Genomic DNA, 56,942 nt, shown 5'->3' with positions numbered 1-56,942 from the left:
CTTGGACTGGCTGCCGCCCATCTTGAAGCCCTCGGGCTTGGCCTTCACGGCCTCGAGGTAGCTCTTGGCGTCGGCGTAGGGCGCGGCGCCGTTCACCCAGATCAGGAACTCGTCCATGGCCATGGCGGCCACGGGCGTGAGGTCGTCCGGCTTGAAGGCGAGCTTGGCGACGAGCGGCAGGAGGTACTCGTTGTTGGTGCCGAAGATCACCTTGTGGGGGTCGCCGGCCGAGGCCTTGCCGTAGACATAGCCCTCGGCGCCGCTGCCGCCGCCCTTGTTGGTCACCACGATCGGCTGCTCGACCAGCTTGTGCTTGGTGATGATCGACTGCACGACGCGGGCGAAGGTGTCGGTGCCGCCGCCCGGGCCGGAGGTCACGACGAACTCGATGGGCTTGCTGGGCTGCCAGGCGGCCTGGGCCAGGGGCGCGGACGCGACCGTGGCGGCGAGCGCCAGGGCGAGCGCGGTGATCCGTTTCATGGCGATGTTTCCTCCGTGGAGACGCTTGGTTCGTTGACGGGCGGCCGCCGGTTGGCTCCGGCGGTCCGCGAAGGCGTGGGCTGGGCTCATGCCCGGCGAAGACGTCAGGCGGCGGCGCGCATCCGCGCTTCGCGGCCCATCCGGGCGGCGAGCAGGATCGCCTCGCGCGAGGCGCCGATGTTGGCGATGCCCTGCCCGGCGATGTCGTAGGCGGTGCCGTGGGCCGGCGTGCAGATCGGGAACGGGAAGCCGCCCAGAAGCGTGACGCCGCGGTCGAAGCCCATGAGCTTCATCGCGATCTGGCCCTGGTCGTGGTACATGGTCAGCACCGCGTCGAAAACGCCGGCCTTGGCCCGCAGGAACACCGTGTCGGAGGGGAATGGCCCCTCGCACACGATGCCGCGCGACGCAGCCTCCGCCACCGCCGGCTCGATCACGTCGATCTCCTCGCGACCGAAGTTGCCGTCATCGCCGGCGTGGGGGTTGAGGCCCGCCACCGCGATGCGCGGGCGCTGGAAGCCGGCGTCGCGCATGGCGCGGTCCGCCAGCGTCAGGCTGCGCAGGATCGCCTCTCGGGTGATGGCCGCCGCCACGCCCGAGAGCGGGATGTGCGAGGTGACGCGCGCGTTCCAGAGCTGGCCCAGGACGTTGAACTCGCTGGCCGGGCCGGAGCGGCCGAGCACGTCGTTGATGAAGCGGATCTCGTCGTCGTAGTTCGGGTACGCGAGGCGCATCGCCTTCTTGTTGAAGGGCGTGAAGAACACCGCGTCCGCCCGGCCGGCTGCCGCGAGCTGAAGCGCTTTGCGGAAGTTGCCCGTGGCGAACTGGCCGCCGGCCAGGGTCGCCTCCTTGGGCGTCACGTCCTCCACGGCGAGATTTTCCAGGTCCACGAACACCGAGCGGCCCCGCGGAGACGCGGCGAGCTGCGCCTCGTCGACGGTCTCGATGGCAGGATCGACGCCGGCGACCCGGGCGCCCTCGTCCAGAATGCGGCGGTCCCCGAAGACCACGATGTCGGCGGACTCACGCACCTCGGAGAGCGCGAGCAGCTTCGCCGCGAGCTCGGGGCTGATGCCGGCGGGATCGCCCATCGCAAAGGCGATCGTCGGGCGCGGGGTGGCGAGTGTTGCGCTCAAAGCTGGCGTTCCTCCGTCGTTGCAACCACGCTAGCATCGGTTCATGCAGGCATCAAGAATGCTGTATGCAGCATTCAGAGAGTTGTGGATGGCTGCATCCGGGCGTAAGCTGCTGCAAAAGGATGGGGTGGAGACGCCGGTGATGGATGCGCTGGGTATCGAGGCGGGGTCGCCGCTGGACGAGCATCGCCCCATCGTGCGGCACAGCCTGCACGACGCCATCGTCGGGCGAATCCGCGACATGATCACCGAAGGCACGCTGCCGCCCGGCTCGCGCGTCCACGAGGGCAATCTCGGGCGCGAGCTGGGCGTGTCGCGCACGCCCCTGCGGGAAGCGCTCAAGTACCTTGCGAGCGAAGGGCTGATCGAGCTCGCGCCGGGACGGGGCGCCATCGTGCGCCAGTTCACGCCCAAGGACGTGCGCGACGCCCTCACCGTGCTGAGCACGTTGGAAGGCCTGGCGGGCCGTCTGGTCTGCCAGAACGCGACGGACGACGAGATCCGCGAACTCCAGGCCATGCACGCCCGAATGCTGGACCTCTACGCCCGTCGGGACCGCCTGGCCTATTTCAAGCTCAACCAGGCCATCCACTCCGCCATCCTGCGGATGTCGAAGAACCAGGCGCTCGCCGACGTGCACGGGCTACTGCAGGCCCGGCTGAAGCGCATCCGGTACATCGGCAACGAGGGCCCGGACAAATGGGCCGGCGCGGTCGAGGACCACGAGGCCATGATGGAGGCGCTCGGGGCCCGAGACGGCGACGCGCTCGCGGCCGCCCTGTCCAGCCACATGGATCGCACGTGGGAGCGCGTGAAAGACGCGCTCTGACCCCCAAGGAGCCCCCCTCATGACCGACCAGACGAGATCCGGCCCGCGGGCCGGGCGGAGCCCCTACGCCCTTGTGGGCGCCGGCGAGTTCGGCGCCACGCTGGTGGCGCAGTCGCGCCGGATCCCCGAACTGGCGCTCGCGGCCGTGTGCGACCGGGACGTCGCTCGCGCCAAGGCCGCTCTGGCCGCAGGAGGTTACGATGGCGAGGCCATTCGCGTCGCCGGCTCGCGGGCCGAAGCGCTGGCGGCCATCGAAGCCGGCCGAATCGCCATCCTGGAGGACAGCGCTTTGCTGGCCGACCTGCCGCTCAAGGCCGTGGTGGAGGCGACGGGCGACCCCTTCGGGGCCGCAGCCGTGGCCGACCAGGCGCTCGGGTTCGGCTACCACGTCGCCATGGCGACCAAGGAGGCCGAGGTCGTGGTGGGGCCGGAGCTCGCCCGACGCGCCAAGGCCGCCGGGCTCGTGCACACGCTGGTGGAAGGCGACCAGCCGAGCCTGCTGTGCCAGCTCATCCAGCGCGCGCAGGCGCTCGGCTTCCCGGTGGTCGCGGCCGGCAAGTCGACCGAGTCGGATTACGTCTACGATCCGCAGAAACGGACGATCACAGCCTGGGGCCGTACGGAACACGCGCCCGACGGCTACGACGCCCTTTTCACCCCGGCCGACCCCGTCGCGCGCATCGGCGAGCGGGTGAATCCCTCCCTGCCCACCGCCACCGTGCCGGACCACACGGAGATGACCATCGTGGCCAACCAGTGCGGGCTGCAGCCGGACACGGCGGCCATGCATGGGCCCGTCGCCCGCACGGCTGAGCTGGCCGATGTGTTCGGCCCCAAGGACGACGGGGGCATTCTCTCCCGGTCGGGCGTGGTGGACGTCTTCACCTGCCTGCGCAGGCCGGACGAACTCAGCTTCGCGGGCGGCGTGTTCGTGGTGGTCGAGACGCCGGATCCCGCCACGGGCCGGCTGCTGGCCTCCAAGGGCATGCCGGGGAGCCGATCCGGGCGGCGGCTGATGCTGCACAACCCAGTGCACCTGCTGGGCGCTGAGGTCGGGCTGTCGCTCCTCTCGGCCCTCAGGACCGGCCGCGGCACAGGCGGCGAGGCGCCGCGCCAGCGCTTCGACGTGGTCGGCCGCACGCGGACGGCGTTGAAGGCGGGCCACCGCTTCACCCTGGGACGGCGCCACGCCTTCCCGGACCTGGAGCCCCTGATCCAGCCCGCCGCTGCGCTGTCCGGGGGTGGCCCCCTGCCCTACTATCTGCTTCCCGGCGCCGCGCTGCTGCGCGACGTTCCCGCGGGTCACACGCTCACGGCGGCGGACGTGTCCACCACGCCGGACAGCGCCTTGTGGCGGCTTCGCGAAGCGCAGGACGGCGCGGGCCTGCTGGGCTGAGAGGAGCGGCGCGTCGCGAACGCGTTCAGCCAGCTTGCTTCAACCGCAGAGCGCGCTCAGGCTGAAGCAAGCAGGGCGGCCTGGCCGCCTCGGACCCGACCGCGCAGGACGCCGTGAACATCCGCCAGCTCGAGGCCTTCAGGGCCGTCATGATCGCCCGGTCGACAACCGGCGCCGCAGAACTGCTCGACGTGTCGCAGCCGGCGGTCAGCCGCCTGATCAACCAGCTCGAGTCCTCGCTCGAGCTTACGCTGTTCGACCGGTCTTCCGGGCGTCTCGTGCCGACGCCCGAGGCGCTGCTCCTCTACGAGGAGGTCGAGCGCACCTTCGTGTCGGTCGACAAGATTCGGGAGCTGGCGCGGGAAATCCGCTCGGCGGAGGCCGGCAGCCTCAACCTGGCTTCGTTCCCGCTGATGGCCCTGGGCTTCCTGCCCAAGGCGATCCGGGCCTTCAACGAAACCCACCCCCGCACGCGCATCTCGCTCAACGTGCAGATGTCGCCGAAGGTCGAGGAATGGGCCGCCGCCCAGCAGATCGACCTTGGATTCGCGGAATACCCGCTGGAACAGGGCCAGTTCGAACGACCCGGGATCGAGGTCGAAGAATTCGCGCGCATGCCATACTTGCTCGCCGTGCCGGCCGGGCACGCGCTGGCGGAACGGAGCGTCGTGGGACCCAGGGACCTGCAGGGTGAGCGCTTCATCTCGCAGACACGTAACACCGTGGGACGCATCCTTGTGGACCGGCTCTTCGACAAGGAGGGCGTGCAGCGCGACCTCGTCCTCGACACCCAGGTGGTCGCCGGGGTGGCGACCTTCGTCAGCTACGGCCTGGGCGTCGGCTTCGTCGATCCCTTCACGGCCCTCGATTTCGCCGACAAGCCCGTCGTGGCGATCCGGTTCGAGCCGGCTGTCGAGATTCGCATCGGGATCCTGCATCCGACGCACCGGCCCATGTCCCGCATCGCCCGCGACTTCATGGGCATCCTGCGTGCGCGACGCCGCGAGACGCTCGCCCAGGTCGAGCGCATGCTGGGGCGCACCTATAACGAAACGGCATACACGCCGAATGTGAGCGCATTTGACGGCATACGCAATTTCACCAAACTGAAATGAACCGCTTCCGGAGCCCTCGCCGGTGACCCTCACGCCCTTGCAATCCCGACGCAGCGAGACCCGGCCATGACGCGCGCCGCCCTCGCCGCGTTGGACGCCCAAAGCTTCGACGTGATCGTGGTGGGCGGAGGCGTCAATGGGGCGAGCGCGGCGCGGGATCTCTCGGCAGCCGGTTATCGCACGCTGGTGGTGGACAAGGGCGATTTCGGCTCCGGCGCTTCCTCCCGGTCCAGCCGTCTTCTCCATTGCGGCCTGCGCTACCTTGCGCCGGGCCGCTCCCTCTTCGACTTCGTACGCCACCCGGGCCGCTTCCGCACGGCGCTGCGCATGGCGAAGCTCGGGATGGAGGCGCGCAGCGAGTTCGTGAAAGCCTGCCCGGAACGCACGGCGGTCATGAAGCTCCATTTCCCCGTCTATCGGGATGGCCCCTATCGGGGCTGGCAGCTCGACGCCGCGTTCCGGCTTTTGCAGGCGCTCGGGCCGAAGGACGTGCCGCTCGACTACGAGCGCCTCTCCCGGGCCGAAGTGGCCCGAAGCCCCCTGATTTCCGGTCTCCGCGATCAGGACAAGCTGGCCAGCGTCGCCCGGTTCCGGGAGTACCAGTTCGACTGGCCGGAGCGGGTCTGCCTCGACGCGATCGGCGAAGCCGAGCAGGCCGGAGCCGTGGCGCGCAACTACACGCAAGCGGCTCTCTCGAAACCGCGAGCCGACGGCCTGTGGCGCGTCACCCTCACGGACCTGCGCTCCCAGGCGGCTCCCGTGACCGTGGCGGCGCGCTCCGTGGTGGTGACCGCGGGCGTCTGGATGGACGGATTGCTCCACGAGGCAGAGCCGCGGGCCGGCCGCAAGATCTTCGGCACGAAGGGCTGCCATATCGTCGTGCAACTGCCTCCGGAATGCCGCGGGCTCGGTGTGGCGACGCTCAACAGCCTGCAGGAGCCCTTCTACTGCCTGCCCTGGAAGCACCTGCACTATTTCGGGCCCACCGAGACCGAGTATCGCGGCGACCCGGACCGCGTGTTCGTCACCGACGACGAGTGCGACTTCCTGCTGCGCGAGGCGAACCGGCTGTTCCCCGGCCTGGGCCTGACGCGCTCCTCGGTGCTGTTCACGTGGGCCGGCGTGCGACCGCTGACTTATGACGAGAACGTGCCCTTCGGCAACCGCTCGCGGGTGCTGCACGACCTCAGCCTCGACGGCCTGCCGAACGCCTTCGCGATGACGGCGGGACCGGTGATGACGCACCGCTCCGCGGGACGCGAGATTCTCTCGGCCGTGGCCCACAAGTTGCAACCATCCGGCCCGGCTTCCCGCGCCGGAGGGGCCCCGACCGCCTCGCCGCTGGCCCACGCCGAAACGCTTAGCGACATCCTGTTTCGCAGGACCGGCGAAGCCTGGACGGACCCCTTCGAGGAGGACGCCATGATGCGGGCCGCCGCAGAGGCGGGCGCCCTGCTCGGATGGGACGAGGATCGGACGCGGCGGGAGATCGCCGCTTACCGCGACGAAGTCGACGCGATCTTCCGGCCGGGAACCCGGACGGTCGCGCCAATGAGAGAGGCGCCCGCCGCCTAACGACACGGACGCTGGAGGAGGGACTGATGAACGAGCACAAGCTGAGCCGCCGAACGGCCCTGAAACTTGGCGCGGGCGCCGCCGCGCTCGCGGGGCTGCCCTGGATGAATTCGGCCGCGCTTGCGGCCGACGAGCTGCGCGCGGGCATCGCGGGCTTCAACGTCATCAACACGCTGGACCCCGCAAGGGCGAGCCTGGTCCCCGAGTTCTACGTGATCTACGGCGCCTTCAACGGGCTGCTGAAGTTCAACGAGAAGATGGAGATCGTGCCGGACCTGGCCGAGAGCTACGCGACGGTCGACCCGACCACGGTCGAGTTCAAGCTGCGCAAAGGGGTCAAGTTCCACGACGGCAACGAGATGACCGCCGAGGACGTGAAGTTCTCCATCGAGCGCGTCATGGACGAGAAGCTGGCCTCGCCGAACCGCGGCAAGGTCACGGCCATCGCCTCGGTCACGGCGGTGGATCCCTACACGGTGCGCATCACGACCAAGACGCCGTATGCGCCGCTGCTGAACTACCTCACCAACACCCGCACCGGCACCCAGATCGTTTCCAAGAAGGCGGTCGAGGCGGCTGGCGAAGGCTTCGGCCGCAAGCCGGTCGGCACGGGCGCCTTCATGGTGAAGGACTGGAAGTCCAACGAGAGCGTCGACATGGTCGCCTTCGACGACTATTTCGGCGGCAAGCCCAAGATCCGCAGCGTCAAGATCCCGATCATCGCCGAAGAATCGAGCGGCATGACCGCCATCCTGGGCGGCCAGGTCGACCTCACCAGCACGGCGCCCTTCGCGGACGTGCCGGCGCTGGAGAAGCGCACCTCCGAGGTGAAGGTGCTCAAGCAGCCGGGTCTCAACACCCGCTACTTCGCCCTGAACGTGACGAAGGCGCCCTTCGACGACGTCCATTTCCGCCGCGCCGTGTCCATGGCGTTCGACCGCAACGTGCTGGTGAAAGCCGCGATCTTCGGCGAGGGCGTCGCCATTCCGGGCGTGCTGCCCCCGTCGCTCTGGCCGGAAGGCAAGGGCTTCCACTCCGACTACACGAGCTTCAACCCGCAGAAGGCGAAGCAGGAGCTCGCGAAGTCCAAGTACGGGCCCGGCACGGAAGCCACCGTGATCGTCTGGGGCTCCAACTGGTGGCGGCGCACCGGCGAGATCATGGTGGGCATGGTCAACCAGACGCTTGGGACCAAGTTCCAGTTGCAGGCAATGGAGTTCAACGCCGCCTTCGCCAAGGCCAAGGCGGGCGACTACCAGGCGCTCGTGTTCGGCTGGCTCGGCCTCGTCGACCCGGACGAGTACCTGGGCGAGATCCTGGGCTCCACGGGGTTCCGCAACATTCAGGGCTACAGCAGCCCGAAGATGGACGATCTGCTCGAGAAGGCCCGGGCCGAAATGGATCCGGCCAAGCGGCGCCAGATCTACCGCGAGGCGGACCTCCTGGCCGTGGAGGACATGCCGGTCCTGCCGTGTTTCTGCTCCAACGTGCACAACCTGCTGCGTCCGAACGTGCAGGGCTTCAACCAGCTTCCCTACTCCAACTTCGCGGACCAGTTCGCGCATATGACGGTGGGCTGACGTCATGGCGCGCATGATCAGCATCGGCCGGGTTTCGAGCAGGCTCGGCGGCGTCGCCCTCCTGGCCCTGCTCGGCTCCGCGACGGTGTTCTTCGTCATGCGCGCCGGCTCGGGCGACCCGGCCATCGCCGTGCTCGGCGAGCAGGCCACCCCGGAGGCCATCGCGGCCTTTCACAGGAAATGGATGCTGGACGATCCGCTCGTCCTGCAGTTCTGGCGCTGGCTGTCGAGCGCCGTCATGGGCGACTTCGGTCTGTCCATGACGGTCGCCGGCGGCACGCCCATCATGAAGCTCATCGCGTCGCGGCTGCCGAACACCCTGTTCATCGGCCTCTACGCGGTGCTGATCGCCGTGGTCGTGTCGCTGATCGCCGGCACGCTGTCGGCGCTGCGGCACGGCAAGTTCACCGACACGGCGGCCACCTCGCTCGCCGTGCTCGGCATCTCCATGCCGGACTTCTGGCTGTCCTACGTGCTCGTCTACACCCTGGCGCTGGGGCTCGGGATCTTCCCGTCCTATGGCTTCACGCCCCCGGCCGAGTCCATTGCAGGGGCGCTCTACAGCGGCTTCCTGCCGGCGCTCGCGATCGCCGCGCCCATGGCGGCGGCGTTCACCCGCATCCTGCGGACCGCCTTGCTGGAGACGCTCTACCGCGACCACGTGCGCGTGGCCCGCTCGCTCGGCTACCGCGACGCCTTCGTGTTCGTCCACTTCGTGCTGCGCAACGCGCTGATTCCCTACGTGACGGTGATCGGCCTCCAGGTGCGCTACCTGCTCGGCGGCACGGTCGTGGTCGAGCGCATCTTCGGCATCCCGGGCGTGGGCGCGCTCATGGTGGATGGGGCCTTCGGGCGCGACTACCCGCTGGTGCAGGCCTGCGCCCTGACGTTCCTGCTCAGCGTGCTCCTGGTGAACTTCGCCGTGGACCTCGTCTGCGCCGCTCTCAACCCCCGGTCGGCCTGAGGAGACGCCCTTGAGAGCCTTCCTCGCCAACCGCCTCGCCCTCGTGGGCGCCCTGGTCACCGCGATCGTGCTCGCCGGCGTGGCCGCAGGGCCTTGGCTGTCCCCTTATTCGCCGACCGACGCCGACTTCCTGGCCCTGCTGGATCCGCCCAGCCTGCACCATCCGTTCGGCACGGACTCCTTCGGCCGCGACGTGCTGACCCGCATCCTCTACGGCGCGCGGGTCTCGCTCGCGGTGAGCGTCTGCGGCGTGCTCGTGGGCGCGCTGGTCGGGACCGCCGCCGGGCTGGTGGCCGCCTATTTCGGCGGCTGGTGGCAGGCGGTGCTGATGCGGCTGTCCGACCTGCTGTTCTCCTTCCCGAGCTTCGTGCTGGCGCTGTTCCTCATGGTGGTGCTCGGCTTCGGGGTGACCAACATCGCAGTCGCGATCGCGCTCATCTACGCGCCCATCTTCGCGCGGCTCGCCCGCAACATGGCCGTGCTGGTGAAGGACGAGCCCTGGGTGCAGGCCGCCTCGCTGATGGGCCAGTCGACCTGGAGCATCATCTCCCGCGAGATCCTGCCCAACATCGCCGCCCCGGTGTTCGTGCAGATCGCCCTGGCGATCGCGTTCGGCATCGTGATCGAGGCGGGCCTGAGCTTCCTGGGCCTGGGCGTGCAGCCGCCGAACCCGTCTCTGGGCTCCATCATGGCGGACGGCCGCGAATATTTCGGGCGGGCGCCGTGGGTGCTGACGCTCTCGGGCGTGGCGATCTCGATCGCGCTGCTCGGCCTCAACCTGCTGAGCGACGGAGTGCGCGACCTTATGGATCCCAAGCTGAGGGCCCGGCTGTGAGCGCCTCCTCGCCCCTCCTCGAGGTGATGAACCTGCGGACCTCCTTCGCGGTCGGGGACCGCCGCGTCAAAGCGGTGCGCGGCGTCAGCTTCGCCATCGCGGACGAGGAGGTCCTGGGGCTCATCGGCGAATCCGGCTCGGGCAAGACGGTCACGGGGATGTCGCTGCTGCGGCTCCTCCCGGAGCACGCCGCCGTGGAGGCTGACGCCATCCGCTTCCGGGGCAAGGAGCTGTCCGGGCTCGGCGACGACGACTTCCGCGCGCTGCGCGGCGTCCAGCTCGCGATGATCTTCCAGGATCCCGTGGGCTCGTTCAACCCGGCCAAGACCATCGGCTGGCACCTGCAGCACGCCATCGAGCGCCGCTCGGAGGCTGACGCCAAGAGCTGGCGGTCGGAGGCCGAGAGCCTGCTGCTTGATGTCGGCATCCGCGCGCCGGAGCGGGTGCTGTCGTCGTACCCGCACCAGCTGAGCGGCGGCATGCTGCAGCGCGCGCTCATCGCCATGATCATCGCGCTGCGCCCGGCGCTCATCATCGCGGACGAGCCCACCACCAACCTCGACAACCTCGTCGAGCGTCAGATCCTGGACCTGATCCGGCTGCACCAGCGACGGCTGAAGGCCTCCGTGCTGTTCGTCACCCACGACCTCGCCATCGCGGAGGACATCTGCGACCGCATCGCCGTGATGTACGCCGGCGAGATCGTCGAGATCGGGCCGGCCGAGGACGTGCTGCGGCGCCCGAAGCACCCCTACGCGGCCTGCCTGCTGCAGACGTCGCTCTCGCTGGAGCAGCGGGACGAGTTCCTGTTCGAGCTGGCCGGCGAGCCGGGCGGGCGCATCCCGGAGGAGGGCTGCGCCTTCGCGGGCCGCTGCCCCAAGACGATGCCGCAGTGCCGCACCATTCACCCCGAGATGCGGGCCGTCGGCCCGGGCCACCAGGCGAGGTGCCTCCTCCATGGCGACTGAGCCGACCAGCCTGCCCGTCCAGGGCCCCGCCATGCAGCTGCGCGACATCGTGCTGGACTTCCGCACGCGTTCCGGCTTCGGCCAGGACAAGGTCTTCCGCGCGCTCGACAGCGTGAGCCTGGATATCGGGCCCGGCGAGGTCATCGGCCTCGTGGGCGAGTCCGGCAGCGGCAAGACCACGCTGGGCAAGACCATGCTGGGCGTGCACCGGCCCACCGCGGGGCAGATCCTGTACCGCGGCGCGGACCTCGCCAACCTGTCCGCGCGCGGCTGGAAGCCATTCCGCCGCGACCTGCAGATGGTGTTCCAGGACCCGCTCTCGTCCTTCAACCCGCGCTTCACGCTCGGCAGTTCGCTCGCGCTGCCGCTGGCGCTGCACGACGTCGTGCCGAAGAAACAGATCCCCGACGAAGTCGCGTCCCTGCTGACCCGCGTGGGGCTCACGCCCGAGCACGCCAGGCGCTATCCGCACGAACTCTCGGGCGGACAGCTCCAGCGCGTGGCCATCGCGCGCGCCATCAGCGTCAAGCCGCGCATCATCGTGGCGGACGAGGCGGTGTCGAAGCTCGACGTCTCCGTGCGCGCGCAGGTGCTCAACCTGCTGAAGCGGATGAACCGGGAGACCGGTGTCGGGCTCGTGTTCATCACCCATGACCTCGGGGTGGCGCGTTTCCTGTGCGACCGCATCGCGGTCATGTATTTCGGCCGGATCGTGGAGCAGGGTCCGACGGAAGCCATTTTCGGCGACCCCCGCCATCCCTATACGCTGAGCCTGCTGCGCGCCCGCCAGCACGGCCGGACGCCGGTGGCGAGCGACGCGGATGAAACCGCCCTGACCATCCCGGATCCCGCCCGGGCCTGCCACTACGCCCCGCGCTGCGCCCGCCGCACGCCGCAATGCATCGCCGAGCGGCCGGTGCTGGCGGGAGGATCGCACACCTTCGCGTGCTTCAATCCCCTCTCGACCCAGGCCGCCGCCGCCCCGGCGCACGCCGCCATGAAGGCCTGAGCGATGGCCCCGGGCGCCCCTCCCCTCCAGCCGGGCCCAACCGTCGGGGTCGTCGGGCTCGGCCGCATCGGGACCGTCTTCGTGGAGGCGATCCGCCGGTTCGCGCCGGAGGCGGCGGTGGTGGTCGCCGGACGAGACCAGGCCCGGACGCGCGAGGCGGCCGCGCTCTGGCCCGGCGTGGCCGTAGCCGACCTGCGCGGCGTGGCCGAGGCGGCCGACATGGCGCTGCTCTGCGTTCCGCCGGAGGCCTACCGAGGCGCGGTCTTCGCCATGGCGCCTGCCATGGGGCCGGAGGTCATCCTGGTCAGCGTCACCAACGCCGTGTCCCTTGACGATCTCGGCCGCTGGACCCGGCAGCCCGTCGTGAAGATCATCCCGTCGCCGGCCCATGCCGCCGGGCGTGGCGCCTGTCTCGTGACGCCCGGCCCAAGGGCGCAGGCCCAGCACGTGGAGCGCGTCACCGCCCTGCTGCAGCGGTTCAGCCGCCCCGTCCTGACTGACCCGGCGGACAGCCGCATCGCTTCCAATCTCGCCGGCTGCGCGCCGGCGATCCTTGGGGCGTTCTGCGGGTCCTTTCTGGAGGCGAACGCCGCCCGGGCCCAGGTCTTTTCCCCGGCGGAGCTGCGCGCACTGATCACCGAATCCGTGGCGGCTCTCGCCGCTCTCCTGGATCAGGGCCTCACATTTGAGGACGTCGTCGCCCGCACGGCGACGCCAGGCGGGACGACCGAAGCCGCCATCCGGGCGCTCATGACCCAAGGCCCCGCGCTCTGCGAGCGCATGGTCGACGCCACCTTCCACCGGGAGGCCCAACTTCTCGGCATTCCGCCGCCACGACCCGATCCGGCCGAGCCGCGAGCCGCCGCTCGGGGCTGACCCGCCCCTACAGTCTTTCGGAGCGCACCCATGTCGTTCGTCGAAGCGAACCCCGCGCCGGCCGCCGCCGCGCGCGATCCCCTGCTGCAACCTCTTCGCATCAAGAACCTGGTGCTGAAGAACCGTGTGATGAGCACCAGCCACGCCTCCGGCATGGAGGAAGGCGGGATGCCCAAGGAGCGCTACCAGCTCTACCACCTCGAAAAGGCCAAGGGCGGAATCGGGCTCAGCATGTTCGGCGGCTCGTCCAACGTGGCGCCGGACAGCCCCAACATCTTCCGGCAGCTCAATGTCGGAACGGACGAGATCATTCCCTGGCTGAAGCAGTTCTCCGAGCGCATGCACGCCCATGGGGCGGCGCTGATGGTGCAGATCACCCATCTCGGCCGGCGCGGCGAGCCCTATGCTGACAAGTGGCTGCCGACCATCGGCCCCTCGCCCATGCGCGAGACGCTGCACCGCAGCTTTCCCAAGGAGATGGACGAGCACGACATCCGCCGGGTCGTGAAGGCCTATGCGGCCGCCGTCCGGCGCTGCAAGGAGGGCGGCCTCGACGGCGTCGAGACGCTGGCAGGCGGGCACCTCATCGGCCAGTTCCTTTCGCCATCCACGAACCATCGCACGGACAAATACGGCGGATCGATCGAGAACCGCTGCCGCTTCGGCCTGGAGGTGTTCGAGGCGATCCGCGAGGAGGTCGGCGACGACTACGTGGTGGGCATGCGCTACGTCATCGACGAGGGCGAGACCGGCCTCTCGATGCGCGACGCCATCGAGGTGGCGCACATCTTCGAGCGCACCGGGATGCTCGACTTCTTCAACGCCATCTACGGCCGCATGGACACGGAGCGCGCTCTGGCGGTTGACAACATGCCCGGCATGGCGTCGCGCATCGCCCCCTGGCTGCAGCAGGTGGGCGCCTTCAAGCGCGAGGTCGGGCTGCCGGTTTTCCACGCCGCGCGCATCTCCGACATCGCGACGGCGCGCCACGCCATACGCGAGGGGCTCCTCGACATGGTCGCCATGACGCGCGCCCACATTGCGGACCCGCATATCGTTCGCAAGATCGAGGCCGGGGAGGAAGACCGGATCCGGCCCTGCGTGGGCGCCACGCATTGCCAGTCGCCCTACCGGCCACACTGCCTCCACAACCCGTCGACCGGCCGCGAGTCGACCCTGCCGCACGAGATCCAGCGCTCCGAACGGGCTGGCCGGAAGGTCGTGGTGGTCGGCGGCGGCCCCGCCGGCCTGGAGGCGGCGCGAGTCTCCGCCCTGCGCGGCCATGAGGTCGTGCTGTTCGAGGCGGCCGACAAGCTGGGCGGACAGCTTCTGCTTAGCCAGCGCGCCAGCTGGCGGCGGGACGTGATCGGCATCGTCGACTGGCGCGCCGAGGAGATTCGCCGAATGGGCGTGCGGGTCGAGCTCGGGCGCTACGCCGAAGTGGAGGACGTGCTGGTCGAGAACCCCGACGTGGTGGTGATCGCCACAGGGGGCATCCCCGATATCGACTGGATCGATGGCGCCGAGCACGTCACCAGCGTGTGGGATGTCATCGGCGGCACGACGCCCCTGGGTCAGGAGGTGATCGTGTATGACGGCACGGGCCGGCACCCCGGGCCGCAGGCGGCCGAGCTCGGCGCCCAGGAGGGGCGCAAGGTCCAGTTCGTCTCCATCGACGCCCAGATGGCGCAGGAGCTCACCTATGCCGAGCGCATCATCTGGAAGAAGCGGATCTACGAACTGGGCGTGCCGATGACGTTCGACCACGAGATCGTCAAGGTCGAGCGGCGCGGCAACCGCATCGCGGCCACATTCCGGAATCTCGCTTCGGAGCAGCTCACGGAGCGCCTGGCCGACCAGATCCTGGTAGAGCACGGCGTTCGCCCCGCGGACGACCTCTACCAGGCGCTGCGGCCGCACTCCGCGAATGACGGCGTGACGGACATCGAGGCGCTGCTCGAGGTGTCGCAGCAACCGCTCACCTGGCGGCCGGAGGCGCGCATGGAGCTGCACCGGGTCGGGGACGCCGTCGCGAGCCGCAACGTGCATACCGCGGTGCTCGACTCCATGCGGCTCTGCCGAGCTTTCTGACGGGGCGGCGCGTGACCACTGTCCGCTACATCGATTGCACGGCGCTCATGGATACGTTGCTCGGGGCCCATCCCGAGCAGCGCGCCGCCATGGACGTATTCGTGGGGGACCCGGACCCGGCCCGCCTGGCGGATCTCGTCCGGGACGCATCGATCGTGATCAATGGCCATACGAGCATGGACGCCGCCCTGCTGGCCGCCGCGCCCCGGCTTCGCTCCATCATCTTCCTGGGCAGCGGCCCGGGCAGCTACATCGACCTGGACGCGGCCGAACGGGCCGGGATCGCGGTGCATCGCATCGTCAATTATGGCGACCGCGCGATCGCGGAGCACAGCTTTGCGCTTCTCCTCGCGTCGGCGCGGGGCGTCGCCACCATGGACCGCGAGGTCCGTGCCGGCGTGTGGTCGCCGGCGGAAGGCATGGAGCTGGGCGGCAAGACGCTCGGCGTGATCGGGCTTGGCGGGATCGGACGCGAGATGGTCCGCATCGCGTCGGGGTTCGGCATGAAGGTCCTTGCGTGGAGCCGCAGCGGCGTGGATCCCGAACTGCCCTGTGAAGCGGCAAGTCTGGACGCCCTGCTGGCCCGATGCGACGCGGTGTCGCTGCATCTCGCGCTGACGCCGGAGACGCGGGGCTTCCTGGGCGGCGAACGCCTCGCGCGCATGAAGCCCAGCGCCCTGCTGGTCAACACGGCGCGCGGGGCGCTGGTCGACGAGCCGGCCCTGCTGGACGCGCTGCACGCGGGCCGGATCCGGCACGCCGCGCTCGATGTGTTCGACGCGGAGCCCTTGCCGGCTGGCCATCCGTTCACGAGCCTCCCGAACGTCACGCTCACGTCGCACGCGGCCTACAAGACGCGCGAAGCCACGGAGCGGCTGCTCGCGGCCGCCCTGGCCATCCTGGACGACGAGCGCAGGCGGTTGGCCGGCGCCCTGTAGCGCTCTTTCGAATCTGCGCCGACGCAAGGCCAGGCGAATGGCACGCCGCATACTCGGGTCGCGGTTTTGTCGCGACGAGGTGGGTCCATGCGCAGCCTTCTTCTGGCCCTGGACGGGTCACAGGACACGGGAGCAGCCACAGCCGCTGCGCTCGATCTCGCAAGCCGACGCCGCTCCCACCTCGCGGCCGTCGGAATCGTCAACTCGGAGTGGATCGGGCGTCCGCAGGCTGTGCCCGCCGGCGCCATGCCGTTCAGGGATGCGCTGGAGCAGCGTGAGATGGCCTCGGCCGAGCGGCGCGTGGCTGCGGGGATGAAGGATTTCGAAGCCGCGGCGGCGCGCACGGACCTCTCTTGGGAGGCCTGCGCGCTCAGGGGCGATCCCGTGCAGCTCCTCCAAGACGCCGCGACCGAGCACGACGCCATCATGGTCGCCCATGACGCGTGCTTCGCCATGGATCGCGCAGAGGGCGCGCTGGCGCCCTGCGTGGAAGACCTGATCCGGCGCGAGCCCCGGCCCGTGATCCTGTTGCCGCGCTTCGACGAGGGCGCCGTCGCATGGGACGGACCGGCGCTGGTCGCCTTCGACGGGAGCGCGTCGGCGTCCCGCGCCCTGCACTTCTTCGCGGCGCTTGGCCTTGGCGCCGGCAGGACCGTGCATGTGGTCACGGCAGGGCCGACAGTCGCGCAGGCGGAGCACACGGCGTCGGCCGCATGTCGGCTGCTCAGCCGCTACGACTGCGGGGACGCGCGCGCGATCGGCGTCCAGACGGACGGTGCGGTCTCCAAGGCCGAGCGGATCCTGGACATCAGCAAGGCGGTCGGCGCGACGACCCTCGCGATGGGAGCCTATGGACGCCAAGGCCTGCGCGCGCTGTTCGGCTCCTGCACGCGCCGCCTCATCCAGGACGCCAACGTGCCGATTTTCCTGGTTCACTAGGCGCCCGAGGGGCCTTCCCGGGCGCTCGGCCGAGCCTTGGGCCGGGCCGTCCCTGGCCCGGGCGGCTTCGGCGACCGCGTCAGGCCCAGGCCCTGCAGGTCGATCTGCCGCGCTGTGATCCGATCCTGGGTGTCCAGCACCGATTTCCGGATGTTCTGGTCGAGGTGATCCAGATAGCCGTCGACGGCATCGCGCCGCTCCGGCGCCGTCGCGACATCCTGCAGGCCGACCAGCGCGGCCCTGAGCCGACGCATGACCTGCACCGAAGTTGCGCCGAACTGCCGGATCTCGTCGAAGGACAGCGCCAGCATGTCGTTCCAGCTCGGCAGCGGGATGAACAGCCGTGGCGCGCCATCGGCGCCGCCGACCCACACGCTCTCGAGATCCAGACGCGCCATGCGGCGCAGCAGGTCGTCGATCTGGTCCAGCGCCTGGACCGCCGTGGTCGGGTCATTGATCGCGGGCGACAGGGCCTTGATGGCGATGTCGACGAGCAGGCGCAGGGCCCACTTGGGATCCTGGTCAAACGTGCGCTCGCGGCCGAGCCGGACGGCGGCGCGGACGGCGCGCTCGTCGAAGTCGGTCGCCTGCCCTCCCCGGGCGTGCACATGCAGGATGGGGCTCTCCTCGACCAGGGTGTCCCCGACCCCGCACGCCAGCACGAACACGAGGTCGGCCGCCTCCGCCCTCTCCACCAGCGTTCGAACATCGAGCTCGGTGATGCTGCGGGGGCTTCCCTCGTGCAGCAGCGTGCGCACGGGCGGCCCCAGATCGGCCACGGGCGGGCCGGCGCATCTGTCCTTGAGGCGACTTGGCGCGCGATAGACGGAACTCGGCGCAGCCAAGACGTCGCGGCCGCGGTCGCCGATGAGGCAAAGGACCTCGGTGATCTGCAGCCCCGACAGGCTCTGCACCAGCAGCACGAAGGCCAACATGCTGGCGATCAGCAGGGCGATCACCAGCAGGGTCGAGATCAGGGGCGCGGAGCCGCTGCCCGACCGGTCGGTCCACATCATGGCGGCCATGGCGTAGGCGAAGGTCGCCATGAAGACGCCGAGCGCATGGTAAAGGCCTGGCCGCGAAGCGAACCACAGGACCAGGCGCGGCGAGTATGCGACCGCGCTGAACTGCACCATCACGAAGGCGATGGAGAACACGATCGCCGTCATGGCGAGCATGCCTGACGCCGTGGCCGACAGGAATGCGGTGGCGGAGGCAGCGGACATCCCATGGATCAGGCCAGGAGCCCAGGCCTGCTCGAGCCGCGGAACGACCGTCGCCGCCGCCACGCTCGCGGCCGTGTAGGAGGTGGGGATCAGCCAGAGGCGCATGTCACGCTTCCGGAGCGAGCGGCGGGCTGGCGGGCTCCCGGGCGGCGGCCCGGGGCTCTGCGTCCCGCCATTGTTCCCACAGGATCGTGAGGCTGACCGTCAGCACCCAGAGCGGAAACAGAAACAGCGTCAGCGGCGCGGACTGGCTGAACAGCAGCACCAGCAGTCCCAGGCCGTAGCCCAGCGCGGCGGTCCAGCGCGAAGTGAAGCCGGTGCGCACGATCAACGACGAGGCCGTGAACATGAACACGGACGCCATCTTCATCGCGTAGACGCTGGTCAGGTCGAAGGCCAGCGAGCGGGCCAGCCTGAATGTCGCGCCAGCCAGGAACCCCGGCTCCTGGGCGGCGAAGACGATGGCGCTGGTGGCGGCGGCGGCCACGAAAAGCAGCCCCACGAACAGTACGCCGCTGCCCAGGAACACTGTCGCAAAGAGCTTGTCCTCGTCGGGTCCAAGGCGGTCCCGCAGCACGCCGATGAACCAGAGGAAGGCGACGCCCGCCACGGGGATGAGCTGAAGCGCGAAGTTCACCGCCGAAGCCTTGTCCCGAGCCCATGCGCCAGTGTCCCCCGCCCTGGGCTGGATGGCCTGCAGGAGGATGGCGAAGGCGACCAGGATGACGACCGCGAACACGATTCCCGCGAAGGCGGCGGCCCGCGGCGTCTTCAACCTGGCTCGAGCGGTGGCAGCCATTCCGAAGGGCCCCTGGAGGCCTGCGGGCGCTCCCGCAGGCCGGTGGTGAGCCAGTCTAGGGGCAGCGATAGTAGATGCGCCCGTAGGCGTCCACGACCTGGGCGCAGCCCGGGGCGTAGTAGTTGTAGGCGCCGTAGGTCGCGGCGCCCGCCGCCCCTACGGCCACCGCCCGCCGCGTGGTCCGGCGCGCCACCCCGGCATAGCTCATCGGCGTCATCGGGCGCCCGACGCGTGCTTCAGCCGTGGTCGTCCATGAACTGCGGGAGACCAGCTCGGGCTGGTCCGCCAAGAGCAGGCCCGCGAATCCGGCGAGCCCGGCAAGGGCCATTTTTGATGCGAAAGCGATCCGCCGTGTCATTGCGCCGCCCCCTTGTTTTCGGCCGGGGGCACTTCGTCCCATCCCGCCGCCTCTTTCACGTCCACGCGTTTGGCCTCGCCCGGCTGGAACACGAAGGCGTCCGGCTGGGCAGGCAATCCCGACCTCCAGTCCTTGATCCGCAGCGTGTATTGCGGCGCCCCGGTCACCATCTTGCTGGTGATCACGTATTTTCTCGGAACGGGATTGGAGCCCGCCTCCACCCAGAGCTGCCAGTCCACTTCGGGTCCGCGGAAGGCGAGATGCTCGCATTCCACCCCGTTCACCACGCCTTGCCCGATGTGCTTACCGTCCAGGACGTCCGCGCTGAGCTGCTTGAACATGTCGGCCAGCAGCAGGTCCGCCCCCGGCGCATCCACGGCGAATTCGGTGCGGAGCTTGTCGACCAGGCCGTCGATGGTGCCGGTGAAGGGCGCCTGCGCATAAGCGTTGGCGTTCTTGCCATGCAGTGTGACCGTCGCGCCGTCGAAGATCAGCTCCACGTCCGAATAGCCGCCCTGGCGTGTCAGGCGCAGCTTGTCTGGCCTGTTGAGCAGCGCCTCGCCCGAGCTGGCGAACTGGATCTTCTGGAGCGAGGGCGTCACGATCTCGATATCGCTGTCGAACTTCATCGAGATCGTCTGCTGGCTCGCCAGGTAGTCGCTCGTCTTCTTCAGCAACTGCATGGCCTCTTCGTCCGCCCGGGCCGGGGAGCCCAGTCCGGACAGGAGGCCGGTCCCGAGAAGACAGATCAGGGCGCGCCCGGCGCGCCGGGTCCGTCGGGCTATGGGGTGCGTTCCCGCCATGGCGGTCTCCCTCGTCCTAGGAAGCTGCTTTGGGAGTGATCAGGCTGCGACCACACCGCGTCCGGAGCGATCCCGCCCGCGGTCGCGAAGAGTGATCGATGAGCGAAGCTTGCCATGCGGGGGGCTGGCTCATGCTGAGCCAGATCAGCCGCCGCCGGGCGCGAAGATGCGCTCACATCTTCCGGGGCCCGGCCGCCAATGCCCGGCCGATCGCTTCGGACAGCCTGCTCGCAAGATCGGCCTGGATCGCGGCAACGCCCTCCTGGCTGGGGATCGGATGGCGTTCGCTCCATAGAACCTGGCCGCTGCGCGCATCCACCAGGCGGGCGGTCAGGAGCCCGCCGCCAGGCGCGGCGAGAACGCTGCCCTCGATCGCATAGCGCACCTTGTAGCGCGCCCAGGCGGCGACGAGGTCGCCGTCCGGCGCCTGGCGGGCGGCCTCACGGCCGAGGATCCGGAATTCGCCCGAAGCCGCCAGCCGGTCGATCAATTCCTCCGACAGCCCTTGCGCGATCCGCGCCGCCTTCTCGTCGCCAAGCGCGCCCACGAAGGGCGTGACCGCGACCAGGGGCGGCGTCCGGGTCGACGCGGTGGGAGCCGCGCCCAGCGCCCATGCCGCCATTGCGCCGATGATCAGCGACAGGCCAAGCGCCGCGAGGGCCCAGCGCCAAGGGCCGTCCGCAGTCCTGGGGACCCTAGGGACCTTGCTCGCGATTGCGTCCCGGGCGACCTCGATGGCGTCACCGCCATCCCGAAGCGGGTCTCCGAGGCTATCGACGCCTTCGGCGGCGTCCTGGGAATCGTCATCAGGGCTGCCGCGGCCATCACGTCGGAGCTCGAAGCGCGGCACGTAGGCGCCGCGGGGCACCGTGATGACAAGAGGGTCGTCCCGGCCCGCCGCGTGATAGTAGCGCTCCAGGGCGCGTCGCAGCCGTCCGGCCTCGATGCGCACCACCGGATCGATCTGCGCATCAAAGGAGGTGGGCCGATCGAAAACCGCGAGAGCGATCGAGTAGGCCTTCAGGCGGGCATCCTGCCCCGCCAGTTTCTCGGCGACGATATAGCGCAGAAAACGCTTGAGGCGCTCCGAACGGCGGAAGTCACTGCTGGCGCAAATCGCCTCGACGCATTGCTCCACCAGACCGCTTTCCAAGGCGATGCGCTTCGCTTCGAGAGTAGACAAAGTCGCCTCCCCACCGTTTTGCAGGATACGGTAAGGGGAAGTCAAGTCGACAATCAACTCGCTCGAATACGGACGCAGAAAGGAGTAGTACGCTTGGATGATGGGGAAGTAACCGCTCCCCTGACCTCTTTATGACAGCGCCCTACATTTCGTGACGAATTGTAACAGCGGCCATATTGTCTTGTTTTGCGCCTGGCGGAACCGTGATTGCGATTTCCAAGAAGAATGCCGCAGGAGGCTCCCCTGCGAGCGCTCAAGCAAACGAGCGCGCTCCGCAATCAAGCGGCAGGCTGGGTTTGTTCGATGCTGAAAGCATATGGCGCGCCCAACGGGACTCGAACCCGTGTTTTCGCCGTGAANCCCAACGGGACTCGAACCCGTGTTTTCGCCGTGAAAGGGCGACGTCCTAGACCGCTAGACGATGGGCGCAGCGTGAGGCGGCTTATAGGCGGGTTCGGGGCGGGCGACAAGCCTTCTCGGGAGGGTGAAATGCAGTTCCGGAAAACTCTCCCCAGCGCCCCTCTCCCGCGCTAGACAGGCGTGCTGATCCATGGGGGCGAGAACGGCGTTGGGGACAGAGCAGCGGCGCGATCCGAGGACGCCGGAGAAGCAATCAGAGGGCGCCGTGGCGGCTGAGATGGCGGTCGGGGGCGCGCCGGTCGAGGGCGTGCGGCCTCCCGTGGCCGAGGACGCAAGCGCGACCGCCGGGCTGGGCATCCTGATGATGCTGCTCGGCATCTTCCTGTTCGTTTGCAACGACGTCATGGGCAAGTGGCTGGTCGCCACCTACAGCGTGGGCCAGGTGCTGCTCATCCGCAGCCTGTTCGCCCTGCTCCTGCTTGCGCCCGCGATCCTGCGGGAGGGCGTAGGCCGCGTGCTCGCGCCCGCCCGGCCCGGCATGCAGTTGCTGCGAATCGTTTTTTCGACGGCCGAGGTGGCTGCCTTCTACTGGGCCGTGGCCTACCTGCCGCTCGCCGACGTGGTCACCTTCTACCTGTCCGGCCCGATCTGGGTGACGGCCCTCGCCGGGCCGCTGCTGGGCGAAAAGGTCGGCTGGCGGCGGTGGTCGGCCGTGCTGGTGGGATTCGCTGGGGTGGTGATCGCCATGCGGCCGTCCGAGGCCGCGTTCGGCCTGCCGGCGCTGGTGGCGGTATCGGGCAGCCTGCTTTTCGCTTTGCTCATGATCACCACGCGCAAGCTGCGCGACACCAGCGGGACGACGTTGGTGACCTGGCAGGTGCTGGGGGCCCTCATCTTCGGGGCCGTGCTGGCGCCGGTGCACTGGGTGACGCCCACGCCCCGCGACTTCCTGCTGCTCGGGATGCTGGGCGTCGTCGCCACGGTGGCGCATATCTGCGTGAACAAAGCCCTGAAGCTGGCCTCCGCCGCCGTTGTGGTGCCCTATCAGTACACCCAGATCGCCTGGGCGGTGCTGCTGGGCTGGATCGTGTTCGGGGACATCCCCGAAGCCGCCGTGTTCGTCGGCTCGTCCGTGATCGTGGCGGCCGGCCTCTATATCTTTCTGCGCGAGCAGCAGATCGCGCGCCAGGCGCGGCGGCGCTAGCTCAGGGCCGCCCGGCCGGGATCCCGACGTCGCTGACGCGCAGCTGGACGCGTTCGTTGCCCTGCCAGCGGTCGACGGAGAGCTGGCCGGCGACGTGAACCGACTGGCCGCGCGACTCGAAAAGAGCGCGGCCAAGCGGCTGCTCTGCAGCCCCGAAGGCGATGCCGTCCAAGGTGGAGCCGTCGCCCGCCTTCAGACGCACCTTGACGTGGCCGCGCCCCACCTCAGTGGCGTCCAGGAGCCGGTGCGAGGGCAGCGCGAAGGTCGGCTCGGGATGGCCGGACCCGAAGGGCCCCGCGGCCTCGATGCGAGCGATCAGCTCCGTCCGGGCGCCGCCCGCCGTGATGGCCGCGTCGATGGCCAAGCCCCGATCGGCTCGGGCCGCCGCAATGGCGGAGGCCAACCGGTCCTCCAGAAACGCGGCCAGATCCGGCAGTCGCTCCCTGGCGATGGTGGCGCCGGCGGCCATGGCGTGGCCGCCGCCTTTCACCGCGATTCCAGCGTCCACCGCGGCGCGCACGGCGCGGCCGATGTCCACTCCCGGGATGGAGCGGGCCGATCCCGTGCCGAGGCCGTTCTCGCCGAACGCGAAGGCGAAGGCCGGGCGGCCGAAGCGCTCCTTGAGGCGCGAGGCCACGAGCCCCACGACGCCCGGATGCCACTCGCCGGAGCCCACGGCGATGAGGGCCGCGCCCTGTTCGTCGATGCCCACCTGTCCGAGCGCCATCCCGACGCCCTCGGCGACCATCGCCTGTTCGATGGCCTGACGCTCGCCGTTGAGGCGATCAAGGGTCGCGGCGATGGACTGGGCTTCCAGTTCGTCGGACGTCATCAGCAGCCGCGCGCCCAGCGCGGCGTCGCCGATGCGCCCGCCGGCGTTGATTCGCGGGCCGAGCAGGTAGCCGAGATGATAGGGACGTGGTGGGCCGTCCAGCCGGGCGACGTCGCAGAGGGCGCGCAGGCCGACGCGGGCGCGCGCCTTCATCACCGCGAGGCCCTGGCGCACGAAGGCCCGGTTGAGGCCGACCAGCGGGACCACGTCCGCGACGGTCCCGAGCGCGACGAGGTCCAGCATGCCCATGAGGTCCGGCTCGCCGCCGCGGCGGGTCCAGAAGCCACGCTTGCGCAGCTCGCGGTTGAGCGCGACCAGCGACACGAAGGTGACGCCGGCGGCGCACAGCGCGCCGAGGCCGGAGAGGTCGTCCAGGCGGTTGGGATTCACGATCGCCCTGGCGGAGGGAAGCACCTCGGGCGCCTGGTGGTGGTCGATCACCACGGCGTCAAGGCCGAGCCGGGCGGCTTCGGCCAGCGGTTCGTGGCTGGTGGTGCCGCAGTCGACCGTGACCAGCAGCTTGGCTCCGGCGCCGGCCAGCTTGCGGATGGCCTCCACATTGGGGCCGTAGCCCTCGATCAGGCGGTCCGGGATGTGGATGATGGTCCTGAGGCCGCAGGCTTCCAGGTAGGAGCCCAGCAGCGCCGAGGACGAGGCGCCGTCCACGTCGTAGTCGCCAAAGATGGCGACCGTCTCACCCCTCTCCACCGCGTCCGCGAGGCGGGCCGCGGCGGCGTCCATGTCGATCAGGGACGAAGGGTCCGGCAGGAGGTGTCGAAGCCGCGGCTCCAGGAAGGCAGGCGCCTCGGCGGAGGCCACGCCCCGGCCCGCGAGGACCCGCGCCAGCACGTCGTCGAGCCCATGGTCCTGGACGATGGCCAGCGCCGCAGCCTGGCCGGCGTCGTCAAGCCTGTCGCGCCAGCGCCGGCCGGTGGCCGAGCGCTCGACGCCGAGAAAGGGACGAGTCATGCCGCCGTGTGTAGCGGAAGCGGACGAGTCGTGGAATCGGGCGCGGACGGGCGTCCACGGGAAAGTGGCGTCTTGCCGTCAACGGGGGCCAAGCGACCCCAACAGGGTGCTTCGGCCGCCGCCCTGGATTGCTTCGTCGCTGCGCTCCTCGCAAGGACGGTGAGAGCAGTGGCGCCCGCCCTCGCCCCTTCCCTTCCCTTTGCGGGAGGGTTTCGCGCCCGCCTAAGCGAACTCCACGGCGACGACGCCTGGCACGGCCTTGAGCGCGCCGGCGATCTGGGGCGTGGCCTTGTAGCGGCCAGGCAGCTTCACCTCCACCTCGCGCTGCCCCTGCTCCAGCATCAGCACCAGCGAGATCTCGCCGTCGCCGCGCTCGCGCAGGCGTTCCTGGATGCTGCGCACGGGCTTCTCGTCGCGCAGGAAGATGCGCATGGCGCTCTTCAGCTTTTCGGCGGCGACGTCGAGCGGCTCGGCCGTGCCGATGCGCGCCCTCACCTCCTCGCCCTCGGCGGAGGCCTGGAGCGTGAGCACCACGGCGCGGCCCGGCTCGAGGAGATCTCGATACTGGTTCAGGCCCTCGGAGAAGATGATGGCCTCGAAGTGCCCGCTCTGGTCCGAGAGGGCGAAGATTCCCATCTTGGAGCCCGACTTGGTGCGCCGCTCGCTCCTGTCGAGCACGGTGGCGGCGACGCGGCCCATGGAGGCGCCGCCGCGCACGGCGCGGGCGAAGTCGGCCCAGCGCTGGACGCGCAGGCGCTCCAGCACGTGGGCGTATTCGTCCAGCGGATGGCCGGTGAGGAAGAAGCCGATGGCGTCGTATTCGCGCTGCAGGCGCTCGGACGGCAGCCACGGCTCGTAGGGCGGCACCCGGATGGGCTCGAGCTGGCCGACGCTGCCGAAGATGTCCGCCTGTCCCGCGGCGGCCTGCTCCTGGGTCCGGTTGGCCTCGGCCATGATGGCGTCGAGCGCGGCGACGCAGCGTGCGCGGTCGCGCTCCAGGTCGTCCAGCGCGCCGGCGGCGATCAGGTTCTCCAGCGTGCGCTTGTTGAGCATGCGCGGGTTGAGGCGCCGGGCGAGGTCGGACAGGTCCTTGAACGGGCCGCCCTCGTTGCGGGCCGCCACCAGGCTCTCCACCGCCTGCACCCCGACGCCCTTCACGGCGGCCAGCGCGTAGCGGATGGCGTAGCCGCCCTTGCCGTCCGGGTGCACCTCGAAAGTGACGCCCGAGCGGTTGATGTTCGGCGGCTCCACCACGATGCCCAGGCGCTGGGCCTCGCGGCGGAATTCCGACAGCTTGTCCGTGTTGGACATGTCGAGCGTCATGGACGCGGCCAGGAACTCGACCGGGTAGTTCGCCTTGAGGTAGGCGGTCTGGTAGGCGACCAGCGCGTAGGCTGCGGCGTGGGACTTGTTGAAGCCGTAGTCGGCGAACTTGGCGAGCAGGTCGAAGATGGTGTCGGCCTGCTGGCGGTCGAGGCCGCGCTCCACGGCGCCGTCCACGAAACGGACGCGCTGAACCTCCATCTCGGCCTTGATCTTCTTGCCCATGGCGCGGCGCAGAAGGTCCGCTTCGCCGAGGGAGTAGCCCGACAGGATCTGGGCGATCTGCATCACCTGTTCCTGGTAGATGATGACGCCCTGGGTCTCCTTGAGCACGGGCTCGAGCTTGGGATGGAGGAAATCCGGCTCCTCCTCGCCGTGCTTGCGGGCGCAATAGACCGGGATGTTGGCCATGGGGCCCGGCCGATAGAGCGCCACAAGGGCGATGATGTCCTCGAAGCGGTCGGCGCGCATCTCCACCAGCGCCTTGCGCATGCCGGCCGATTCCACCTGGAACACCGCGACCGTCTCGCCGCGGCCCAGCATCTCGTAGGTGGTCCGGTCGTCGATGGGGATGGCGGACAGGTCGATCACGACGCCGCGCTGCTTGATCAGGTTCACGGCGGTCTTGAGCGTGGTGAGCGTCTTCAGGCCGAGGAAGTCGAACTTCACGAGGCCGGCCGGCTCCACCCATTTCATGTTGAACTGGGTGACCGGCATGTCCGACTTCGGATCGCGGTAGAGCGGCACGATCTGCTCGAGCGGCCGGTCGCCGATCACGATGCCGGCCGCGTGGGTCGAGGCGTGGCGGTAGAGGCCTTCCAGCTTCTGCGCGACCGTCAGCATGCGGCCGACGACGGGATCCTCCTCGGCGGCCTGCTGCAGCTTGGGCTCGCCCTCGATGGCCTGGGCCAGCGTCACGGGATTGGCCGGGTTCTGGGGCACGAGCTTGGTCAGCTTGTCCACCTGGCCGTAGGACATCGACATCACGCGGCCGACGTCGCGCATGACGCCGCGGGCGAGCAGGGAGCCGAAGGTGATGATCTGCGCCACGCGGTCGTGGCCGTAGCGGCCCTGGACGTAGCGGATCACCTCCTCGCGCCGGTCCTGGCAGAAGTCGACGTCGAAGTCCGGCATCGACACGCGTTCCGGGTTGAGGAAGCGCTCGAACAAGAGGCCGAACCGCAGCGGATCGAGGTCGGTGATGGTGGTGGCGTAGGCGACGAGGGAGCCGGCGCCGGAGCCGCGCCCCGGGCCAACCGGGATGTCCTGCGACTTCGCCCACTTGATGAAGTCGGCCACGATCAGGAAGTAGCCGGGGTACTTCATGCGCTCGATGACCGAGAGCTCGAAGTCAAGGCGCTTGTAGTAGTCCTCCTCGGTCAGGTCGGGCGAGATGCCGTGGTTGGCGATTCGACGGGCCAAGCCCTCGTGCGCCTGGCGGCGCAGCTCGGCCGCTTCCTCGGCCACCACGAGCGCCGGGTCCTCGTGGTCGCCCGTGGTGAAGCGCGGCAGGATCGGCTTGCCGGTGCGCGGCCGGTAGCTGCAGCGCATGGCGATCTCGACCGTGTTGGCGGCGGCCTCCGGCAGGTCCTTGAAGATCGCCACCATCTCGGCCCGCGTCTTGAAGGCGTGGTCGGGCGAGAGGCGGCGCCGGTCGGGATCGGACACCAGCCGCCCCTCCGCGATGGCGAGCAGCGCGTCGTGGGCCTCGTAGTCGTCCGGCTTGGGGAAGTAAGGCTCGTTCGTGCCGACGATCGGCAGGCGCTTATCATAGGCGAGCGCGATGAGGTCTCCCTCAACGGCGCTTTCCCCATCCAGCCCGTGGCGCTGGATCTCCACGTAGACCCGGTCGCCGAAGGCCCCGGCGAGCGCGCCAAGGCGCGCTGTCGCCATGTCGGTCTGGCCGGCCGCCAGCGCCTTGTCGATGGGCCCGTCCGGCCCGCCGGTGAGGCAGATCAGGCCTTCGCTGAGGCGCAGCAACTCGTCGATCTGCACATGCGGCGGCTCTCCGGGCGCGGGGCCCATATAGGCGCGGGAGCTCAGCAGCATGAGATTGGCGTAGCCGGTGGCCGTCATGGCCAGCAGCACGAGGCTGGGCCGCGCCGGCGGCAGGCCGTTGCGGCTGGGCTTCTCGTCCCCGAACTCGACCGAGAGTTCGATGCCCGTGATCGGCTGGATGCCGGCCCCGGAGATCTTCTCGGAGAACTCGAGCGCGCCGAACAGGTTGTTGCTGTCGGTCAGCGCCAGGGCGGGCATGGCGTCCTTCAGCGCGAGCTTCTTCAGTTCGTCGATGCGCAGCGCCCCTTCCAGCAGCGAGAAGGAGGAGTGCACGTGCAGGTGCACGAAGCCGACGTCTCCGAGAATGCGACTCAACGCTGTGGTCTCCCTGGCGAGCCCGGCATGTTTACCGCGCCCGGCCGCCGGGTCCAGCCGGCGCGACGACGCGGCTGGGGACGGCTCCCGTCAGGCGCCCACGAACTGCGCCCAGACCAGGATGGCGGCAGCGAAGGAGCCCAGGGCGGCGAGCTCGGCGACATCGGCGATGAAGGTGCGGACCATGGCGGAACCTCCGTGTTCTGTCTATGCACTTAGCTTGTTCGATTTTTGTTCTCGTTGCAAGCATGTCTCGTTGACGTTCCCGGAATCCACCGCCTAGGGTTAACGCCGGCTCGGACGGGACTGGGATCGGCATGGCTGGGGCGCTGGACGCATTCACCATCCTGGTGCTGCCGGGATGGCATGGCTCGGGGCCCGAACACTGGCAATGGCAGTGGGAGCGGGCCTTTCCCGCCTTCCGCCGCGTCGAGCAGGACGACTGGGATCGCCCCGTCTATGCGGCCTGGCTGGCCCGGCTGCAGGCTGCGGTGAGGCAGGCAGGAAAGCCAGTGGTTTTGGTTGGACACAGCTTGGGCACGTCGCTGACCATGCTGTTCGCCCTGCGTGACGGCGCGCCGGAGCTGGTGCGCAAGGTGGCCGGGGCTTTCCTGGTCGCGCCTACGGACCGGGACGTGCGGGACGGCATCCCGGACGGGCCTGTCGGCTTCGCGCCGATGATCCTGCAGCCCCTGCCCTTCCCCTCCATGCTGGTGGCCAGCGACGACGACGAATTCGTCACGATCGAGCGGGCGCGGGTATTCGCCCAGGCCTGGGGCTCGCGGCTGGTCGAGGTCGGCCGGCGCGGGCACATCGGCTCGGCCGCGAACCTGGGGCTGTGGCCCGAGGGTCTGGTGCTGTTCGGCGAGTTCGTGGGCGGGTTGCCGAGGTAGCCCGTCAACGCCCGGGAGCGAACGACAAAGCGATCCAGGGGCCAGGTGGGCGTCCTGCCCTCCTGGATCGCTTCGCCGCGCTCGTCTTCCTCGTCATGCCCGGGCTTGTCCCGGGCATCCACGCCCGGCCCATGCGCGTGGATGGCCGGGACGAGCCCGGCCATGACGGTGAGAGGGGCAGAGCGCCAGCCCGATCCTCCTGGATCGCTTCGCTGCGCTCGCGATGATGGGTGGCTGTTTGCCGTGACCAGCCCCCCTAGATCATTCTTCCTCGTCATGCCCGGGCTTGTCCCGGGCATCCACGCCCGGGCCGCACGCGTGGATGGCCTGGACGAGCCCGGCCATGACGTTGAGAGGGGCAGAGCGCCAGCCCAATCCATCTGGATCGCTTCGCTGCGCTCGCGATGACGGGTGGCTGTTTTCCGTGAGCAGCCCCCCCTAGATCATCCTTCCTCGTCATGCCCGGGCTTGTCCCGGGCATCCACGCCCGGCCCATGCGCGTGGATGGCCGGGACGAGCCCGGCCATGACGGTGAGAGGGGCAGAGCGCCAGCCCGATCCTCCTGGATCGCTTCGCTGCGCTCGCGATGATGGGTGGCTGTTTGCCGTGACCAGCCCCCCTAGATCATTCTTCCTCGTCATGCCCGGGCTTGTCCCGGGCATCCACGCCCGGGCCGCACGCGTGGATGGCCTGGACGAGCCCGGCCATGACGTTGAGAGGGGCAGAGCGCCAGCCCAATCCATCTGGATCGCTTCGCTGCGCTCGCGATGACGGGTGGCTGTTTTCCGTGACCAGCCCCCCCTAGATCATCCTTCCTCGTCATGCCCGGGCTTGTCCCGGGCATCCACGCCCGGCCCATGCGCGTGGATGGCCGGGACGAGCCCGGCCATGACGGTGAGAGGGGCAGAGCGCCAGCCCGATCCTCCTGGATCGCTTCGCTGCGCTCGCGATGATGGGTGGCTGTTTGCCGTGACCAGCCCCCCTAGATCATTCTTCCTCGTCATGCCCGGGCTTGTCCCGGGCATCCACGCCCGGGCCGCACGCGTGGATGGCCTGGACGAGCCCGGCCATGACGTTGAGAGGGGCAGAGCGCCAGCCCAATCCATCTGGATCGCTTCGCTGCGCTCGCGATGACGGGTGGCTGTTTTCCGTGAGCAGCCCCCCCTAGATCATCCTTCCTCGTCATGCCCGGGCTTGTCCCGGGCATCCACGCCCGGCCCATGCGCGTGGATGGCCGGGACGAGCCCGGCCATGACGGTGAGAGGGGCAGAGCGCCAGCCCGATCCTCCTGGATCGCTTCGCTGCGCTCGCGATGATGGGTGGCTGTTTGCCGTGACCAGCCCCCCTAGATCCTTCTTACTCGTCATGCCCGGGCTTGTCCCGGGCATCCACGCCCAGCCCATGCGCGTGGATGGCCGGGACGAGCCCGGCCATGACGGTGAGAGGGGCAGAGCGCCGCCCAATCCCGGCCAAGACGGTGAGAGGGGCGGACCTACTCCAGGCCCGGTCAGGCCAGTTCCACAACCTTTCCCTCGCGGATCGTCACGCGGCGGTCCATCTGGGCGGCGAGGTCCAGGTTGTGGGTCGCCACGATGGCGGCGAGGCCGGTCTCCTTCACCAGGCGCGTGAGGATGCCGAAGACGTGGTGGGAGGTGTGCGGGTCGAGGTTGCCGGTGGGCTCGTCGGCCAGCAGCACGCGCGGGGCGTTGGCGACGGAGCGGGCGATGGCCACGCGCTGCTGTTCGCCGCCGGACAGCTCCGACGGGCGATGCTTCAGGCGCTCGCCCAGCCCCAGGTAATGCAGCAGGCCGGCGGCGCGGTCCGCGGCTTCGGCCTTGCCCAACCCGCGGATGAGTTGGGGCAGCATGACGTTCTCCAGGGCGGAGAACTCCGGCAGCAGGTGGTGCGACTGGTAAACGAAGCCGATGGCGTTGCGGCGCAGGGCCGTGCGCTCGTCGTCCGGCAGGTTCACGGTGGCCTTCTTGTCGACATAGACCTCGCCGCCGTCAGGCTTCTCGAGCAGGCCGGCGATCTGCAGCAGGGTCGATTTGCCGGTGCCGGAGGGCGCGATCAGCGCGACCGACTGGCCCGCCCAGACCGCGAGGTCGCAGCCGCGCAGGATCTCCAGCGCGTGGTCGCCCTCCGCGAAGCGGCGCTGGACACCGTAGAGGTAGAGCGCCGGGTAGTCGTCCTCGGCCGAGCGATCGGTCATGCGCTCACTCGTAGCGAAGCGCCTCGACCGGATCGAGCCGGGCGGCGCGCCAGGAAGGATAGAGGGTCGCCAGCAGCGAAAGGATGAGCGCGAGGGTCACGATGGTGACCACCTCGCGCGGGTCCACCTGCGAGGGCAGGCTGCTGAGGAAGTAGAACTCGGCCGGGAACAGGTTCGTGTTGGTCATCCGCGAGATGAAGGCGCGGATGTGCTCCACGTTGAGGCTCACCACCAGCCCCAGCAGGAAGCCCGCGAAGGTGCCGACCACCCCGATGGCGGCCCCGGTGATGAGGAAGATGCGCATGATGGCGCCACGCGTGGCGCCCATGGTGCGCAGGATCGCGATGTCCTGGCTCTTATCCTTCACCAGCATGATCAGGCCGGAGATGATGTTGAGCGCGGCCACCAGCACGATCAGCATGAGGATGAGGAACATCACGTTCCGCTCCACCTCCAGCACGCCGAAGAACGTCTTGTTCCGCTGGCGCCAGTCCGAGAGGATCATCGGGCGGCTGATGTGCTTCTCGAGATCGGCCTTCACCTCGTCGATCCGGTCCGGATGGCTGAGGAAGACCTCGATGGCGGTCACGTCGCCGTCGCGGTTGAAGTAGGCCTGCGCCTCGTGCAGCGGCATGTAAACGAAGCCCGAGTCGAACTCGGACATGCCGACCTCGAACACGGCGACCACCGGGTAGCTCTTGATGCGCGGGGCGACGCCAAACGGCGTCTCCGCCCCTTTCGGGGCGGTCAGCGTGAGGGTGTCGCCGGGACGGATGAAGAGCTGCTCGGCGAGGCGCCGGCCAATGGCCACGCCGCCCGACTTGTCGAAGTTCTCCAGCGTGCCCTGCTTCACCGTGCCGCCGATGGCCGGGATCTGACCGATGTCCTGCTCGCGCACGCCACGCACGAGCACGCCGCCGGCGGCGCTCGGAGAGGAGGCGAGCGCCTGGCCCTCGACCATCGGGAAGGCGAACTTCACTCCCGGGGTGCCGTTCGCCTGGTCGGTGACCTCGGCATAGTCAGTCATCGGCTTGTCGATGCCGGCGATGAACACGTGGCCGTTGATGCCGACGATCTTGTTCAGCAGTTCGGCCCGGAAGCCGTTCATCACCGAAAGCACGATGATGAGGGTCGCGACGCCCAGCATGATGCCGGCGAAGGAAAAGCCGGCGATGACCGAGATGAAGCCCTCGCGGCGGCGCGCGCGCAGGTAGCGCAGCGCCACCATCCACTCGAAAAGAGCGAAGGGGCCGGCGCCCCCCGGGCCCTTCTTGGCGTCGACAGCGCCTCGCTTCATCCGCGCCTCAGGCCGTGAGCTGGGCGACGGCGTCCTCGATCGAGGCCAGCGTGCGCTCGCCGGTGGCGCGCCGCTTCAATTCCACCTTCCCTTCGGCCAGACTCTTGGGTCCGACCAGAACCTGCCAGGGCGCGCCGATGAGGTCCGCGGTGGCGAACTTGGCGCCCGGCCGCTCCTCACGGTCGTCATAGAGCACGTCCACGCCGCGCGCCGAGAGCGCGCGATAGAGCGTCTCGCAGGCGGCGTCCACCGCGCTGTCGCCCGGCTTGAGGCTGAGCAGCGCGACGTTGAAGGGCGCGATGGCGTCGGGCCACACGATGCCGGCCTCGTCGTGCGAGGCCTCGATGAGCGCGGCCACGAGACGCGACGGGCCGATGCCGTAGGATCCCATGTGGACCGGGCGCTCCTGCCCGTCCGGGCCGGCGACCAGCGCCTTCATGGGGGCCGAGTACTTCGTGCCGAAGTAGAAGATGTGACCGACCTCGATGCCGCGGGCCGAGACCTGCCGCTCCGACGGCACCTGGGCGAATGCAGCCGCGTCATGCATCTCGCTCGTGGCTGCGTAGGGGGTCGTGTAGGCGTCGAAGATCGCCTGCAGTCCGGCAGCGTCGTCGAAGTTGGTGTCGGCGGGCGGGACGGGCAGGTCCAGGATCGCCTTGTCGCAGAACACCTCGCTCTCGCCGGTCGAGGCCAGGATGATGAACTCGTGGCTCAGGTCGCCCCCGATGGGGCCGGTGTCGGCGCGCATGGGAATGGCGGTGAGGCCCAGGCGGTTGAAGGTGCGCAGGTAGGCGGCGAACATCTTGTTGTAGGAGTGGCGCGCGCCCTCCTGGTCCAGGTCGAAGGAATAGGCGTCCTTCATCAGGAACTCGCGCGAGCGCATCACGCCGAAGCGGGGGCGCACCTCGTCCCGGAACTTCCACTGGATGTGATAGAGATTGAGCGGCAGATCCCGGTACGACCGGACATAGGCCCGGAAGATCTCCGTGATCATCTCCTCGTTGGTGGGGCCGAAGAGCATCTCGCGCTCGTGCCGGTCCTCGATGCGCAGCATCTCCTTGCCGTAGGCCTCGTAGCGGCCCGACTCGCGCCAGAGGTCGGCGGACTGGATGGTCGGCATCAGGAGCTCGATCGCGCCGGAGCGGTTCTGCTCCTCGCGCACGATGGCGCTGATCTTGTTGAGCACGCGCAGGCCCATGGGCAGCCAGGCGTAGATGCCGGCGGACTCCTGCCGGATCATGCCCGCGCGCAGCATCAGGCGGTGCGAGACGATCTCCGCTTCCCGAGGGGGCTCGCGGAGGATGGGCAGGAAGTAGCGGGAAAGGCGCATGGCGATCCAGGAGGCGAATGGCTTGAATCAAGCGGGCCGCGGTGGCGCGGAGTCCGCTCCATGAAAACCATCGCCGCCCAAAACACAAGCGAGCGAATCCGGCGGCGAAAGGGCGGAAAGCGGACAGATGCGTTCTCTTGTGCATCTTTTTGCGTCGAAGCCTGCACAAAGAGATGACAGACCGATTTCGGTGGGCTATGAGTCTTCTACACAACAACAGACCCACCCCGATCCAACGGGGAAGGGATCGTGGTCCAAGTCTTGGGAGGAAGACGGCCAGAAGCTCGAGAAGGGCAATGAGCAGAAGGATTGACCGGCGCCTGTGACGGCTGACGAGATCCGGAGCTCGACAAGAAAAAACTAAAACAAAAGCCAAGACGAAAGTCTTGGCTTTTTCTTTTGGACTTCAGTGCTCTTTGCGACGAGTTGGAGCGGCCGAAGCAATCCCGCATGTGCGACGGTCCCCTCGGTTGCTTCGCTGCGCTCGCATCCCTTTCCGTCTCAGCCGTTCAGGAGGCGAAGCGCCATCATCGCGAGGAGCGCGGCGCGTCTCAGCCCCAGTCGATCATCACGATCACGACCCACAGCAGCGCCGAGACGGGGATCGCCACAAGCGTGGTGATCAGGGCCTTGCGGCCCATGCGGGGCAAGAGCGGGGCGCCGGGCTCGGTGCCTTCCTCGACGGCGCCCTCCTCGTGCTGGCTGCGCACGCCCAGCGGCAGGATGGCGAAGAGGGTCAGCCACCAGACAATGAAGTAGAGCGCAATCGCGCCGGCAATGCTCATGGAGGATTCCGCGGTGGGGCGCCCCCGCCGGGGGACGCCCTTCCCCGACGGCGCAAGCGCGGGACGGCTCAGGCCTGCTCGAGTTCGACCAGCGTGCCGTTGAAGTCCTTGGGGTGGAGGAAGAGCACCGGCTTGCCATGGGCGCCGATGCGGGGATCGCCGTCGCCCAGCACGCGGGCGCCGGCAGCCTTCAGACGATCGCGGGCGGCGATGATGTCGTCCACCTCGTAGCAGACGTGATGGATGCCGCCGTCCGCGTTCTTCTCCAGGAACTTGGCGATGGGCGAATTCTCGCCGAGCGGCTGGAGAAACTCGATCTTGGTGTTGGGAAGGTTCACGAACACCACCGTCACGCCGTGCTCGGGCTGGTCCGTCGGGTCCGAGACGTCGGCGCCCAGCGTCTCGCGGTAGAGGCGCGAGGCGGCCTCGATGTCCTTCACGGCGATCGCGACGTGGTTGAGCCGACCGATCATGCGCGCACCCCTTGCTCCGGCCCGCGGGCCTCAGACGTTGATCGGCCCCAGGTGGGTGTGGAACGCCTTGATGCGGCGATAGACCGGCGTGTCGTAGTTGGAGGGGACCTCCTTCTCGCCGGTGAGCCACATCAGGATGTCCCGATCCGGAGCCTCGATGAGTTGCTCGTAGGTGTCCAGCTCGGCGTCGGTCAATTGATCGATATGCGCATCGGCGAACTGGCCCATGATGAGGTCCATCTCGCGCATGCCGCGATGCCATGACCGGAACAGCACCTTGCGGCGGCGGGGATCCAGGTCGGCGCTCGTGCGCGTCGTGCCGGTCATGCGAGAACTCCCGAGATCGATTGCGCCCTCTATAGCTCCGCCGCCCGCCCCTGTCATGGCGCAGGACGCCGCGGCTTTAGGCGGAGGACGCCTGCCCCAACTTTAAAAAGGGAAGGACGCCAACCACTCGCGGCTGTGCAACGCTCCCCCTCTCCCCGGTACGGGGAGAGGGTTGGGGTGAGGGGCGCGGGGCCCCTCATCCGGCCCTGCGGGCCACCTTCTCCCCGTGCCGGGGAGAAGGGATACGCAACTTAGCCCGCCCAGGGCTCCAGGTCGCCGCGGGCCCAGCCCTCCTTGGTGTGGGCGGCGAAGTCGTCGTAGCGCCCTTCGGCGATGGCCTGGCGCATGCCGGCGGTGAGGTCCTGGTAGTAGGCCAGGTTCACCCAGGTGAGCAGCATCATGCCGAGGATCTCGCCGGACTTCACGAGGTGATGCAGGTAGGCGCGGCTGTAGTCGCGGGCGGCCGGGCAGGACGAGGTCTCGTCGATGGGCCGCGGGTCGTCCGCGTGGCGGGCGTTGCGCAGGTTGAGCTTGCCGAAGCGGGTGAAGGCCTGGCCATGGCGGCCGGCGCGAGTCGGCATGACGCAGTCGAACATGTCGACGCCGCGGCGGACGGATTCGATCAGGTCGTCCGGCGTTCCGACGCCCATGAGGTAGCGCGGTTTCTCCTTTGGCAGCCAGGGCTCCACCGTCTCGATCATGGCCAGCATGATCTCCTGCGGCTCGCCCACCGCGAGGCCGCCAATGGAATAGCCCTTGAAGCCCATGTCGGCCAGCGCCCGGGCGCTGCGGACGCGCAGGCTCGGCACGGCGCCGCCCTGCACGATGCCGTAGAGCGCCTTGCCGGGCTGCTCGCCGAAAGCGACGCGCGAGCGCTCGGCCCAGCGCAGGCTGAGCTCCATGGCGCGCTCGGCCTCCTTGTCGGAGCACGGCAGCTTCACGCATTCGTCCAGCTGCATCTGGATGTCGGAGCCGAGCAGGCCCTGGATCTCGATCGAGCGCTCGGGCGTGAGCACGTGCTTGGCGCCGTCCACATGCGAGCGAAAGGTGACGCCGTTCTCGTCCAGCTTGCGCAGCTGGGCGAGCGACATGACCTGGAAGCCGCCCGAATCCGTGAGGATCGGGTGAGGCCAGTTCATCATCTTGTGCAGCCCGCCCAGGCGGGCGACGCGCTCCGCGCCGGGGCGCAACATCAGGTGATAGGTGTTGCCGAGCACCACGTCGGCGCCCAGCGCCCTCACCTGCTCCGGATACATGGCCTTCACGGTGCCGGCGGTGCCCACGGGCATGAAGGCCGGCGTGCGGATGACGCCGCGCGGCATCCGGATCTCGCCCGTGCGGGCCTGGCCGTCCGTCGCCTTCACCGTGAAGGTGAAGTCCCGGACGGGCGCTTCGGCGAGGCTCATGGGGTGCTCTCCGGGGGCGCGGGGAAGAGCAGGCTGGCGTCCCCGTAGGAGTAGAAGCGGTACCCAGCCTCAATGGCGTGCGCGTAGGCGGCGCGCATCGCGTCGAGCCCGCTGAAGGCGCTCACCAGCATGAACAGGGTCGAGCGTGGCAGGTGGAAGTTGGTCATCAGCACGTCGACGGCGCGGAAGCGGTGGCCGGGCGTGATGAAGATGGAGGTCTGCCCCTGCCATGGCGCGAAGCGGCCGTCCTCGGAGACGGCGCTCTCCAGCAGGCGCAGCGAGGTGGTGCCGACGGACACGATGCGCCCCCCGGCGGCGCGGGTCGCGTTCAGTTCCGCGGCGGCCTCGGGGCTGATCATGCCCCACTCGGCGTGCATCTTGTGGTCGGCCGTATCGTCGGCTTTCACGGGCAGGAACGTGCCGGCTCCGACATGGAGGGTGAGCCGCGTCAGGCCGACGCCGCGGGCCGCGAGGCGCTGGGTCAGTTCCGGCGTGAAGTGAAGGCCTGCGGTCGGCGCAGCCACCGCGCCCTCGCGCTCCGCGAAGAGCGTCTGGTAGTCCTGTCGGTCACGCTCGTCGTCCGGGCGCTTGGCGGCGATATAGGGCGGCAGCGGGATGTGCCCGAGCCGCGCGATGGCCTCGTCCAAGGCTGGCCCGGTGAAGGCGAAGCGCAGCAGCACCTCGCCGCCCTCCCCTTTCTCCACCACCTCGGCGTCGAGGCTGGCGAGCAGGCAGGCCATGCTCTCGCTTTCCTCGCCGAAGCGGATGCGTTCGCCCACGGCGAGCCGCTTGGCCGGGCGCACGAAAGCGCGCCAGAGGTCCGGTCCCTCGCGCAGGTGCAGGGTGGCCTGAATGTGGGCCACGGAATCCCCGCGCACCCGGATGCCGTCGAGACGGGCCGGGATGACGCGCGTGTCGTTCACCACGAGCCGATCGCCCGCCTGCAGCAGGTCCGGCAGGTCCCGGACCGTCCGGTCCTCCAGCGCGGGCTCGTCCCCCGGCCGCACCACGAGCATGCGCGCCGCATCGCGCGGCTGCGCCGGCCGCAGGGCGATGCGGTCCTCGGGAAGATCGAAATCGAAGAGGTCGACTCGCATGGGTCCGTCGGGCGGAACGATCCCTTCTCCCCGGCACGGGGAGAAGGTGGCGCGTAGCGCCGGATGAGGGGCGTCCGCGAGACCTCTCACCCCAACCCTCTCCCGACCCGGGGAGAGGGGGCCGGCCGGCCGCGTCAGGCGGCCTGGTCGGCCATGCGGGCGGTGACGATCTTGTCGGGATCCTGCACGGGCTCGCCGCGCTTGATCTTGTCGACGTTCTCCATGCCCTCGATCACCTTGCCCCACACCGTGTACTGGCGGTCAAGGAAGCGGGCGTCGTCGAAGACGATGAAAAACTGGCTGTCGCCGGAGTTCGGGTCCTGCGCGCGGGCCATGGAGCAGACGCCGCGAACGTGCGGCTCGGCGTTGAACTCGGCCTTCAGCTTCTGGCCCGAGCCGCCCATGCCGGTTCCGGTGGGGTCGCCCGTCTGGGCCATGAAGCCTTCGATCACGCGGTGGAACGGCACGCCGTCATAGAAGCCGGAGCGGGCGAGCTCGGCGATGCGGGCGACGTGACCCGGGGCGAGGTCCGGGCGCATCTCGATGACGACGCGGCCCTGGGTGGTTTCGAGGATAAGCGTGTTCGCGGGGTCGGCCATGGCAGGCTCCTTTCGCTGATGATGGGTTGGCTTCAGCTTACTTGGCGTCGGCCAGAAGCCTCAGGCTGACGATCTTGTCGGGGTTCTTGACGAGCCCATTGGCGTTCGGGTCGCCCTTCTTGATCTTGTCGACCACGTCCATTCCGGACACCACCTCGCCGAACACCGTGTACTGGCCGTTCAGGAAGCTGGCGTCGCCGAAGCAGATGAAGAACTGGCTGTTCGCGGAGTTCGGCGAATTGGAGCGCGCCATGCCCAGCGTGCCGCGCTTGAAAGGTTCGCGCGAGAACTCGGCGGGCAGGTTCGGCAGGTCCGAGCCGCCCGTGCCGGTGCCGGTGGGGTCGCCGGTCTGGGCCATGAAGCCCTCGATCACCCGGTGGAAGACGATGCCGTCATAGAAGTTGCGCTTCACCAGCGTCTTGATCTGCTCCACATGCTTCGGGGCGAGGTCCGGCCGCAGGCGGATCGTCACCTTGCCGTCCTTGGTGGTCAGCACCAGCGTGTTCTGCGGGTCGGACTGCTGCGCCAACGCCGGGCCTGCGCCGAGCAGCGCGGCGGCGAGGGCCAGGGCGACCACGTGACGTCTGTTCATGAAACCTCCAGGCAATTCGATGAGCCGGCCAGAAGCGCCGCTCAGGCCTTGGCCGCAAACTTGGCCGTGAGCCGGGCGGCCACCCCCGCGGGCACGAAGCGGGACACGTCCCCGCCCATCGCGGCGATCTGTCGGACGAGCGTGGCGGTGATGGGGCGCACCATGGGCGAGGCCGGCAGGAAGACCGTCTGGATGTCCGGCGCCATCGCGTCGTTCATCCCGGCCATCTGCATCTCGTAGTCGAGGTCGGTGCCGTCGCGCAGGCCGCGGATCAGCATGGATGCGCCCTCGCGGCGAGCGGCGTCGATTGCGAGGTCGCCGAAGGTGACGACGCGCAGGGCCGCGCCGGCCTCGGCCGCCAGACCCCGGAATTCCTCGGCGATCATCGCCTTGCGCTCGTCGGCGCTGAAAAGCGGCGCCTTGCCGGGGTGCACGCCGATGGCGACCACCAGCGTTTCCGCGAGCCTGCAGGCGTTGCGGACGACGTCGAGATGGCCGTTCGTGATGGGATCGAACGAGCCGGCGTAGAAAGCCGTGCGGGGCGCGCGGGTCGCGGACATGGCGGAAAGCCTTAGCGTGCGGGCGCCCACCCGGCAAGCAGCAGCGGTTCGATCGCGATAGCCGCCAACCGGTGAGGAGGCTCAAACGCCGTCATCCCCGGCGCGCCGCAGGCGCGGGAAAGGGATCCAGGGGACCGGGCGCGCAAATCGGGCAAGCCTGGCTCGATTCCCCCGTCGTGAACCGGGCAAGCCCGGCGCAATTCTTGTGTCGTGAACCGGGCAAGCCCGGCGCACGTGGCCCCTGGATCCCCTTCCCCCTCCGCGCCTGCGGCGCACCGGCCGGGGATGACGGCGCGGTTGGCGAGGAAGTGCGCAAAAAGTCATTCGGTCAACGGCTTGTGCCGGCCTGACCCGGCCCCGATACTGCCGGCATGGAAGCCCTTTTTCACGCGCACGCCACCCTGCTCTTCGCCGCCGCGGCGGCTCTGGTCGGCATCCTGTCGAGCCTGGCGGCGTCGCGGTTCGGCGTGCCGATTCTCCTCGTCTTCCTGGGGGTCGGCATGCTCGCCGGCGACAGCGGGCCCGGGGGCGTGATCTTCAACGACTACGGGCTGACCTACCTGATCGGCTCGGCGGCGATCGCCATCATCCTGTTCGACGGCGGCCTGCGCACCCGCGCCACCACGATCCGATCCGTGCTGGGCCCGGCCGGAGTGCTGGCTTCCGTCGGCGTGCTGCTGACCGCGGCCATCACGGGCGCGGCGGCCAAGCTGTTCCTTGGCGCGGACTGGGTCCCTGCCCTGCTGATCGGCGCCATCGTGGCCTCCACCGACGCGGCGGTGGTGTTCTTCCTGCTTCGCACCGGCGGCCTACAATTGAAGCGTCGCGTCGGCGCGACGCTCGAGGTGGAATCCGGCACCAACGATCCGTTCGCGGTGCTGCTCACGGTGGTGCTTGTCGAGATCGCGTCGGGGGGGCCCGGCGTGGACGCCGCCCATGTGGTGTGGGCGGTGGTGCGCGAGGCGTCGCTGGGCGCTCTGATCGGCTTCGCCGGCGGGCTCGGCCTCGTGTTCGTGCTCAACCGTCTGCGGCTGCCGGCAGGCCTCCACCCGGCCTTCGCGATCACGGCGGCGCTCGTGGTCTTCGCGCTCGCCCAGACGATTGGCGCCAGCGGCTTCCTGGCGGCCTATGTGGCTGGGCTCATCGTCGGCAACCGCCCGGTCCGCGCCTACGCCTCCATCGCGAGCTTCCACGACACCGCGACATGGCTCTGCCAGATCGCGCTGTTCACCCTGCTCGGCCTGCTGGTTTCGCCCAGGCTGATCCTCCCCGTGCTGGCGCCGGCGCTGGCCATCGCGGCGGTGCTGATCCTGATCGCCCGGCCGGCCGCCGTCTGGCTCTGCCTCACGCCGTTCCGGTTCTCCCGGCGGGAGATGACGTTCATCTCCTGGGTGGGCCTGCGCGGCGGCGTCAGCATCTTCCTGGCGACCATTCCAACCCTGACGGGCATGGCGGGCGCCCAGATCTATTTCAACGTGGCCTTCGTGGTGGTGGTCGCTTCGCTCACCGTCCAGGGCTGGTCGATCGGCTACGCCGCCCGCCGGACCGGCGTCGCACTGCGCGATCCCGCCCCGGAGGTGCAGCGCATCGAGATCGATCTGCCGGGACAGCTCGACGCCGAGTTGGTGGGCTATCCGCTTCTGGAGCAGAGCCCGGCCGCGCGGCGGCGGGCCATGCCCTCCTGGGTCAAGCCGGTACTGGTGGTGCGCGAGGGACAGATCCTCCAACCCGTGGAAGCCGGGCCGCTGCAGCCGCGCGACTACGGCTACTTCCTGGCGCCGACCGCGAGGCTCGCGCGGCTCGACCGCTACTTCGCCGTGGACGGCCCGGCCTCGGCTGACGAGGAAATGGCCGAGTTCCCATTCGACGGCAGCCTGCCGGTCGGGGCGATCGCCGATCTCTACGGGCTGGACGTCGGCTCGGACGAACGCGGGATGACGGTGGCGGAGCTCTTCGCCCAGCGGCTGGATGACGCGCCGCAGGAGAATGACCGCATCGACCTGGGCTCCGCCACGCTGATCGCGCACGCGGTGGTGGACGAGCGTGTGCGCCTCGCCGGCCTGATCCTGGAAGCCACGCCCGAGGAGGATGACGCCGCGCCGGGGCCCAGGCGGTGGCGAGAGCGCGCGACGGACAAGCTGAAAGAGGCTAGGATCAAGCTGAGACTGGCTCGCGGAGCGCCCGATTCTCTGGGGTGACCCGATGGAATACGTTCTCCTGGTCCTGATGGCGCTCGCCATCCCGTTGCTCGGCCTGGTCGGGTTCTTCCGAACCGTTTCGCTGGGCCGCCAGATCCTCTTGCTGGAGGCCCGCCTCGCCAGGGCGGAACGGGCCCTTGCCGAGGCGGGGGCCGCGGGCGAACGGACTGCGGCAGCGACCGAGCGCGAAGAGCAGCCGGAACAGGCGGCTGCGACTCTGGCCGAGGAGGAGCAGGAAGAGGTGGCCGCCGCCGAGCCGCAAGGGGCAGCTGGGCCGCCGGCCGCCGTAGCGGCGGGGACGCGACTCCCGCCCCGCTCGCTGGAGGAAACCCTCGGCACGCGGTGGGCCGTCTGGCTGGGCGGCCTGGCGCTGGCGCTCGGCGGCTTGTTCCTGGTTCGCTATTCCATCGAGCAGAACCTGTTCGGGCCCGGCGCACGGATCGCGGCGGGCGGGCTGTTCGCGGCCGCGCTGCTCGCCGTGGGCGAGTACCTGCGCCGCTCCGAGCGCGGCCTGGGCCCAGCCGCGGCGGTGATCCCGACCGCCCATGCGCCCAGCGTGCTGACGGCGGCGGGCACCATCAGCGCCTTCGGCGTGGTGTACGCCGCCCACGCCCTTTACGGCATGATCGGCCCGGCGATCGGCTTCACCCTGATGGGAGCGATCGCGCTCGCCACGCTGGCCGCGGCCGCCCTCCATGGGCCGGCGCTCGCCAGCCTCGGGCTGGTCGGAGCCTTCGCGGTTCCGCTGCTCGTGGATTCGCACAACCCGGAGCCCTGGCCGGTCGTGCTCTACCTCATCGCGGTCGCGGCCGCCGGCTACGCGCAGGCGCGTTTGCGGCGGTGGATCTGGATCGCGCGGGCGACGGCGCTTGGCGCCGTGCTGTGGGGCCTGGCCTTTCTCGGGCTGCGGGGCCCGGACCTTGCCGCCATGGTGGCGCATGTGCTTGTCCAGACCGCGCTTGCTGCCTTCTTCCTGGCGCTGGAACCCTATCGCGGGGCGGAGGACGCGGACGCCGCGCCCGATCCGCTGGCGCTCGGCGCGCTGGCCGCCTTCGCGGCGCTGGCCGGGCTCGGGTTGCAGGATCCCGAGCTCGGGTCCTGGCGCCTCGTTCTCGGCGGCGGCGCCTTCCTCGTGCAGTTCGGGACCGCCCTGAGGGTCGCGCCCGCGGCTGGCGGGGCGCTGTTCGCGGCCGCCGTGGCTGGCGCGATGCTGTGGGGCTGGCCCGTGCTGGCGGAAGCGGCGGCCGAGGGCCCGACCGTGCTGCCAGGCGCGCCCTCGCGGCCGCCCATGCCGACGGCGCTCTGGCTGTTCCTGCTGTCGGGGACCCTATGCGGCGGCGCGCTCGCGGCGCTCGGCTGGGCCCGCCTCATGCGCAGCGCCGCCCTGCCCCGGCTCGCGGCCGCCCTCTACGCGGCAGCCGCGACGGTCGGGCCGCTGGCGCTGATGACACTGGCCTGGCATCGGATCGACGGCTTCGATCGCTCGATCCCCTTCGCGCTCGCGGCCGGCGGCCTGGGCCTCGCCTTTGTGGTCGCGGCGCGGACTTTCCGCACCGGCGAGGAGACGGCCTGCTGGGCGTCGCTGGTCGGGCTCGAAGGCTTCGCGGCCGGGGCGCTGGGCGCCCTGGCGCTCGGGCTCACCATGGCCCTGGAGAAGGGCTCGCTCACGGCCGCGCTGGCGCTGTCGGCGCTGGGCGCCGCCTGGGTCACCACGCAGGCGCGGCTCGGGCTGCTGCGCTACGCCATCGGCGTGCTGGGCGTGGTCGTGGCGGCGCGGCTCGGCTGGAACACGGCCCTGATCGGCGACGATATCGGCTCCCTGCCGGTGCTCAACTGGCTGCTGTGGGCCTATGGCGTCCCGGCGCTCGCCTTTGCTCTGGCCTCCGTTCTGCTGCGGCGGCAGCGGGACGACCAGGTGGTCGCGCTGACGGAGGCGCTGGCCCTGGCCCTCGCGGCGCTGCTCGTGTTCTTCGAGATCCGCCACGCCCTGACCGGGCGCATCGACTCGCCGCGGACAGACCATCTCGAGATGGGATTGCAGGTGGTGAGCTCCCTGCTGTTCGGGCTCGTCACCGTGAAGCTCGAAGCCTTCCGGCGCAGCGCCGTGCTGCGCATCGGCAGCTATGTTTTCGGCGGCCTGGCGTTGGCCGGCTCGCTCGCGGGTCTCGTCGCGATGGAGAACCCCCTGTTCAGCCGGCGCGACGAGGTGATCGGGGGCGCGGTGTTCAACTCGCTTCTGCTCGCCTACCTGATGCCCGCGCTGGCCGCCTTCTGGCTCGGCCGCGCCGCCCGGGGTAGGCGGCCCGCGTGGTTCGTGGGCGCAGCCGTGGCGCTCGGAGCGGCCCTGCAACTGCTGTGGACGGTGCTGGAGATCCGGCGCCTTTTCCAGGGATCCGACATCAACTTCCTCCACCACACAAGCGAGGCGGAGCTCTACACCTATACGGCCGCGTTCCTGCTCATGGGGCTGGTCCTGCTGGCCTACGGCGTGCTGCGCGGGTCGCGTCCGGTGAGGCTGGTGTCCGGGGCCTACATCCTGCTGGCGATCGGAAAGGCCTTCCTGGTGGACATGAGCGGGCTGGAAGGCCCGCTGCGGGCGCTGTCCTTCATCGGGCTCGGCGCCGCGCTGGTCGGCATCGGGCTCGTCTACCAGAAGTGGATCTTCGGGCGGCCGCCGTCCTCTCCGGCGGCCCCCGACGCGCCCTCGCCGGCCGAGTAGGCGTCAGAGGCCCAGCACGCTCTCCGGCGTGACCACCGGCAAGCCGTGCGCCTCGCCGACCGGAGCGCAGGTGAGCTGGCCGTCGTGCACGTTCAGGCCCGCGCGCAGATGCGGATCCTCCTCCAGCGCCTGGCGCCAGCCCTTGTCGGCGAGCGCCAGGGTGAAGGGCAGCGTCACATTGTTGAGCGCGAAGGTGGAGGTGCGCGCCACCGCTCCCGGCATGTTGGCCACGCAGTAATGGACCACGTCGTCGACCACGTAGGTGGGATCGTCGTGGGTCGTGGCGTGGGAGGTCTCGCAGCAGCCGCCCTGGTCGATGGCCACGTCGACGATCACCGATCCCGGCTTCATGGTCTTCAGCATGTCGCGGGTGACGAGCTTCGGCGCGGCCGCGCCCGGCACCAGCACGCAGCCGATCACCAGGTCCGCCCGCGTCACTAGATCCCGCATGGCGTCGCGGGTCGAGAACACCGTGTGGACGCGGGAGCCGAACTGCGCTGAAAGCCGGCGCAGCGCTTCGGCCGAACGGTCCACCACCGTGACGTTCGCCCCCATGCCGATCGCGATCGTGGCCGCGTGCATGCCGGAAACGCCGCCGCCCAGGATCAGCACCTCGGCCGCGGGCACGCCCGGCACGCCGCCCAGCAGCACGCCGCGGCCGCCGGCCGCCTTCTCCAGGCAGTGAGCCCCGACCTGCGGGGCCAGGCGGCCCGCCACCTCCGACATGGGGGTGAGCAGCGGGAGGCCGCCCGACGGCGAGGTGACGGTCTCGTAGGCGATGCAGGTGGCGCCGGAGGCGAGAAGGTCCTGAGTCTGCTCCAGGTCGGGCGCGAGGTGGAGGTAGGTGAAGAGCACCTGGCCGCGGCGCAGCTTCTTGCGCTCCCCGGCCAGGGGCTCCTTGACCTTGACCACAATGTCCGCCGCCGACCAGACCGCATCCGCATCGGACGCGATCGACGCCCCGGCCGCCACGTAGTCGCTGTCGGGTATGCCGGAGCCGAGCCCGGCTCCGGTCTCAACCAGCACCTTGTGGCCATGATGGACCAGTTCGGCCGCGGCGGACGGGACGAGGCCGACCCGGTATTCGTGATTTTTGATTTCGCTGGGCACGCCGACGAGCATGGGACCCTCCCCCATTCGGTGTCGCTGGCGAAAGTTTAATCCGGCCGCGCGGCGCGAGGCGCCAATTGGGCCTTCGCGACCGCGAAATCCAGGCATAACATTGCGTCAATCTGACGAGGGGGCGTCATCAATGCGAATTCCGGAACTGGACGCGCGCGATCGTGCGATCCTGAAGCTGCTCCAGCAGGACGGGCGGATCACCAACGCGGACCTGGCCGAGAAGGTGCACCTGTCGCCCTCGGCGTGCCTGCGCCGCGTCAAGCTGCTGGAAGAATCCGGCCTCGTCAAAGGCACCGTGATGCTGCTGGACGAGGCGGCGGCGGGCCTCCCCGGCGCCGCCTTCGTGTTCGTCACCCTCGACCAGCAGGGCCGGCAGAGCCTCGACGCCTTTGAGGCCGCCGTGGGTCGCCACCCCGAGATCCTGGAGTGCTACCTGCTGGCCGGCACCGCGGACTACCTGCTGCGCGTGGTGTTCGCCGACACGGCCGACTTCGAGCGCATCCACCGCAACGTGCTTACCACCCTGCCGGGGGTGGTGCGGGTGCAGTCCACCCTGGCGCTTCGGACCGTGAAGCGGACGACGGCGCTGCCGATTTGAGGATGGGCTGGCGCTCCTCCCGCCGCGAGCAGGCGCCAAGGCTTCCGGGATAACGTCGAGACAGTGGAACCTGCGCCGTCATCCCCGGCGGCGCGAAGCGCCGGGAAGGGGATCCAGGGGCAAGGCGCGCATGGCCCTGGATCCCCTTCCCCTCCGCCGCTCCGCGGCTCCGGCCGGGGATGACGGTTCCAGTGAGACGTGGCCAGGCCCAACAGCAGAGACGCCCCCGCAGGGTTGCAACCTTGCTCACGCCGGCCGATATACGGCGCACACCGCAGGGAGAGTCCTCGTGACCGACGCCGCACAGCCGACCGCGCCCGCCGCAGACATCGCCGCCATGCCGTTCGAAGCCGCCCTGGCGGAGCTCGAGGAGATCGTGGGCAGGCTGGAGCGCGGGAACGTCGCGCTGGAGGACTCGATCGCGATCTACGAGCGTGGCGAAGCGCTGAAGAAGCATTGCGAGGGTCTGCTTCGGAAAGCGGAAGCACGGGTCGAGAAGATCACGCTGTCAGCCGACGGCCGGCCGCGCGGGGTGGAACCGCTCGACGTGGACCGTTAAGCGCCGCGGTCCTGCGACCCTGGATCAATTGTGCCGCCCAGTCGTTTTCGTGTAGACGGTCCTTTGGCAATTGGGGGCCAACGTTCCCCGACAGGTCCCGATGTGACGATTTCTCCCGCCTCCTCGTCCAAGACCCCGCTTCTCGACCAGGTCAGCGAACCGCACGACCTGCGCCGGCTCGAGCCCGCGCAACTGCGCCAGCTCGCCGACGAGTTGCGGACGGAGACGATCGACGCCGTGTCGGTGACGGGGGGACATCTCGGCGCAGGCCTCGGCGTGGTGGAGCTGACGGTCGCCCTGCACTACGTCTTCAACACGCCGGACGACCGCATCATCTGGGACGTCGGGCACCAGGCCTATCCGCACAAGATCCTGACCGGGCGGCGCGACCGCATCCGCACCCTGCGACAGGGCGGCGGGCTCTCAGGCTTCACCAAGCGCGCCGAGAGCGACTACGACCCCTTCGGCGCGGCGCACTCGTCCACCTCCATCTCGGCCGGCCTCGGCATGGCGGTGGCGCGCGACCTCGACGGGCGCAAGAACAACGTCGTGGCGGTGATCGGCGACGGCGCGATGTCGGCGGGCATGGCCTACGAGGCCATGAACAACGCCGGCGCGATGGATTCGCGCCTGATCGTCATCCTGAACGACAACGACATGTCGATCGCCCCGCCGGTCGGCGCCATGTCGGCCTACCTGTCGCGCCTGCTGTCCGGCCGCGCCTACCTGACCCTGCGCGACATCGGCAAGCAGGTGACCGGGCACCTGCCCAAGAGCATCGACCGCACCATCACGCGCGCCGTGGAGCACGCGCGTGGGTTCCTGACGGGCGGGACGCTGTTCGAGGAGTTGGGCTTCTACTACGTGGGCCCGATCGACGGGCACAACCTGGAGCACCTCCTTCCCGTCCTGAAGAACGTTCGCGACCGCCAGGCCGGCCCTGTGCTGGTCCACGTCGTCACCCAGAAGGGCAAAGGCTATCCGCCGGCCGAGGCCAGCGCCGACAAGTACCACGGCGTGAACACCTTCGACGTGGTGACGGGCGCGCAGGCGAAGCCGAAGGCCAACGCCCCGTCCTACACGCGCGTCTTTGCCGACACGCTGATCAAGGCCGCGCGCGAGGACGACAAGATCCTGGCCATCACGGCCGCCATGCCGACGGGTACGGGCCTCGACCTGTTCGGCAAGGAGTTCCCGACGCGCACCTTCGACGTCGGCATCGCCGAGCAGCACGCGGTGACCTTCGCGGCGGGCCTGGCCACCGAGGGCTACAAGCCGTTCTGCGCGATCTACTCGACTTTCCTTCAGCGCGCCTACGACCAGGTCGTGCACGACGTCGCCATCCAGAAGCTGCCGGTGCGCTTCGCGATCGACCGCGCCGGGCTGGTGGGAGCAGACGGCCCCACGCATGCCGGGTCGTTCGACGTGGCCTATCTGGGCTGCGTGCCCGACATGGTGATCATGGCCGCCGCGGACGAGGCCGAGCTCGTCCACATGACGGCGACGGCCGTGGCCTTCGACGAAGGCCCCATCGCGTTCCGTTATCCGCGTGGCGAAGGCGTGGGCGTGGACATGCCCGAGGTCGGCCAGGTTCTGCCGATCGGCAAGGGCCGCATCGTGCGCGAGGGCTCGCGCATCGCCCTGCTGTCGCTCGGCACCCGGCTGGCCGAGTGCCTGAAGGCGTCCGACGACCTGGCCGCGCTGGGGCTCTCGACGACCGTCGCAGACGCGCGTTTCGCCAAGCCGCTGGACAAGGCCCTCGTGGAGCGGCTGGCGCGCGAGCACGAAGTCCTGATCACCGTGGAGGAAGGCTCCGTCGGCGGCTTCGGATCGTTCGTGCTGCACCACCTCGCCGAGGTCGGGGCCCTGGACAAGGGCCTGCGCGTGCGCAGCCTCGTGCTGCCGGACGTCTGGCTCGACCAGGACAAGCCGGACCGCATGTACGCCAAGGCTGGCCTCGACGCGAAGGGCATCGTGGCCAAGGTGCTGGAAGCCCTCGGCAAGGACGAAACGGCGGCCGCGAAGGCCGCCAGCCTCATCGCCTGATCCTTCCTACTTGATGGCCGCGCAGGCCACGCGGGCGCCCGCGTTGCCGATGGGCTGCGCGGCGTGGTCGTCCTCGCTGGCGTGGATCACGAAGGCCGAGCCGTCGGCGTCCTTGAGGCCGTTGGCGCCCGAGAGCTTCACGAAGGGCGTGAACAGCTCCGCGTTCACGGAGCCGTCCGCGGCGGCGTAGAGGTTCGGCAGGTCGCCATTGTCCGGGCCCTCGGCGTTCAGCAGGCCGTGCTTCCTGTTGTCGTGGTTCACGTGCGCCTTGGAGGCCATGAACTTGTCCGTGTCGCTGCAGTCGCCGACGGCGTGCATGTGGGCGCCATGCCAGCCAGGCTGGAGCGCGCCGGCCTTCAGGGAGACGCGGATCACGACCCCGGCCTGGGAACCGCGCAGCTGGATCGTTCCGATGGACGCGCCCTTGTTGTCCACCACGGAGGCTTCGGCGGTTTCCTGGGCGTGGGCCAGACCGGCGAGGCCGGCGACGAGGGGCAGGCCGGCAAGGAGCGCGGCGACGTGGCGATGCATTCAAGAACTCCCTGTGTTGTTTTGTTCGCCGTCGGGAGGCTTCGCCCGCGGCCGGGGCATGCTATAGGACCCGCCGCCGCACACCAATGTGCGTCGCGGCGCAGCCCGAAATCCTGAAGCCCCATGACCCGCGCCTCCCCCGTCGAATCGACCGCCGCCCCCGCCCGCTCGCCGCGCGCGGACGTTGCGCTCGTCGAGCGCGGCTTCTTCGAGAGCCGCGCCAAGGCGCAGGAAGCGATCGCGGCGGGGCTCGTGACCGTCGATGGCGCGCTCGTGCGCAAGGCGTCCGAGGCCATCCCGGTAACCGCAACCGTGCGAGCCGAGCAGCCCTATCCGTGGGTGTCGCGCGGCGGCCTCAAGCTCGCGGCGGCGCTGGCGCGCTTCGGCTACGACCCGCGGGACCGGTTCTGCCTCGATGTCGGCTCGTCTACCGGGGGCTTTTCGCATGTCCTGCTGACGCTGGGCGCGCGCGCCATCACGGCCGTGGACGTAGGCCATGGCCAGCTGCACCGGACCGTGCGCGAGGATCCGCGCGTGACCTCGCTGGAGGGGCGGGACGCCCGCACGCTGCAGGCGGCCGATCTCGCGGAGTCGCCGTCCCTGCTCACCTTCGATCTCAGCTTCATCTCGCTGAAGCTTGTTCTGCCTCATGTTCTTGCGCTCGCGGCTCCGGACGCCGCCATGGTGGCGCTGATCAAGCCGCAGTTCGAGGCCGGACGCGAAAAGGTCCGCAAGGGGATCGTGAAGGACCCTGCCATGCATGTGGCCGTGTGTGACGACATCGAGAAGCTGGTGCGCCGGCTCGGCTGGCTGCCGGACGGCGTGATCGCCTCGCCCGTGCCGGGCGGCGACGGCAACCGTGAATTCCTTATTGGCGCACGGCGCGGCGCCTTCCCGGCCGCCCATGGCTGAGCGGCTTCTCATCGAGCGCCTGGGGCAGCGGGGCGACGGCGTCGCGGCGACGCCGCATGGGCTGGTCTATGTGCCCTACGCCCTGCCGGGCGAGACCGTGCTAGCGGAGGTGGAGGGAGACCGGGGGCGGCTGCTCTCCGTCGAGTCGCCGTCCCCTGCCCGGGTTGCGGCGCCCTGCGGCCTGTTCGGGACCTGCGGCGGTTGCGCCGCGCAGCATCTCGCGCCCACCGACTACGAGGCCTGGAAGACGGGCCAGGTCGCGGCCGTGTTGCGGCAGGCAGGGCTGGAAACCGAAATCCGTCCCCTGGTCCATGCCCATGGCGCCGGGCGGCGCCGGGTGGTGTTCCACGCGAGGCGCGTCGAGACGGACGGGCGCAGCCGGATCGCCGTGGGTTTCATGGCGGCGCGCTCGCACGCGCTGGTCCCCATCACGGCGTGCCCTCTGCTCGTCCCAGAGCTGGCGCGGGCGCCGGAAGCGGCGCTGGCGCTGGCGGAGGCCTGCTCCAAGAGCGCCAAGCCCCTCGACATCCAGGTCACGGCCACGCTGGGCGGGCTCGACGTGGACCTGCGGGGGCACGGCCCCGCCTCGCCGAAGCTGCGCAGCGAGCTGGTGCAGCTGGCCGAGCGGCTCGACCTGGCGCGCCTCACGATGCACGGCGACCTGATCGTCGGCCGGCGGCCTGCAGCGGTGCAGATCGGCCGGGCCGAGGTGGAGCTGCCGCCAGGCGGTTTCCTGCAGGCCACCGCCGCCGGCGAGGAGGCCCTTGCCTCGCTCGTGCTGGAGGCGCTGCCCAAGGCCAAGCGGGTGGCGGACCTGTTCGCGGGCGTCGGGCCGTTTGCGCTGCGCATCGCCGAGCGGGCGGCGGTCCACGCGGTCGAGGGCAAGGCTGCGGCCATGCTGGCCCTGTCGAACGCCGTGCGGCGCACGCAGGGGCTGAAGCCGCTGACTGTCGAGACGCGCGACCTGTTCCGCCGGCCGCTCATGGGGCCCGAGCTCAAGGACTACGACGCCGTCGTCTTCGACCCCCCCAGGGCGGGCGCGGAGGCGCAGGCGCGCCAACTCGCGGCTTCGCAGGTTCCCACCGTCGTCGCCGTCTCGTGCAACCCGGCCAGCTTCGCGCGGGACGCCGCCATCCTCGCCGCCGGCGGCTACGCCTTGACGGGCGTGACCCCGGTCGACCAATTCCGCTACGCCGCCCACGTGGAGCTCGTGGGCGTCTTCCAACGCCCCCGGACCACCCGGGCGCGCCGCACCCTGGGATAACGCCATGCTGGACGCAGCCGCCGTCGTCGCCCAACTCGCCGCCATCGTGGGCGAGAAATACGCCTTCGCCGATCCCGAGGCGATGGCGCCCTACCTGGTCGAGTGGCGCGGGCTTTATCGCGGCAAGGCGCTCTGCGTGGTGCGCCCCGGCTCCGTCGAGGAGGTCTCTCGGGTGCTGACCCTCGCCAACATGCAGGGCAGGAAGGTGATCCCGCAGGGCGGCAACACCGGCCTCGTGGGCGCCCAGGTGCCGCACGAGAGCGGCGATGAGATCGTGCTGTCCCTCAACCGCATGGATCGCATCCGCGAGGTCGACCCGCTGTCGGACACGATGGTGGTGGAGGCCGGCGTCACCCTGCTCCGCGCCCAGGAGGCGGCGGAGGGCGCCGACCGGCTGTTCCCCCTGTCGCTCGCGTCGGAGGGCACCTGCACCATCGGCGGGAACCTCGGCAGCAACGCCGGCGGCACGGCGGTGCTGGCCTATGGAAATGCCCGAGACCTCGTGCTCGGCCTCGAGGTGGTGCTGGCCGACGGCCGCGTGTGGCATGGCCTGGGCAAGCTCCGGAAGGACAACACCGGCTACGACCTGAAGAACCTGTTCATCGGCGCCGAGGGCACGCTGGGCGTCATCACCGCCGCGGTGCTGAAGCTGTTCCCGCGGCCCCGCCAGATGGTGACGGCGATGTGCGGCCTCCCGACGCCTGCGGCGGCGCTGAGCCTGCTCGGCCGCGCCAAGGCGGTGGCGGGCAACAACGTGACCACGTTCGAGCTCGTGCCGCGGCTCGGCATCGAGATGTCGGTCAACTACATGGGCTGCCGCGATCCGCTGCAGGGCCAGCACCCCTGGTACGCGCTGGTGGAGCTCTCCTCCGCCCGGGACGAGGGCCTCGAGGGGGCCCTGGAGGAGATCCTGGGCGCCGCCATGGAGGCCGGCGAAGTCGAGGACGCGGTGATCGCCACCTCGCTCGACCAGCGCAACGCGCTGTGGAAGCTGCGCGAGACGCTGTCCGAGGCTCAGGGATTCGAGGGCGGCTCGGTCAAGCACGACATCGCGCTGCCGCTCGCCTGCATCCCGCAGTTCATCGAGGAGTGCAACGCCGCCCTGGAGCAGGCCATGCCGGGGTGCCGGCCCCTGCCCTTCGGGCACATGGGCGACGGCAACCTGCACTACAACGTCACCCAGCCCGTGGGGATGGACAAGCAGGCTTTCCTGGCCCGCTGGGACGAGCTCAACCGAGTGGTGCACGGGCTGACCGCCCGCTACGGCGGCTCGATCTCGGCCGAGCACGGCATCGGCCGGCTGAAGCGCCACCTCCTGGCCGAGGTGAAGGACCCGGTCGCCCTGGAGATGATGCGCGCCATCAAGGCGACCCTCGACCCCAAGGGCATCCTGAACCCCGGCAAGGTGCTTTGAGCGGGGCTCAGGATCTCGCCCTGCTGCCAAGGTCGCGTGAGCAAGCCACGCCAGACACATATGCGCCGTCATCCCCGGCGCGCCGCAGGCGCGGCAAGGGGATCCAGGGGGAAGGCGCGCATGGCCCCTGGATCCCCTTCCCCTCCGCCGCTCCGCGGCTCCTGCCGGGGATGACGGCCGCGGATTGGCTTAACCCCCCGCAAACGCCCTTGCGCCACTCTGGACCCATGCGCCCTCGCGCGCCTGGAGATTCGCCGTGGCGATCGGCGCCCTTTCATCGCAGGTCGTTGCGCAGCCTGGCTCGGACGCCGGGGCGCCGGCGCTCAAGCCGGGGGACGTGATCGCGGCGCGCGTGGCGGCCATCCTGCAGGATGGGCTGGCGCGCCTGATCACCGATCTCGGGACGATCGAAGCCGCCATCCCGGCGGGAGTGGCCGAGGGCGCCACGGTGAAACTGGCCGTCGCCCAGGCAGGTTCGCGCCTCACGCTCCGGATCCAGCCCGACTCTCCGGACCAGAACGGCCCGACTGCCGGCGCGACCAGCCCCAAGGGCCAGGCCATATCCGAGCCGGCCGCTGTCGTGATCACGCGCGCAGGCGCCGAGGCGTCCGCCGACCAGCCGCCCCCGAAGCCGTCCCCCGCGGCCGCGCTGGCCGGCGCCGTCGCCAAGGCCGCCGCGACACAGGCGCCTCCTTCCGAGATCGTGACGACGCTCCGCGCGGCCCTGGCTGACCCACGGACGGCAGCCACGCTTCCGGCCGAAGCGGCTGCGGCTGCGCGCAGCCTGCTCGCCGGCGCGCTGGACGGCACGAGGCCGATCGACGCGTCCCGCATTCGCGAGCTGGCGCAGGCCTCCGGCCTGTTCTCCGAAGCGCGCGCCGCGGCCGGGCGTCCCGCGGCCGGAGACGCCAAGGCCCTGATGCTGGCGCTCAGGGCGGCGCTCGACGGAGAGACCGTCGAGATGGCGCCCCTCCCTGTAGCCTCCGCCAAGCCTGCCGCCGTTTCGCAAGGCGCGCCGAGCGTTGGACTGCCGGCGGATGAAGGCGACGTCTCTCGGCCTGCCGATGCTCCGGCCGGACGTGCCGCGCAGGCGGCGGCGCCTGACAGCAAGGCCGACGGACAGGCCCCCGCGCCACGCCCGCAGGCGCCCGCCTTTGAAACAGCGACGGAATTTGCAGCTGCCCTGAAGGCTCCCATCGGCGACGCCCGGCTTTTGACGCTCGCGCTGCGGGCGGCCCTGGCGCAACCCCTGCCGGTCCCCTCGGCGTCAACGGATCCAAGTCAGCTGGCCCGTGCGCCCGCCGACCGGAGCGCAACGCCCCGCCTGCCGCCACGCGCCGACCAGGCGCCGGCGCCCGAGCCGCCAGCGCCCCTGCCCGCGCCGGCCGATCTCGCCGATCGAGTCCTGTCCCGCCTCATCGGGCAGCAGGTCGAGGCGGCGCTGGACCGCGTGCGCCTTTCCCAGGCGGCATCCCTCCCGGCCGAAGCCACGCCCACTGCAGACCAGACCGCCAAGGCGCCGGCGCAGACCTGGATCCTGGACATCCCCATCCTGCTGCCGCGGGAAACCGCCAACGCGCAGTTCCGCATCCGCAACGAGGGACGCTCGGGCGCGGCGGCGACGCCTTCCGGGCCGGCCTGGACGATCGAATTCGCCATCGACACCACGGATTCCGGCCCCATCCACGCGCGGCTGGCTCTCGGGGCCGCCGGCCTGGGCGTGACGCTGTGGGCCGAGCGCGCGGGCGCCCTCGCCCGCCTACAAGACGGCGCCGAAGCCCTGAAGACCGCCCTGGCCGACGCCGCCTTCGGCCAGGCGGAAGTCGCCGTGGTGGCCGGCGCGCCTCGCCGCGCGCCGCCGCGCTCCGGCGCTCTCATGGATCAGCGCACATGACCCGGGTGGACAGCCCCCGCGTCGCCGTGGCGCTGGAATACCGGCGTGGAACCCACAGGGCGCCACGGGTGACGGCCACGGGCCGGGGCGCGGTCGCCGAGCGCATCCTCGCCGTGGCGGAGGAGAACGGCGTTCCCCTGCAGGAGAACGCGGCCCTCGCCGAAGCGCTCTCGCGCGTGCCGCTCGACGACGAGATCCCGGAGGAGCTCTACCGCGCCGTGGCCGAAGTGCTCACGTTCGTGCTCCGGGTGACGCGGCGGGTTTAAGCCGGCCGGACCAGGGGACCTCGCTTCCTGCCCCCTGCCGTCTTTGCGAGGAGCGAAGCGACGATGCAATCCAGCGGCCATTGGGCGCAAGCATTTTGGATCGCGGCCCGTCCCCTCTGGATCGCTTCGCTGCGCTCGCAATGACGGGACCGGGACGCGCCTATGTCAGGCCTGCGATCATGCTCGCCTGGGGCGAGGCCACGTAGGACCACGGGCCGACCTCGTCGGCCCCGCCGGGGGTCACGCTCCAGCCCTGGCTCTTGTAGAAGGCGAGCGCGTTGAAGTTCTTCTGCTGGCACTTGAGCCAGACGCGCGGGCCCAGCACCGCCATGGAGTGGGCCAGCAGGGCGCGGCCGACGCCCTTCCGGTGCTCGGCCGGGTCCACGAAGAGCAAGTGGATGAAGCGCTCCTCGGGGCACAGCGACAGCAGCCCCGCCACGCGGCCGCGCCGCTCCGCCACGAAGATGCTCTCGTCCAGCGAGTCCCTCTCGAAATCCTCGGGCTGGAAGGTCTCCGGCGGCCGCCAGGGAAAGGCCACCCTGCGCGCTTCCACATAGATCCGGGCGCAGGCCTGCAGGTCGCGCGCCTGATAGGGGCGGATCGCAATGGCGCTCCTGTCGCGCCCGATGCGGGGCGCGGCGCTCAGAACAGGCTCCCCTGGGCGGGCGCGGCCGAAGAGGCCGCCGCGGTCTTGCGGGCGGGCGCGGGCCGAGCCGCGGGCCGCTCCGGCCGGGGCAGGCGCGGATCGCAGGCCTCCATCTCCAGGATCTCGTCCGGGCAGGGCCGCATGAGCGCAGCCGCCATCCGCGGGTCCTCGCCGGCGCAGTCGAGCCAGAGGTCGAACTGCTCCGGCTCGATAATCACCGGCATGCGGTCGTGCACAGCCGCCACCAGGCCGTTGGCCTGGGTCGTGACGATCAGCGCCGTGTCGATCTCGCCTCCGTCCGGGGACACATAGGTCTCCCAGAGCCCCGCGAGGGCCATGGGCTGCCCGTCCCGGCGGCGGATCAAGTAGGGCTGCTTACGGGCTGTCTTGCCCTCGCCTTCCCGGCGCCACTCGTAGAAGCCGTCCGCGGGCACGAGGCAGCGGCGACGGCGCACGGCGTTGCGGAAGGCCGGCTTGTCGGCCAACGTCTCGCAGCGGGCGTTGATCAGCAGCGGAAACTCGCGCGTGTCCTTCACCCAGGTCGGGATGAAACCCCAGCGCACCAGCTTGAAGGCGCGCCGGCCGCGCTCGTCCGTGACGATGGCGATCGGCTCGGTGGGCGAAACGTTGGTCCGCGGCGGGAAGTTCGGCTGCTCCTCGTAGCGGAACAGCGCGCGAACCTGCGCGGGCGAGGCGGTCAGGGCGAAGCGGCCACACATGCCAGCAATGTGGGCCCGATGCGCCCCCGGCGCAACCGCGGCGGTGGGCGGCCCTGGGGCCGCCTTTCACCGTCTTTGCGAGAGAGCGAAGCATTCCAGGGGCGACAGGGCGCAAACCGCAGGCGCCGGCGCGCCGGCGCTCCTGGATTGCTTCGTCGCTGCGCTCCTCGCAAGGACGGATCGACGCCGGTGGCGTCCCTCACCCCTGCGGGAGGTCCGCGGTCCGCCTCAACGCCCGACCATAAGCCGTCTTGCCGAACAGCTCCGCGCGGGCGAGCAGCTGCTCCCGCCCTATGAAGCCGTTCAGGTAGGCGATCTCCTC

General features: G+C 70.0%; 49 protein-coding genes, 1 tRNA gene and 1 pseudogene (1 of these 51 running past the window's edge). 25 read left to right on the top strand and 26 right to left on the bottom strand.

Going from position 1 to position 56,942, the window contains the following annotated elements; all coding sequences use genetic code 11:
* Both SLNSH_RS20375 and SLNSH_RS20370 read right to left on the bottom strand, forming a co-directional pair.
* A protein-coding gene (locus tag SLNSH_RS20375) for a Bug family tripartite tricarboxylate transporter substrate binding protein (protein ID WP_106339406.1) crosses the window boundary here: on the bottom strand, positions 1–480 show its start. The gene continues 516 nt to the left of window position 1, outside the view; only the first 480 of its 996 coding nucleotides appear in the window; it begins with the start codon at positions 478–480; its stop codon lies off the left edge, out of view.
* A gap of 104 nt (positions 481–584) precedes the next feature.
* Positions 585–1,571 (bottom strand): 4-hydroxythreonine-4-phosphate dehydrogenase PdxA, encoded by a 987-nt coding sequence (locus SLNSH_RS20370; RefSeq protein ID WP_106339404.1) that lies wholly within the window; start codon positions 1,569–1,571, stop codon positions 585–587.
* A 187-nt stretch (positions 1,572–1,758) separates the two neighbouring features.
* Here SLNSH_RS20370 and SLNSH_RS20365 point away from each other — a divergent pair, with 187 nt between their 5' ends.
* The 13 genes from SLNSH_RS20365 (at position 1,759) to SLNSH_RS20305 (ending at position 16,731) form a co-directional block, all read left to right on the top strand.
* Positions 1,759–2,445, top strand: coding sequence for a GntR family transcriptional regulator (locus tag SLNSH_RS20365; RefSeq protein ID WP_106339402.1), 687 nt, complete (start codon positions 1,759–1,761; stop codon positions 2,443–2,445).
* A gap of 19 nt (positions 2,446–2,464) precedes the next feature.
* Positions 2,465–3,841 carry a hypothetical protein gene (locus tag SLNSH_RS20360; RefSeq protein ID WP_106339400.1) on the top strand — a complete coding sequence of 459 codons (1,377 nt, stop codon included), beginning with the start codon at positions 2,465–2,467 and terminating at the stop codon, positions 3,839–3,841.
* A gap of 113 nt (positions 3,842–3,954) precedes the next feature.
* A complete protein-coding gene (locus SLNSH_RS20355; protein WP_106339398.1) occupies positions 3,955–4,956 on the top strand; it encodes a LysR substrate-binding domain-containing protein in 1,002 nt (333 codons plus the stop codon).
* Positions 4,957–5,022: 66 nt separating this feature from the next.
* Entirely contained in the window at positions 5,023–6,531 is a 1,509-nt protein-coding gene (locus SLNSH_RS20350) for an FAD-dependent oxidoreductase (RefSeq protein ID WP_106339396.1), read from the top strand.
* A 26-nt stretch (positions 6,532–6,557) separates the two neighbouring features.
* On the top strand, positions 6,558–8,111 hold the full coding sequence (locus SLNSH_RS20345) for an ABC transporter substrate-binding protein (protein ID WP_158266835.1): 1,554 nt from the start codon (positions 6,558–6,560) through the stop codon (positions 8,109–8,111).
* 4 nt (positions 8,112–8,115) lie between these two features.
* Positions 8,116–9,075 carry an ABC transporter permease gene (locus SLNSH_RS20340; RefSeq protein WP_106339391.1) on the top strand — a complete coding sequence of 320 codons (960 nt, stop codon included), beginning with the start codon at positions 8,116–8,118 and terminating at the stop codon, positions 9,073–9,075.
* Between the two features lie 10 nt (positions 9,076–9,085).
* Positions 9,086–9,910, top strand: a complete 825-nt coding sequence (locus tag SLNSH_RS20335; protein ID WP_106339389.1) for an ABC transporter permease — start codon at positions 9,086–9,088, stop codon at positions 9,908–9,910.
* Complete coding sequence (locus SLNSH_RS20330) at positions 9,907–10,878, top strand: ABC transporter ATP-binding protein (RefSeq protein WP_106339387.1); 972 nt, start codon at positions 9,907–9,909, stop codon at positions 10,876–10,878. The genes SLNSH_RS20335 and SLNSH_RS20330 overlap by 4 nt, the downstream gene beginning before the upstream one ends.
* A complete protein-coding gene (locus tag SLNSH_RS20325) occupies positions 10,868–11,887 on the top strand; it encodes an oligopeptide/dipeptide ABC transporter ATP-binding protein (RefSeq protein ID WP_106339385.1) in 1,020 nt (339 codons plus the stop codon). Before SLNSH_RS20330 ends, SLNSH_RS20325 begins: the two co-directional genes overlap by 11 nt.
* Before the next feature lie 3 nt (positions 11,888–11,890).
* On the top strand, positions 11,891–12,763 hold the full coding sequence (locus tag SLNSH_RS20320) for a pyrroline-5-carboxylate reductase family protein (RefSeq protein ID WP_106339383.1): 873 nt from the start codon (positions 11,891–11,893) through the stop codon (positions 12,761–12,763).
* Positions 12,764–12,793: 30 nt separating this feature from the next.
* On the top strand, positions 12,794–14,854 hold the full coding sequence (locus SLNSH_RS20315; RefSeq protein WP_106339381.1) for an oxidoreductase: 2,061 nt from the start codon (positions 12,794–12,796) through the stop codon (positions 14,852–14,854).
* 11 nt (positions 14,855–14,865) lie between these two features.
* Entirely contained in the window at positions 14,866–15,792 is a 927-nt protein-coding gene (locus tag SLNSH_RS20310; protein WP_106339379.1) for a 2-hydroxyacid dehydrogenase, read from the top strand.
* An 87-nt stretch (positions 15,793–15,879) separates the two neighbouring features.
* Positions 15,880–16,731, top strand: a complete 852-nt coding sequence (locus SLNSH_RS20305; RefSeq protein ID WP_106339377.1) for a universal stress protein — start codon at positions 15,880–15,882, stop codon at positions 16,729–16,731.
* Here the strand turns inward: SLNSH_RS20305 and SLNSH_RS20300 are convergent.
* The 6 genes from SLNSH_RS20300 to SLNSH_RS24990 form a co-directional block, all read right to left on the bottom strand.
* Positions 16,728–18,062 carry a DUF2254 domain-containing protein gene (locus SLNSH_RS20300; protein ID WP_106339375.1) on the bottom strand — a complete coding sequence of 445 codons (1,335 nt, stop codon included), beginning with the start codon at positions 18,060–18,062 and terminating at the stop codon, positions 16,728–16,730. The two genes, SLNSH_RS20305 and SLNSH_RS20300, sit on opposite strands and share 4 nt — an antisense overlap.
* A gap of 1 nt (position 18,063) precedes the next feature.
* Entirely contained in the window at positions 18,064–18,756 is a 693-nt protein-coding gene (locus SLNSH_RS20295; protein ID WP_146140325.1) for a hypothetical protein, read from the bottom strand.
* Between the two features lie 55 nt (positions 18,757–18,811).
* Positions 18,812–19,114, bottom strand: coding sequence for a hypothetical protein (locus tag SLNSH_RS20290; RefSeq protein WP_245422427.1), 303 nt, complete (start codon positions 19,112–19,114; stop codon positions 18,812–18,814).
* Positions 19,111–19,917, bottom strand: coding sequence for a DUF2092 domain-containing protein (locus SLNSH_RS20285; protein ID WP_106339369.1), 807 nt, complete (start codon positions 19,915–19,917; stop codon positions 19,111–19,113). The genes SLNSH_RS20290 and SLNSH_RS20285 overlap by 4 nt, the downstream gene beginning before the upstream one ends.
* Before the next feature lie 172 nt (positions 19,918–20,089).
* The gene (locus SLNSH_RS20280) at positions 20,090–21,157 is read right to left on the bottom strand and encodes a hypothetical protein (RefSeq protein WP_146140324.1); all 1,068 of its coding nucleotides are present in this window, start codon (positions 21,155–21,157) and stop codon (positions 20,090–20,092) included.
* A gap of 260 nt (positions 21,158–21,417) precedes the next feature.
* Positions 21,418–21,529 (bottom strand) — tRNA-OTHER (locus SLNSH_RS24990).
* A 196-nt stretch (positions 21,530–21,725) separates the two neighbouring features.
* On the opposite strand from SLNSH_RS24990, the gene SLNSH_RS20270 reads away from it, so the two are divergent.
* Positions 21,726–22,664: a DMT family transporter gene (locus SLNSH_RS20270; protein ID WP_245422426.1), complete on the top strand. Its 939-nt coding sequence runs from the start codon at positions 21,726–21,728 to the stop codon at positions 22,662–22,664.
* Between the two features lies 1 nt (position 22,665).
* On the opposite strand, the gene recJ is transcribed toward SLNSH_RS20270, so the two are convergent.
* Positions 22,666–24,465: a single-stranded-DNA-specific exonuclease RecJ gene (gene recJ / locus SLNSH_RS20265; protein ID WP_106339363.1), complete on the bottom strand. Its 1,800-nt coding sequence runs from the start codon at positions 24,463–24,465 to the stop codon at positions 22,666–22,668.
* Positions 24,466–24,687: 222 nt separating this feature from the next.
* A complete protein-coding gene (gene dnaE / locus SLNSH_RS20260; protein ID WP_106339361.1) occupies positions 24,688–28,161 on the bottom strand; it encodes a DNA polymerase III subunit alpha in 3,474 nt (1,157 codons plus the stop codon).
* Positions 28,162–28,478: 317 nt separating this feature from the next.
* On the opposite strand from dnaE, the gene SLNSH_RS20255 reads away from it, so the two are divergent.
* Positions 28,479–29,054, top strand: coding sequence for an RBBP9/YdeN family alpha/beta hydrolase (locus SLNSH_RS20255; RefSeq protein ID WP_106339359.1), 576 nt, complete (start codon positions 28,479–28,481; stop codon positions 29,052–29,054).
* A 1,507-nt stretch (positions 29,055–30,561) separates the two neighbouring features.
* Here the strand turns inward: SLNSH_RS20255 and SLNSH_RS20250 are convergent.
* The 11 genes from SLNSH_RS20250 to coaD form a co-directional block, all read right to left on the bottom strand.
* Positions 30,562–31,266, bottom strand: coding sequence for an ABC transporter ATP-binding protein (locus SLNSH_RS20250; RefSeq protein WP_106339357.1), 705 nt, complete (start codon positions 31,264–31,266; stop codon positions 30,562–30,564).
* Between the two features lie 4 nt (positions 31,267–31,270).
* On the bottom strand, positions 31,271–32,563 hold the full coding sequence (locus tag SLNSH_RS20245; protein WP_106339355.1) for a lipoprotein-releasing ABC transporter permease subunit: 1,293 nt from the start codon (positions 32,561–32,563) through the stop codon (positions 31,271–31,273).
* A 7-nt stretch (positions 32,564–32,570) separates the two neighbouring features.
* Positions 32,571–33,893 (bottom strand): proline--tRNA ligase, encoded by a 1,323-nt coding sequence (proS, locus tag SLNSH_RS20240; protein ID WP_106339353.1) that lies wholly within the window; start codon positions 33,891–33,893, stop codon positions 32,571–32,573.
* Positions 33,894–34,444: 551 nt separating this feature from the next.
* A complete protein-coding gene (locus SLNSH_RS20235; RefSeq protein WP_106339351.1) occupies positions 34,445–34,678 on the bottom strand; it encodes a DUF1467 family protein in 234 nt (77 codons plus the stop codon).
* A 68-nt stretch (positions 34,679–34,746) separates the two neighbouring features.
* A complete protein-coding gene (gene mce / locus SLNSH_RS20230; protein ID WP_106339349.1) occupies positions 34,747–35,151 on the bottom strand; it encodes a methylmalonyl-CoA epimerase in 405 nt (134 codons plus the stop codon).
* 30 nt (positions 35,152–35,181) lie between these two features.
* The gene (locus SLNSH_RS20225) at positions 35,182–35,478 is read right to left on the bottom strand and encodes an FAD assembly factor SdhE (protein ID WP_106339347.1); all 297 of its coding nucleotides are present in this window, start codon (positions 35,476–35,478) and stop codon (positions 35,182–35,184) included.
* A 251-nt stretch (positions 35,479–35,729) separates the two neighbouring features.
* Positions 35,730–36,884 carry a tRNA guanosine(34) transglycosylase Tgt gene (gene tgt, locus SLNSH_RS20220; RefSeq protein WP_106339345.1) on the bottom strand — a complete coding sequence of 385 codons (1,155 nt, stop codon included), beginning with the start codon at positions 36,882–36,884 and terminating at the stop codon, positions 35,730–35,732.
* Complete coding sequence (queA, locus tag SLNSH_RS20215; RefSeq protein WP_106339343.1) at positions 36,881–37,981, bottom strand: tRNA preQ1(34) S-adenosylmethionine ribosyltransferase-isomerase QueA; 1,101 nt, start codon at positions 37,979–37,981, stop codon at positions 36,881–36,883. Before queA ends, tgt begins: the two co-directional genes overlap by 4 nt.
* A 134-nt stretch (positions 37,982–38,115) precedes the next feature.
* Positions 38,116–38,580 (bottom strand): peptidylprolyl isomerase, encoded by a 465-nt coding sequence (locus SLNSH_RS20210; RefSeq protein ID WP_106339341.1) that lies wholly within the window; start codon positions 38,578–38,580, stop codon positions 38,116–38,118.
* 37 nt (positions 38,581–38,617) lie between these two features.
* A complete protein-coding gene (locus SLNSH_RS20205; protein ID WP_106339339.1) occupies positions 38,618–39,172 on the bottom strand; it encodes a peptidylprolyl isomerase in 555 nt (184 codons plus the stop codon).
* Between the two features lie 41 nt (positions 39,173–39,213).
* Positions 39,214–39,732 carry a pantetheine-phosphate adenylyltransferase gene (coaD, locus tag SLNSH_RS20200; protein WP_106339337.1) on the bottom strand — a complete coding sequence of 173 codons (519 nt, stop codon included), beginning with the start codon at positions 39,730–39,732 and terminating at the stop codon, positions 39,214–39,216.
* 371 nt (positions 39,733–40,103) lie between these two features.
* Here coaD and SLNSH_RS20195 point away from each other — a divergent pair, with 371 nt between their 5' ends.
* Positions 40,104–41,930 carry a potassium/proton antiporter gene (locus SLNSH_RS20195; RefSeq protein ID WP_106339335.1) on the top strand — a complete coding sequence of 609 codons (1,827 nt, stop codon included), beginning with the start codon at positions 40,104–40,106 and terminating at the stop codon, positions 41,928–41,930.
* 4 nt (positions 41,931–41,934) lie between these two features.
* A complete protein-coding gene (locus SLNSH_RS20190) occupies positions 41,935–44,649 on the top strand; it encodes a DUF2339 domain-containing protein (RefSeq protein ID WP_106339333.1) in 2,715 nt (904 codons plus the stop codon).
* Between the two features lie 3 nt (positions 44,650–44,652).
* Here SLNSH_RS20190 and ald read toward each other — a convergent pair whose 3' ends face one another.
* The gene (gene ald / locus SLNSH_RS20185; RefSeq protein WP_106339331.1) at positions 44,653–45,771 is read right to left on the bottom strand and encodes an alanine dehydrogenase; all 1,119 of its coding nucleotides are present in this window, start codon (positions 45,769–45,771) and stop codon (positions 44,653–44,655) included.
* Positions 45,772–45,907: 136 nt separating this feature from the next.
* Here ald and SLNSH_RS20180 point away from each other — a divergent pair, with 136 nt between their 5' ends.
* From SLNSH_RS20180 to dxs, 3 genes are all read left to right on the top strand, one after another.
* Positions 45,908–46,369 carry an Lrp/AsnC family transcriptional regulator gene (locus SLNSH_RS20180; RefSeq protein ID WP_210202549.1) on the top strand — a complete coding sequence of 154 codons (462 nt, stop codon included), beginning with the start codon at positions 45,908–45,910 and terminating at the stop codon, positions 46,367–46,369.
* A 289-nt stretch (positions 46,370–46,658) separates the two neighbouring features.
* On the top strand, positions 46,659–46,928 hold the full coding sequence (locus SLNSH_RS25435) for an exodeoxyribonuclease VII small subunit (RefSeq protein WP_280954488.1): 270 nt from the start codon (positions 46,659–46,661) through the stop codon (positions 46,926–46,928).
* Between the two features lie 102 nt (positions 46,929–47,030).
* Positions 47,031–48,974: a 1-deoxy-D-xylulose-5-phosphate synthase gene (gene dxs / locus SLNSH_RS20170; RefSeq protein ID WP_106339325.1), complete on the top strand. Its 1,944-nt coding sequence runs from the start codon at positions 47,031–47,033 to the stop codon at positions 48,972–48,974.
* A gap of 6 nt (positions 48,975–48,980) precedes the next feature.
* Here the strand turns inward: dxs and SLNSH_RS20165 are convergent, their stop codons facing one another.
* The gene (locus SLNSH_RS20165; protein ID WP_106339323.1) at positions 48,981–49,505 is read right to left on the bottom strand and encodes a superoxide dismutase family protein; all 525 of its coding nucleotides are present in this window, start codon (positions 49,503–49,505) and stop codon (positions 48,981–48,983) included.
* A gap of 123 nt (positions 49,506–49,628) precedes the next feature.
* Here SLNSH_RS20165 and SLNSH_RS20160 point away from each other — a divergent pair, with 123 nt between their 5' ends.
* The 5 genes from SLNSH_RS20160 (at position 49,629) to SLNSH_RS20140 (ending at position 55,255) form a co-directional block, all read left to right on the top strand.
* On the top strand, positions 49,629–50,417 hold the full coding sequence (locus SLNSH_RS20160) for a TlyA family RNA methyltransferase (protein ID WP_106339321.1): 789 nt from the start codon (positions 49,629–49,631) through the stop codon (positions 50,415–50,417).
* Positions 50,410–51,681: a class I SAM-dependent RNA methyltransferase gene (locus SLNSH_RS20155; protein WP_106339420.1), complete on the top strand. Its 1,272-nt coding sequence runs from the start codon at positions 50,410–50,412 to the stop codon at positions 51,679–51,681. The genes SLNSH_RS20160 and SLNSH_RS20155 overlap by 8 nt, the downstream gene beginning before the upstream one ends.
* Before the next feature lie 4 nt (positions 51,682–51,685).
* Positions 51,686–53,095 (top strand): FAD-binding oxidoreductase, encoded by a 1,410-nt coding sequence (locus SLNSH_RS20150; RefSeq protein WP_106339319.1) that lies wholly within the window; start codon positions 51,686–51,688, stop codon positions 53,093–53,095.
* 256 nt (positions 53,096–53,351) lie between these two features.
* Complete coding sequence (fliK, locus tag SLNSH_RS20145) at positions 53,352–54,989, top strand: flagellar hook-length control protein FliK (protein WP_106339317.1); 1,638 nt, start codon at positions 53,352–53,354, stop codon at positions 54,987–54,989.
* The gene (locus SLNSH_RS20140; RefSeq protein WP_106339315.1) at positions 54,986–55,255 is read left to right on the top strand and encodes an EscU/YscU/HrcU family type III secretion system export apparatus switch protein; all 270 of its coding nucleotides are present in this window, start codon (positions 54,986–54,988) and stop codon (positions 55,253–55,255) included. The genes fliK and SLNSH_RS20140 overlap by 4 nt, the downstream gene beginning before the upstream one ends.
* A gap of 160 nt (positions 55,256–55,415) precedes the next feature.
* On the opposite strand, the gene SLNSH_RS24985 is transcribed toward SLNSH_RS20140, so the two are convergent.
* From SLNSH_RS24985 to SLNSH_RS25430, 3 genes and pseudogenes are all read right to left on the bottom strand, one after another.
* Positions 55,416–55,793, bottom strand: coding sequence for a GNAT family N-acetyltransferase (locus SLNSH_RS24985; RefSeq protein WP_158266834.1), 378 nt, complete (start codon positions 55,791–55,793; stop codon positions 55,416–55,418).
* Between the two features lie 104 nt (positions 55,794–55,897).
* Positions 55,898–56,620 carry an SOS response-associated peptidase gene (locus SLNSH_RS20130; RefSeq protein ID WP_106339311.1) on the bottom strand — a complete coding sequence of 241 codons (723 nt, stop codon included), beginning with the start codon at positions 56,618–56,620 and terminating at the stop codon, positions 55,898–55,900.
* 199 nt (positions 56,621–56,819) lie between these two features.
* A pseudogene (locus SLNSH_RS25430) lies at positions 56,820–56,942 on the bottom strand (glucose-1-phosphate thymidylyltransferase RfbA); the annotation flags it as partial.

This window comes from Alsobacter soli, from assembly GCF_003004785.1.
GTDB classification, from domain to species: domain Bacteria; phylum Pseudomonadota; class Alphaproteobacteria; order Rhizobiales; family Beijerinckiaceae; genus Alsobacter; species Alsobacter soli.
This window is presented reverse-complemented; position numbering and strand designations above follow the sequence as displayed.

Excerpts from the sequence above, each read along its gene's own strand:
- SLNSH_RS20370 (WP_106339404.1), bottom strand. The coding sequence starts at position 1,571 with ATGGGCGATCCCGCCGGCATCAGCCCCGAGCTCGCGGCGAAGCTGCTC.
- SLNSH_RS20365 (WP_106339402.1), top strand. The coding sequence starts at position 1,759 with ATGGATGCGCTGGGTATCGAGGCGGGGTCGCCGCTGGACGAGCATCGC.
- SLNSH_RS20360 (WP_106339400.1), top strand. The coding sequence starts at position 2,465 with ATGACCGACCAGACGAGATCCGGCCCGCGGGCCGGGCGGAGCCCCTAC.
- SLNSH_RS20350 (WP_106339396.1), top strand. The coding sequence starts at position 5,023 with ATGACGCGCGCCGCCCTCGCCGCGTTGGACGCCCAAAGCTTCGACGTG.
- SLNSH_RS20345 (WP_158266835.1), top strand. The coding sequence starts at position 6,558 with ATGAACGAGCACAAGCTGAGCCGCCGAACGGCCCTGAAACTTGGCGCG.
- SLNSH_RS20340 (WP_106339391.1), top strand. The coding sequence starts at position 8,116 with ATGGCGCGCATGATCAGCATCGGCCGGGTTTCGAGCAGGCTCGGCGGC.
- SLNSH_RS20325 (WP_106339385.1), top strand. The coding sequence starts at position 10,868 with ATGGCGACTGAGCCGACCAGCCTGCCCGTCCAGGGCCCCGCCATGCAG.
- SLNSH_RS20320 (WP_106339383.1), top strand. The coding sequence starts at position 11,891 with ATGGCCCCGGGCGCCCCTCCCCTCCAGCCGGGCCCAACCGTCGGGGTC.
- SLNSH_RS20315 (WP_106339381.1), top strand. The coding sequence starts at position 12,794 with ATGTCGTTCGTCGAAGCGAACCCCGCGCCGGCCGCCGCCGCGCGCGAT.
- SLNSH_RS20305 (WP_106339377.1), top strand. The coding sequence starts at position 15,880 with ATGCGCAGCCTTCTTCTGGCCCTGGACGGGTCACAGGACACGGGAGCA.
- SLNSH_RS20300 (WP_106339375.1), bottom strand. The coding sequence starts at position 18,062 with ATGCGCCTCTGGCTGATCCCCACCTCCTACACGGCCGCGAGCGTGGCG.
- SLNSH_RS20295 (WP_146140325.1), bottom strand. The coding sequence starts at position 18,756 with ATGGCTGCCACCGCTCGAGCCAGGTTGAAGACGCCGCGGGCCGCCGCC.
- SLNSH_RS20290 (WP_245422427.1), bottom strand. The coding sequence starts at position 19,114 with ATGACACGGCGGATCGCTTTCGCATCAAAAATGGCCCTTGCCGGGCTC.
- SLNSH_RS20285 (WP_106339369.1), bottom strand. The coding sequence starts at position 19,917 with ATGGCGGGAACGCACCCCATAGCCCGACGGACCCGGCGCGCCGGGCGC.
- recJ (WP_106339363.1), bottom strand. The coding sequence starts at position 24,465 with ATGACTCGTCCCTTTCTCGGCGTCGAGCGCTCGGCCACCGGCCGGCGC.
- SLNSH_RS20255 (WP_106339359.1), top strand. The coding sequence starts at position 28,479 with ATGGCTGGGGCGCTGGACGCATTCACCATCCTGGTGCTGCCGGGATGG.
- SLNSH_RS20250 (WP_106339357.1), bottom strand. The coding sequence starts at position 31,266 with ATGACCGATCGCTCGGCCGAGGACGACTACCCGGCGCTCTACCTCTAC.
- SLNSH_RS20245 (WP_106339355.1), bottom strand. The coding sequence starts at position 32,563 with ATGAAGCGAGGCGCTGTCGACGCCAAGAAGGGCCCGGGGGGCGCCGGC.
- proS (WP_106339353.1), bottom strand. The coding sequence starts at position 33,893 with ATGCGCCTTTCCCGCTACTTCCTGCCCATCCTCCGCGAGCCCCCTCGG.
- SLNSH_RS20235 (WP_106339351.1), bottom strand. The coding sequence starts at position 34,678 with ATGAGCATTGCCGGCGCGATTGCGCTCTACTTCATTGTCTGGTGGCTG.
- mce (WP_106339349.1), bottom strand. The coding sequence starts at position 35,151 with ATGATCGGTCGGCTCAACCACGTCGCGATCGCCGTGAAGGACATCGAG.
- SLNSH_RS20225 (WP_106339347.1), bottom strand. The coding sequence starts at position 35,478 with ATGACCGGCACGACGCGCACGAGCGCCGACCTGGATCCCCGCCGCCGC.
- tgt (WP_106339345.1), bottom strand. The coding sequence starts at position 36,884 with ATGAGCCTCGCCGAAGCGCCCGTCCGGGACTTCACCTTCACGGTGAAG.
- queA (WP_106339343.1), bottom strand. The coding sequence starts at position 37,981 with ATGCGAGTCGACCTCTTCGATTTCGATCTTCCCGAGGACCGCATCGCC.
- SLNSH_RS20210 (WP_106339341.1), bottom strand. The coding sequence starts at position 38,580 with ATGGCCGACCCCGCGAACACGCTTATCCTCGAAACCACCCAGGGCCGC.
- SLNSH_RS20205 (WP_106339339.1), bottom strand. The coding sequence starts at position 39,172 with ATGAACAGACGTCACGTGGTCGCCCTGGCCCTCGCCGCCGCGCTGCTC.
- coaD (WP_106339337.1), bottom strand. The coding sequence starts at position 39,732 with ATGTCCGCGACCCGCGCGCCCCGCACGGCTTTCTACGCCGGCTCGTTC.
- SLNSH_RS20195 (WP_106339335.1), top strand. The coding sequence starts at position 40,104 with ATGGAAGCCCTTTTTCACGCGCACGCCACCCTGCTCTTCGCCGCCGCG.
- SLNSH_RS20190 (WP_106339333.1), top strand. The coding sequence starts at position 41,935 with ATGGAATACGTTCTCCTGGTCCTGATGGCGCTCGCCATCCCGTTGCTC.
- ald (WP_106339331.1), bottom strand. The coding sequence starts at position 45,771 with ATGCTCGTCGGCGTGCCCAGCGAAATCAAAAATCACGAATACCGGGTC.
- SLNSH_RS20165 (WP_106339323.1), bottom strand. The coding sequence starts at position 49,505 with ATGCATCGCCACGTCGCCGCGCTCCTTGCCGGCCTGCCCCTCGTCGCC.
- SLNSH_RS20160 (WP_106339321.1), top strand. The coding sequence starts at position 49,629 with ATGACCCGCGCCTCCCCCGTCGAATCGACCGCCGCCCCCGCCCGCTCG.
- SLNSH_RS20155 (WP_106339420.1), top strand. The coding sequence starts at position 50,410 with ATGGCTGAGCGGCTTCTCATCGAGCGCCTGGGGCAGCGGGGCGACGGC.
- SLNSH_RS20150 (WP_106339319.1), top strand. The coding sequence starts at position 51,686 with ATGCTGGACGCAGCCGCCGTCGTCGCCCAACTCGCCGCCATCGTGGGC.
- SLNSH_RS20140 (WP_106339315.1), top strand. The coding sequence starts at position 54,986 with ATGACCCGGGTGGACAGCCCCCGCGTCGCCGTGGCGCTGGAATACCGG.
- SLNSH_RS20130 (WP_106339311.1), bottom strand. The coding sequence starts at position 56,620 with ATGTGTGGCCGCTTCGCCCTGACCGCCTCGCCCGCGCAGGTTCGCGCG.